Here is a 57355-nt window from a genome sequence, read left to right as displayed (position 1 = left end):
TTAATTTCTATCCCTAGCCATTTTTTGTAGATAAAACTGAATAACACCGTAACTAATCATGGTAGCAGCTATAATAGCTGGAGCTAACATCAACCAACTTCTTATTATGAAGTTAAAAATTTGCTGAGTCAACTCAGGTTTTTCCAGTTGACGCTTTCGCTTTTCCTGGAAAAACTCCATATTATAAGAATTTTGTTCATAAATATTGGGATTTTCAGAGTTAGCACTAATCAGTACTGTGTCTCCCTTGATTTGATAGAAGAGTGGGTCTTGGTTTAATAAATATTGGACTTTATCTAAGCCTTTTTCGGTTTGAGCAATTAGAGCAAGCAGCACCCGTTCTTTATTCCATGGTGAGATAATTTCTTTGATCACCCCATCATGATCAGACCAGGTTTTAATCTGACTATCACTGCGCTGCCGTGTCAATAAATCTTTTAATTTCAAGCCACTAGAGGATAAAATTTCGGGAAAAGGAAATTTCTCTTGAGTACCAATTCCTACCAGATGATGGTCACTGCGTTCCTCAGTGGGTAAAGAATCTTTGGTGTAAACTGATAACTGGATTGATTCCGCTTTGCTTAACCGTCCCAATCTGTTAGTGAACTTTAGTAATGTCATCAGTACACTAGTTGAGGGGTCTTTTGGTAGCACAATAACGGTATTGGATAAATCCTGAGGAGCAGCAAAGGGATAACCCGTTTTCAGCAACCCCAAATCTGGCACTTTGGCAACACTGGTGCGCTGGAGTTGAAAATTTGTATCACTGTGCAAGGTACCCCAAAGCTGTTGGTCAGTTACTTTGCTACAGGAGCGGCGTTCCCGAGCATCAAGACGAAAATCGACCTGGATTTTAGAATAGGGGGTAATTTTGTCATTAGGCAGGGCAATCCTCAGGGATTCTCTAGTTCCACCATCGATGGAAGTTAGCTTTTTGCCGATCAGGGCAATGCCATCTAGCTTGACTTCCACTACTGAGGTTTTGGGATTAATTTGGGGGCTGTAGCTATAAATTAGGTTCATATAGTTATCCCCCTCAAACTTATCATCCGGCAATGCCCGGAAGTTAATCGTAATGGGTGGGGAATCAGAACCCCTGACTGTGATATCCTCAATCGGCTGATTGTAGGGAGTTTTGAGGTCGCTGACCTTGAATGTGGGTTCTAGAGGTAAATAGTCTGGCCAATCACGGGGTGCAGGGGTTGGCACTTCGTCGAGCTTTTCAACTAAGATCACTTGACTGGTACCAATTTGACGGTCTTGGGATTGCACTAAAAACTGTACTGCTTTCGCCACTCCTTCTGGCCCATTACCTGTTGCTACCAATACTGCGGCTTGATTGCCAGGAGTGCTGGTTAACATTAAGACCCCGACATCGGGTGGTAAGGCTTTTTCCTTAGCATCGATAATCTGATTGTTTGCTACAGGAAGGGGTAGTTTCAGGGATTTGAGTTCTGGCTGTTGTTCTGGTGTGCCGATGATTACCAACCGATTACCAGAAAAGCGATTAATCCCCGTTCCACTGGCCTCTTTGACAGATTTCACTAAGGAAGTCTTCAGGGGACGATAATCCGCTAGCCTACCTAAGGAAGCTTGGAAACGAGCAGTGCTAGTTAACCAATTATCATTAATCTCCTTGGGCAACAGATAAGTAATTTGATTTGGTTCTAGGCTCAGGTCATCAAAGATCGGGTAAGGATAGCGATTGAAGTCTAGAGAAACCGGTTGGGGTTCAAAATCAAAGACTATTTTTGAATCCGGCAGAATTTCTGTCCATAGGGAAGGATCATAGGGGTCTTGAGTACAGGTAGGAGAGTTATTCTGTAGCGCCGCAATTGTGATTTGGTTGTAGTTACGGAGTTGGTCCATAGGAATATTAAAGAGCACATTCCCAATTTCCCCCTCCTGGCGGTTGAGAGGAATACTGCCAACGCTAACACCATTAATTAGAACGGTAAGATTAGAGCGAGTGGCATAGAGGGCTGGAGAATGGCGAAAGCGAATCAAGGCTTTGACAGATTTGAGTTGCCAATCTCGGGGACGAGTAAACCCTAGCCGCGCCTCGTCATAGATGCCTCTTAAACTAAGACGAGACCCTACTACTGGGCTGCGATTGAATTCTAGGATGTACTGACCAGCAGGAGGAGCATCGATCTCAGGAGCTTTAGTTGGTGGGGAAGGTAAAGCAAAGGTCGGTTGAGATTTTTCCTTGAGTTCCTCGATGGTACTCTCCCGTAGGGTTTTGTTGGAATCGGTGGTACTGCCATCACTTTGGGCATACACTAAACCTGTGCTTAACCCAATGGAAATACTACAGCTGAGGAATAATAGCAGGACTAAAGAATATCTTTGGAACGAATGCCGACGATGATCTGCTTTAGTATCACACCTCACAGAAGTAGAGGCTTGATTAGCGCTAGAGTGACCATCTGATGGCTGTGACCTAGGAGTTTTTTTGGGTAGATGGGCAAAAGTCTTGCGAAAAAAGCGTTTCATCAGCAGAAGGAAGTTTTAACTCTGATTACAAATTAAATTGCCTCATGGGATGTTTAGGTATTCATACAAGGCTAGCGCTACCTAATCCGGAGCTAGCTAGTTAGATTCCCAGCGGTTGAATAAAAATCAGATACACCCTTGACTGATGAGAATTGGGGAACGGAATCCTTCTTATCCCAACCTTTGCGATCGGGAAGCTTCCGCAGTCTTTGAGTTAAATTTACCACAGGCTTCTAGGAGATTGTGGCTACCATAAAAGTTCAGTAAAGTGGGTTGACAAATTTAATTTTATATGCATTAAGGAAAATCCCTGGATTGGTATCGGGTTTCTAAATGAATTGTAAACAGCGATTACAGTTTTTTCCATTGCCAAAAATCTCTATATAGCTCTTGCCTCTTGCCTGTGGCTTCTTGGCTCTTGCCTCTTGCCTGAGGGATTATGTTTACAACTCAAATACAAATGCGAGAATTTTTGATGCCATATTCCCGACTCCCGACTCCCGACTCCCGACTTCCTACTCCCGACTCCCGACTCCCGACTCCCGACTCCCGACTCCCGACTCCCGACTCCCGACTCCCGACTCCCTGTTACCTTTGCTATTGTGATCCAGATCACACCAATCGGTTGAAAAAATCACTAAGGTGGGTGAGCTAAGTCGGTGCAGTGAAATTATTGTGGACTGTAGTATATTCACATCAACTTTAAAGAAGTTTTAGATAACTGCTGGAGGAAATAGGTAATTATGAGTAGTCAACAGATTCGCTTCGCCACTATCACCGTTATTGATATCGCTCTGTTGTTTACAGCCCCCCTGTTAGTACAATTCATTTCACGGATGCCCTGAAAGTGTTTCAAGGGAGCTAAGGCCGTTGGCCACGCTTTGCGAACAGACCAGGGTTAAGAAAATTTAAGGTACCTTGATAAATGAGGAAATAAGTAATTATGACTAATCAACAAATTCGCTTCGCCACTATCACTGTTATTGATATCGCTCTGTTGTTTACAGCCCCCCTGTTGGTACAATTTATTTCTCGCATGCCCTGAAGGTGTTTGAAGGGAGTAGGGAGTAGGGAGTAGGGAGTAGGGAAGAAAAATTATCAAAATTTCGACACGGATTGCTTTAAATATAATATAAAGCGCTATTTTCGATAACAATTGTTGTAAACTGAAAGTTGTTGTTAAATTCAGCAATAAAGCAGTGGCAAGAGGATCGACTTTCCAGAGGGTGCTGACAACGCTAGGGCTACCTGCATAGAGAAAACCGCTAGGCAAACCAATATATTCATCTAAACCACTAGGTAAGCTAGAATCTTCTTCTTCGTTACTGGAAAGGGTCATCCCAGTTTCACAGGCAGAAAAGCCGACAATACGACATTGATTGAGATCAAGTTTAAAAATTTTGTACAAGGTTAGGTCTGCATCTGCTAGAAGTAGGGCTGATTCTAGGGGAGATTTAGGCTCGAACTTGCCATGACAAGAAAAGTGGACACAGTGAGCAGAGTGGAGTTGCTTGATATTTTGATTTAGTTTGGCTTCGGTTGCCTCTGCTTCAGCAAGAACTATACTGTGCTTGGGGTCAAAGTATTGTCGGATTTTATCAACTTCTAGTTTCGAGCCAGGCAAGGGTTTTGCTTCAGGTCTAGTTGGGTTTTGGATAGCAAATAAGTTATTGAAGTCGGGGCGATGTTGTTGTTTTGTTAGTTTCAGTAACTGGCTACTAGGGGCATAACTTACTCCTCTTTCAAAGCGATCGATAAGTAAATTATCCTTTGATAAAGGTAAAGCATGGAGTGGAAACAGATGCAGGAAACGATGGGGCACTAGAATTAAGCGATCGCATTTACCCCCAACGTTCTCAAATACTCGATCAATCTCAGAAATAATGTTATCAATATCTAATATTGTAGCGAGTTCCGCGAGACGAGTGGATAGATTGGTTATCCATTGATTTTTTTGGTTGCGGTAGGCATTGGTATAGTCTTTATCCCACTCTTCCAACCTTTCCAGCTTTTCAGCAGAGGATGACACAACTATGGGCTGCTGACTGTGACTGGTGACAATAAAGGTAAGAATTTTATCCCTGGTAACATACCACTCAATGATAGCGGTGCCTTGATCAATCAGGCTCTGAATATCCCTAAAGGGAATAGTTTCCACGGTTTGAGTTAGACTGAAACTGGAGTCATAGTTATCATTGATTTGCTTTAGTACCTGATCTAGCTGCTGTCGCGACTGCTGTAATTCTTGCTGTAGTCGTTTCCGTGACTCCTCTAAAGATTGTCGTTGCTGTTGTTGTTTGTCATCGCTATTTCCTGATAGTTTATCAAAAACTACTTGTAACTGTTTTTCCAATGATGGAATGTTTCGACGTAGTTGATTTAACTCGGTGATTATCCCTTGGGGAACATTACCTTTTGGATAAAGGTCGCGGTTGGTGAGCAGTTGCACTAGGTCCCGGGCTTTGCTGCGCTCGACTGTTTCGATGGCTTTATCCTTCTGTTCTATATTGATATAGGCTTGCACTAGTTTGTGATAAACTTCTATAGCGTCAGCCATAATCTGTTGACGATTTTGATCATTAATTGCCCAACTGCGACTGATTTCGACTGCGGTGATTCCTTGTTGGTAGGCATCGATGGCGGTTTGCCAGTTACCTTCGCCAAAGTGAAGGTGGCCTAAGTTGCGGGAAGTTCGGAGACAGTTAATCGGATCTGCTTCTGGGGTGTAAACTTCCAATGCTCCTTGGTATGCTTCAATAGCAAGTTTCAGATTCTCTTGCTTATCACCACGAATTCTCTGGCTATAGGCATTGCCCAAGTTGTTTTGAGTCCCTGCCCAATCAATGGGGAAGTCTGATTTGGTGCAAACTGACAATGCTAGTTGGAATGCTTCAATCGATTTTTCGAGATTCTCTTGCCTACTACCACAGATTCGGCCACGATAGGCATTTCCCAGGTTGTTTTGAGTATCTGCCCAATCTTGGGGGAAGTCTGATTTGGTGCGAACTTTTAATGCTAGTCGGAATGCTTTAATAGCTCTTTCGAGATTCAATGCCCTGTGGCCACGGATTCGGTCACGGTAGGCAATGCCCAGGTTGTTTTGAGTCGTTGCCCAGTGGATGGGGAAGTCTTTTTGGGTACGAACTTTCAATGCTAGTTGAAATGCTTTAATCGCTTTTTCTAGATTGTCAGCCCTGTCGCCATGGATTATGTAAAGGTAGGCAGTACCCCGGTTGTTTTGAGTCATTGCCCAGTGGATGGGGAAGTTTTCTTTGGTGTAAACTGACAAAGCTCTTCGGAATGCTTTAATAGCTTTTTCGACATTCTCAGACCTGTCGTGGTGAATTCTTTGACAGTAGGCTATACCCAGGTTGTTTTGAGTCATTGCCCAGTGGATGGGGCAGTCTTCTTCGGTGCGAACTTCCAATGCTACTTCGTATGCTTTAATCGCTTTTTCGAGATTCAATGCCCTGTTGTCACGGATTCTGTTAATGTAGGCATTGCCCAGGTTGTTTTGAGTCCCTGCCCAACTTTCCCGGTTACTCTCACGAGTAAAGACGTTTAGTACCTGTTCGTAACCAGCAATGGCGATTTCTATATTATTAGCTTTATTCCCCAGGGGAAACTGCTGGATGAGGTCGCTGAAATACCAGATATTATTAGCAATGTCTTGTGCTAGTTCTGGTTCCACTTCTGAGAATTTAGCACTTGTCCACCTTTGCAGAATATCTATAAAGTTATCATCGAGTTTGTCTAGGTTTGCTTCCAAAAGTGGGTACACGACTTTGGGGTCGCCATTGCTGTTACCAGTTGCTTGCAATATCTGTTTAAATAATTTCAGATAGTCTTGGGATGAGGGATTAGTTGAGGTAGGGGTTTCTGATATTACGGCTAAAATATCACTCCTAAGATGGAGTAAAACATCAGCGCTATTTTGGTCGCCATTTGCTGCTAGTTGTTCTGCTACTTGTGCCATTACCTGCAATAACTCTGCATCCACTAACTCGCGGTTGCTCTCAATAATTTGGACTTCTTCACCGCTGGAACAAGTTAGCAGTTGCTTGATCAGGTTGACGTATGCTTGTAGTCTTTGTTTGTCCATTTCCTACTCCCTACTCTCTGCTCCTAGTAAGTACTTCACCCAATTAATAATTTCTTTAACTATAGCGCTTTCTAGTAAAATCTAAATTTTCGGTGTTGCTGAATCTTCAAATGAATAGAAGTAGAGTGGGCAGGATGCCCGCAGGAAAATAAGCATGAAACTGGCAAGATGCCAGTTCCACGCAAGATGCCCATTCTACAAAACTCTTAAAATCATTCCATTATTAAGCAAAGCCAAATTTTATTCCCTACTCCCTACTCCCTACTCCCTACTCCCTTTGCTATTAATAACAATAAAAAAAATTCGGTCAAGTTCTGGTTAACCCCAAGTCTTGACCGAATTCTAAAGTGTACACAAAAACGAGTACACAATAGGTCAACTCAATGAAATCAATTCTGATGACTAAAAACATTCCACCAGAGTTAGTCAGCAATTGCTCGAAAGCAACCACATTCTAAACTCCGATTTATGCTATTCCATACTACTTCATCCCACTTCATAAAACAACCTTAAATCTTGATGGTGGCCAGGGCGTCAAAGCCCTGGCAAATTCCTATCCTAGTCTAGGTAAAAATATCCGACCAAAGTGGTCATCACCTCACCAGGCTTTTCAGTGGGCTCGGGAGTGCTCCACTCATAGGGATATGCATACTTAAGGGAATACAGGGCATTAATTGTATCGCGAACCTGTTGAGGAGTTCCGATCAACAAGAGCTTGGATTTCTTAGGTTGGCGACCTTGGTTGTCTGGGGTGGGGGGAATGTTTTCAGTCATGATAATCTTTCCTCTTAAGTGCTTATATTATTAATATATAAATAAATTAATTAAAATGTCAAGGGGTTTGGGATTTTTTTTTTATTACGAAATATGGCCAATAGTAGAATGTGGAAAGTGTGGAGAGTATGGCAAAAAGTAAGAGGTAATAGTATTAAAACAAAGCTGATAATTTTCTGGTGTTGTTATCATCAGCTTTTGGGTTGTAGCGTTTCTAGGATTTATGAGGTCAAAGTCCCCCTTGATAAGGGGGACCAACGGGGGATCCCTTTCTAGGATTTATGAGGTCAAAGTCCCCCTTGATAATAGGGACTTAGGGGGATCCCTTTGTACCTCATGGCATAGAGAATTGCTATATTTGGTTTATAATGTAAACTATCAGCTATCAGCCTTCAGCTGAAGGCTTACTTAATTCGAGTTATTATTGGTAATCAAAAAATTAGCTTCCTATCTTTTATGGCAACAAAAGACAGAAAGCTGAAATAGGGATAGCATTTTTAGTTAAGATGTAAACAAGGGAACAGGGAAAAGTTGAGGGCATCATAGGATGGGATGAATGCGATTGACCTAAGGTCACGCGGGGCGCGTTCGCATTTTGACCTTGAGGCGATCCCATGGTGAGATGAACAGGATTGGCCTAAGGCCACGCTACGCGAATGCAATAAAAATCTCCTCATCTCCCCATCTCCCCATCTCCCCATCTCCCCACACTCTCTTCTCGAGGGGAATCATGAAATAGTCGTAATTGCCCGACCAATATTAATTTGCAGGCCATAGCAACCCACTGGGCAAAAGCAGCTTCAGGATGAGCAGCTTAAACTCTTCAATAGTCAAGTCTTTAACTTGCATGGTCTTTCCCATCACATAGTTACTCTATATTATAGCATTTTTTAGAGGAGATTGTCTTTCAGCAGTTTCTGGAATTGGACACAATTGGCTACCCAAAGTAAGCCGGTGTTTTTAATCCCTGCACTGCCTAACTTTTTCTGCACCGTAGGGACTCACCATCCCAAGGGATTTTCTAAGAGATCCGTGCCGACGTAAACTGAGTCGTTAGCGCTGCATCTGTTAACTATAAGTATGATCAACGCTATAAATCGGCTTTAATGGATTTACCAAACTAGTAAATTAACGTTGCACACTATTGAATTTATACTAATTATTTGATAATGTAATTTGTAAATTACTGTTTGTTTTACCCTTTAACTGAAGTTAATTAAACCCTACATAAACAACTGTAAAAAAAAACAATTAGTTTTTTTCTAAAAAACCTAATTTGACCTAAAATTTAAATTATAACAAAAATTAAATAAAGCAATTTGTGTGATTTTTGATAAAGTAATTATAAGAGCCGACATAAATCAACTAAATTACCTAAACTCTCAACCGTACACTGTCAACGGTCAACAAATAGCAACTGAATCGAATCTATGAATAGCCCTTTCCTCAATCACCTCCATAGCCCAAAGCGCCCGGTTATCGTATTTGATGGGGCAACTGGAACATCTCTCCAAACCCAAAACCTTACCGCTGAAGACTTTGGTGGACCTGAGTACGAGGGATGTAATGAGTACCTTGTCCATACTAAACCAGAAGCAGTGGAAAAGGTGCATCGGGGCTTCCTGGAGGTGGGAGCAGATGTGATTGAAACGGATACCTTTGGGGGTACCTCGATTGTACTGGCAGAATATGATCTAGCTGACCAAGCCTATTACCTAAATAAAGCTGCTGCGGAACTAGGGAAACGGATGGCAGCGGAATACTCTACTCCAGAAAAACCTAGGTTTGTGGCAGGGTCCATGGGTCCTGGTACTAAACTCCCTACCCTGGGACATATTGATTTTGATACCTTGAAGAACGCCTATGTGGAACAAGCCTTAGGGTTGTATGATGGCGGTTCTGATTTGCTGATTGTGGAAACCTGTCAGGATGTGCTGCAAATTAAGGCAGCGCTGAATGCCATAGAAGAGGTATTTGAAAAAAAAGGGGCAAGACTCCCACTGATGGTATCGATCACTATGGAAGTGATGGGTACTATGCTGGTGGGGTCAGAAATTAATGCGGCGCTAACGATTCTAGAGCCTTACCCGATTGATATCCTTGGTCTTAACTGTGCCACTGGGCCAGAGCAAATGAAGGAACATATCAAATACTTGTCTGAGTGTTCCCCATTTGTGGTTTCTTGTATCCCTAATGCTGGATTACCGGAAAATGTCGGAGGGCATGCTCACTACAGGCTTACTCCCATGGAACTGCGGATGGCACTGATGCATTTTGTAGAGGATTTGGGAGTACAAGTTATTGGTGGCTGTTGCGGTACTAGGCCAGCTCATATTCAACAGTTAGCGGAGCTTTCCAAAACCCTGACCCCGAAGGAGCGACATCCTAAGCATGAACCGTCAGCAGCATCGATTTACAGCTCCCAACCTTATGAGCAAGATAATTCTTTCCTAATTGTTGGTGAACGCCTCAATGCTAGTGGTTCTAAAAAGTGCCGCACCATGCTCAACGCAGAAGATTGGGATGGATTGGTATCTTTGGCTAAATCCCAAATTAGGGAAGGGGCTAACGTCCTAGATGTTAACGTGGACTATGTGGGACGGGATGGAGTTCGGGATATGAACGAATTGGCCTCCCGTTTAGTCACAAATTCCACCTTACCCCTGATGCTGGACTCTACGGAATGGGAAAAGATGGAGGCTGGCTTAAAGGTAGTTGGGGGTAAGTGTATCCTGAACTCCACTAACTACGAAGATGGGGAACCTAGGTTCTATAAGGTACTGGAGTTAGCTAAAATCTATGGCGCGGGAGTGGTAATTGGTACTATCGATGAAGATGGTATGGCGCGGACAGCGGATAAGAAGTTTGAAATTGCTAAACGTGCTTATAACGATGCGATCGCATATGGTATCCCAGCTCATGAACTCTTCTTTGATACGCTAGCGCTACCAATTTCCACAGGAATTGAGGAAGACCGGGAAAACGGCAAAGGGACAATCGAATCCATTCGTCGGATTCGGGAAGAATTGCCTGGGTGTCATGTTATGCTTGGGGTTTCTAATATTTCCTTTGGACTAAACCCAGCAGCTCGAATTGTGCTTAATTCCATGTTCTTGCACGAAGCAATGCAAGCAGGGATGGATGCAGCAATTGTTAGTGCTAGTAAGATTTTGCCCTTAGCCAAGATTGAGCCAGAGCATCAAGAGGTTTGTCGAAAACTGATTTATGATCAGCGGCAGTTTGATGGGGATGTGTGTACCTATGACCCCTTGGCCGAGCTGACTACCCTGTTTGAAGGCAAAACTACAAAACGCGATCGCTCCCAGGATGAAAACCTATCGGTAGAAGAGCGGCTCAAGCGTCATATTATTGATGGGGAACGGATTGGTTTAGAAGAACAACTGGAGAAAGCCCGAGAAAAATATCCTCCCCTGGAGATTATCAATACCTTTTTGCTCGACGGTATGAAAGTGGTAGGAGAACTATTTGGTTCCGGGCAAATGCAGCTGCCGTTTGTATTACAATCTGCTCAAACCATGAAGGCAGCAGTGGCCTATTTAGAGCCATATATGGAAAAATCTGAAGCAGGGAAGAATGCTAAAGGTACCTTTGTAATTGCTACGGTGAAAGGAGATGTTCACGATATTGGCAAGAATTTAGTAGATATCATCTTGTCCAACAATGGCTACGAGGTGATTAACTTGGGGATTAAACAGCCAGTGGAAAATATTATTGATGCTTATGAAAAGCACAATGCTGACTGTATTGCCATGAGTGGGCTACTGGTGAAGTCTACCGCTTTTATGAAGGATAATCTGGCAACCTTTAATGAGCGGGGAATTACGGTACCAGTTATTCTAGGGGGTGCTGCCCTAACACCAAAATTTGTCCATAAGGACTGCCAGAATACCTACAACGGTCAGGTGGTTTATGGTAAAGATGCCTTTTCTGACCTCCATTTCATGGATAAATTAATGCCAGCAAAATCAGCTGGTAACTGGGATGATATTAAAGGCTTTATCGATGAGCTAGAGAATGGTGTAGCGGTTGAAGCTTCTTCCGAGTTGAAAGTTGACAAGTTACAGGAGAATGGTTCACAAAACAACCTGCAACCATCTAACCTTCAACCTTCAACTCCCCCTTCAACTCCCCCAGATACTAATCGTTCGGAAGGGGTAACCTTGGATATTGAGCGTCCAACACCGCCATTCTGGGGAACCAAGATACTCCAGCCAGAAGATATTTCCTTCGAGGAAGTCTTTTGGTATCTGGATTTGCAGGCGTTGATTGCTGGACAATGGCAGTTTCGGAAGCCAAAGGACCAGTCGAGGGAAGAGTATAATCAGTTTTTGAAGGAAAAGGTTGACCCAATTCTGGCGAAATGGAAGGAAAAAACTCTTGCTGAGAACTTGTTACATCCCCAGGTAGTCTATGGATATTTTCCTTGTTTAGCTGAGGGGAATTCCTTGATAATTTATGATGCCCAAGGGATGAATCCTGAAGGCGCTAAAGACTCGAAGGAATTGCAAGAGGTGGCACGATTTGAGTTTCCTCGGCAACGGTCTGGTAAGCGTTTGTGTATAGCGGATTTCTTTTTACCGAAGGAGTTGGCAGAAGCAGGTCAATTCGATGTGTTCCCAATGCAGGCGGTAACTGTAGGTGATATTGCCACAGAGTACGCTAAGAAATTATTTGATGGTGATCAATATACCGATTATTTGTATTACCACGGATTGGCGGTACAAATCGCTGAAGCCTTGGCGGAGTGGAGTCATGCTCGGATTCGTCGGGAGTTAGGGTTCGCAGATCGAGAACCCGATAGCATTCGGGATGTGTTGGCTCAGCGCTATCAGGGTTCACGGTATAGTTTTGGCTATCCCGCTTGTCCAAATCTCCAGGATCAGTACAAGCAGTTGGATTTGTTGGAATGCGATCGCATTAAGTTATACATGGATGAGAGTGAGCAATTGTATCCAGAGCAATCTACGACAGCAATTGTAGCTTATCACCCCATCGCTAGATATTTTACTGCTTGATGGCTGGCGTTGCTGATTATGGGTATGGTTTTGCCCCCCTAGCCCCCCAAGTTTGGGGGGAACAAGACTTTCAAAGTCCCCCAAACTTGGGGGATTTAGGGGGCTTGACCAAAACCAGATGATTGGACATTCATTCCTTGATTCAGCAACGCTTGATGGCTTAGGTTTTTGAAATTTGAGTAAGCTAGCAAGATTTCAGTTGATTAACACTGGAATCTTGCATCATTTTTATTAATCTTAGGGTGGGCAGTGTTCATCAAGGTGCAAAGCCCAGCTTGGTGAAGCTGTATCAAGCATTGCCCACCCTACATAAACTGGTAACAGACTCGGAACAATGTCCACCGATTGAATATTTACTCTTTATAATATATAATTATAAATTAGGTAAAACAACAAAATGAAAAGTCATCGAACGTCGATGATCATAACTTTTGGTAAAGTGGGATGAGTGGTCAAGATAAAAGTCATAGGATAGAGATAATTGTCGCTGTAATTGGCCTGGTTGGTCTACTGGGGGCAGCTGTGATCCAGAATTGGCATAATTTGTTTCCTCCGGTGATCATCAAGAGTCAAAATTTTGGCCCAGAAGAAATATATTGTAATGGCAGTGGCCAAGTATGCAGTAACCGCTTCGCAATAGACGTAACAACGCGGGGTGTCTTAAAAGTCCAGTATGTCGTCCCCCCTACTCATTGCGGCCCAATTAAAATCCATTTCTACCTTGACGGTAAGCCTGTTAGTTCTACAGGTACCCTTGGGTGGAGGGGCGCACCTGGCCAGTTCAGTAGCCTTCCCTTGACCTCACGTGAAATTGATCTCGGCCCTGTTTCCTCAGGAAATCATTCCATTAGTTTAGAGGCAGAAGGGGAAGCTGCGGGTTGTAATCCTGGGCGGCTCACTTCTTGGTTCGGTAATTTACAGGTCTGGACATCAGTTTTGGATAAGTAGTTCCGTAGGGTGCGTTAGGGGAGCCCTCATTTTCTCGGTAGCCAGAGTTGGGACAGTCCGCCCCGTAACGCACCACTGTTGGGTCAAATAATAAAAATGAGATCCACCCGAAAGTGCCAACCCTTTAATGTTTTGTGTGGTTTGATTGCCTATTGCTATCAGCTGCGATATTGTATAGCATTTGTAATAGAAAATCCCTCGAAGTCAATCCCATCAAAGTTATTAGATTGCGTTGCCGTAGCGTGACTTTTCAGGCAAAGACCGACGCTGTGCGAACCGTCAATCGTTTAAGGGCGACCGGGCAAGCATCGCCATCAAGTAGCTTGGGTTTAGGCTGGCGTTACTCTACCATTACCATACTAAACCATTATGTCTTAAAATATAAACATGAATCAATTAGTTTTTGAGTGGGATAACGAAAAGAATCGAATCAATAAAAAAAAGCATGGTGTTTCATTTGAAGAAGCAAAATCGGTTTTTTATGATGAGAAGGCAATCCAGTTTTGGGACGAAGATCATTCTGAGATAGAAGACCGATTTTTACTCCTAGGCATAAGCTCGAAAATGCGAATCTTACTGATTATTCATTGTTACCGAGAGGAGGAATCAGTAATCAGAATCATTTCAGCCCGCAAAGCCACCAAAAATGAAAGTAAACACTATCGAGGATAAAACCATGAAACCAGAATATGACCTTGCCAATATGAAAAGCCGCCCCAATCCTTATGCCAATAAATTAAAGCAACCAGTAACTTTGCCTTTGAGGATTGATGTAATAGAATATTTTGAAGCCAAGGCGCAAGAAAAAGGAATTTCTTACCAAGAATTAATCAATTTATACCTTCACGATTGTGTTGTCAGTAAACGAGAACTATCGTTTGAGTAGCGGAACTTAAACCAGGGTAAGCTAATGTAATTTTGTATCCAAAAATACATAAAAAAGTTATTTTTTAGTATGATAAAACTTTTAATCTGATGCGTCTATGTCAATAAGCTGCCTCCATTATCAATAATTTCGAGATTACAGTTAACCTGCATAAAAATCGGTGAAACTCTTGTGATAAGCTGTTCATAATTTCAATTACATATTCACAATTATAGAGCTTAAAGGATATTTTTTGATGTCACAAGATATGTCACAAGATAATTACCTTGTTGTGGGTGGAGGAGATGTAGGTTTAGCCACAGCAGTTCACCTGAGTTCTCAAGGCCATAACGTTGATCTGTTTTCTCGTCGTTCTTCTTCAATTAGTCAAACTAAGATTGTTCGTTCAACGGGTGTATGTTCACCGGGTAATTATCCAATTGCAGCTTGTTCTAACCAGATTGAGGAAATTGCCGCCACTCATGATGGCAAATTACCCAATAATATTGTGATTGGCTGTCGAGGTCAGGATGTTGAATCTTATGCCCGGATTTTGGGGCAATATATGACCCCTCAAACCAATATTTTATTGATCTGTTCTAGCCGTTTTTCAGGTCGAGTTTTCTGCAAAGTGTGGCAAAAAGAATTTGGCATGAGTGAAACCCAATTACCCGCAGTTGCAGATGTAAATAATACCCCCTTTGCCTGCCGAGGTAACGGTGACGACCAAGTAGCTATAAAGAGGTTTAAAAAACAGTTCAAAGTCGCTGCCCAAAACTCGGATATGACAGAGCGGATTGTTGCTACCTATCAAGGTTTGTTCGAGAATTTGCGTCCACTGTCTTCGAGTTTAGAAGTAAACTTGGATAAATGTAATGATGTTTTTCACGTTCCCTTAATCATCGCCTCTTTAACCAGATGGGAGCTGGGAGAAAATTATAATATTTACCGAGGTATGGGTCCTCGCACTGCTAATTTGATTGGTGATTTCGATCGCGATCGTCTAGCTATAGCCAAGGCATTAGGGTTTCCTGATCTAAGCGATATGTACGATTATTTTAAGACAGCCTATGGAACTACTGGCCCATCTTTTTACGAACACATTCACCAGATCAAAGCACTTGACAATTCTACTCTCAGGAATCCTCATCATCGCTATCTCTCAGAAGAATTACCCTTTGGGGCTTTTCCACTACAGGTGTTAGCCCGCCTAACAGGAGTAGATACCCCATTTTTAGATAGTTGTATTACTCTGGGGAGCAAGTTTATAGATGAACCTTTCACGTGGACTGCTGAGTTTCTGGAATTAGACAACAAATGGCTAGAGGAGCAACTGAGACATAATTAAAAAGAGTCGAGCTTGATTTTCTGGAACTATGTAGCTTTTCTCTGGTTCTACTGGGGATATATAGGGTATATCTCATTAAAGCTGTTTGATCCAGTGGTGCGTTACGGGGCGGGCTTTCCCAACCCTGGCTATGAGGTAGAAAATGACGGCGAGCCGCCCCTAACACACCCTACGCAATATTTTCAAAAGTGAATAACAGCAAAGGGAAAATGCTTACGTGCCTAGTACATCCGTCCTCCAGTCACCATCAGCAAGCATTTTTCTTCAGGGGAAATCCACCCGTCAAGAATCAACTTTTTACAGGCTGCCAAAGACAATGCTCCAGTGTGACAAGCAGAAATACCAGCTTGCTGTAAAACCTCATAGCTTTTCAGAAGTTCTGCTTGGGTTGGGGCAACAACCGTTCCTTGAGTGTCTAGAATTAGATCCCGCAAATAAGAGTAGGTTGCGGTAGGATTGCCTCTAAGAATAGCCTCAGCCTTTCCAGTGGGGTTGCGGATAATATCCTCATCAGCAATTTGTTCTCTATTAGCATGAAATGCCGTATACACAGGAGCACAAGTATCTTGCTGCACACCAACAAAACGAGGCATTTTCTTAATATACCCATTGGCTAAAAGCTGCTTGAAGCCAAAATATCCCCCATAAAACCCCATCCCGCTACTAATGGGTTGAAAGACTACATCAACTTGGAAGTCCATTTGGGTTGCTCCTTCCATATACCCTGTTTTGAGACCTTCCCGACGAAAGAAGTTGAAAAAGCCTCCTTCCCAAAATAGATTATGATCTTGAGCATAGTCTTTGGCCAACTTGCCAGTTTCCACAAAATCTACATCTGTTTCATGGATGGTGGCATAGGGACTCTGAAATTTTAAGCGATGTCTATGGGTTGAGGGAACAAAGACATGAACCCTAATTTGACCTTCAAGCTCTTTGGCCCAATACATAAAGCTAGAAGAAGAGTTGCCTGTAGAGGAGACTACAAATTCTTTAACTCCACCCCATAACAACCCTGGTGTTGCCATACAACTCTGTCTATATTTGGTGTTTCCGGTTGCTAAAGCCCCTTCTACTTTACAGTAAATGCCATCATGGTCAACATATTGAGCATTGTCGAATCGAATTAGAGGAGTTTCTGGACAATAAAATTCTGGCAGGGGTTTAATCGGAACAAAATCTTTAAAACGCTGCAGTCCGGAACCAGATTCTACCTTTTGATTACCTCTGTACACAACATTCAACACACCTCCATCGCAAGATTGGCAACGATAACGCAGTTCTAGCGGATATTCTTTACCACATACAGCACATTGGAGATGAGCCATAGAATTTGCTTCGATGTGTCCTGGTGTTAACACTTGCCAATACTCCGGACGTTTTTTTGACTGTTTTTTTGACTATTGTTCGATAGTCTTCCAGTAGTAATAATATCAGTTAATGACACCGCAACTTCTGGAGAGATGGGGAGATTGGCAGATCGGGTATCAAAATTCAGCACTTACGAACTCAGCACTTATGAACTCAAGACTCTCAAAATCAGCACTTCCAAGCCGTCACAATAGTGATCGGATTGAGAGGATTAAACCGAGTGAGCTTGCCCACAGGTACCGACTTCGATAACTGCACCTGTAACCATTGATAATTCCAAGGATCCCCCCTAACCCCCCTTAATAAGGGGGGGAAAGAATCCCCCCTCCTTAATAAGGGGGGGAAGGAATTTGCTCTAATCCCGCGCTCGGAAGGAGGGAAACGTTTAGATTCAAACCAACTATAGGCTGTATTAATATGCTCTACAGTTGCTAATGCTAACACTAAAATACAATCGAGGTCTAAGCGAGTATCACAGTAATCCAAAATTGAGTGCAAATTACCCCCACTACCGCCAATAAAAACCCGATTTGGTGTTGGTAAATTCTTCAAAACATCCGGTGCTGAACCATGAATTGAGGTAACATTAGTAACGCCCAAACGTTGACAATTTTGCTCAATCAAAGTACTCCCCATTGCTGTTTTTTCAATAGCATACACCTGAGAGGTGTTCGATAAACGAGCAATTTCAATGGAAACTGAACCTGTGCCTGCACCAATATCCCAAACTGTTTGCCCTGGTTTGAGGGCTAACTCTCCTAGTAACAGCAGCCTGATTTCTCGCTTGGTCATTAAACCAGGGCGATCGCTAAAACTAGTAAATGTCTGATCTGGTAATCCTAGTATCGGTAACGACTCTGGATCCAGGGATTGGTCAACGGAATCAGGGTGACGTAGTAATACCACCACATTCAGGGGCGCAAAGGTCTGGTTCAATACTGCTTCTACACCAAGACATTGCACCCGTTCATCCATACCTCCCAAATTTTCACATACCCAGAACTGGTAGCAACTGGGTAAATCTAGCGCTAGCAATAATTTAGCGATCGCTTCAGGTGTATTGGTGCCATCCGTCAACACCGCAATCTTGTCAACTCCCTGCTTCAAGGCTGGGATTAGTTGTTCCATAGAACGGCCATGAGCACTGATTACCTTAGCATCTTGCCAAGCAACCTTAATCCGACTGAAGGCCAGCTGAATCGCACTGACATGGGGATGAAACCTGAGGCTTGAGGGGGGAAGTTGGCTTAGGAGCAATCGTCCTAAGCCAAAAAACAATGGATCACCACTGACCAACACTACGATTAGGGTATCGTGATCCGCACCATCGAGCTGCTTACGAATTAATTCAATAGCGTCAGTAAAATTCCCCAATACCACTTGTGACCCTTGGTGGTTGGGAAAATAACCTAAATGGCGCTGACTTCCAACCAATAGCGTCGCTCGTTCTACGAGCTGCTTGACTTGATCAGTTAAGCTAGCTGCTCCGTCTAAACCAATGCCCACTACGTTGATCGAGGTCATGGTTTTGCTGCTATTGCAAAGGGAACAGGGAACAGGGAACAGGGAACAGGGAGTAGGGAACAGGGAACAGGGAGTAGGGAACAAAAATTATCACAATTCATTTAGGATTGCTATATCTGATCTTTAATCTGTTTTCAGAATAATAGGAATTAAGCTGGGAGTGTATTATAGCAACTGGCAAGACACCAAGGACAGAAAGAATACACAAAAGGGAGTTAATCGAAATTTACTCATCTCTTTTTTAGTTACCTTCGGGTCTTGTGGGCTTTTGGGATGTTTCATATCATGTTGAGATAAACAGTTATAAAAAAACATAGCTTCCTTCTGGTAGGTTATCTCCCTCCTCATCCCCTGTTCCCAGATCCGCTGTTCCCTGTTCCCTATTATTGAGTATTTATAACTGTTCAACCGAACATGATATTATTACTCACTCTCCCAAGCTAATACCATCAATCCATTCAAAATAGCTGCAGCCACTGGAGACCCTCCTTTAGCTCCTTCAACTCGAATCTGAGGGATGGATATCTTGGCCAAAGCAGCTTTCGACTCCAGCACTGAAACAAACCCAACGGTTGCGCCAATGACCAAAGCTGGTTTGACCTGAGAGTGGGACAACTGCTCACATAAAGCCAACAATGCCGTAGGGGCATTACCAATCACAAAAATAGCCCCTGGAAATTGCTCGAAACATCGGAGTAAACCAGTTTCCGTGCGCGTCTTTCCCGGCAGAGCGACTGGTGCCTGGTCTACTGCTACGATCAGGGGATTACCAAAGGTTTTTGCCACCATACTAGCTATCCCCTGTTTGACCATTCCTACATCTGTAACAATTGGTGTTCCCTGGCTCAGTGCAGAGATACCAGATGCGATCGCATTTTCACTAAACCGAAGCAGTTGGGTAAATTCAAAATCCGCCGTACTATGGATTACCCTCCGCACAATCCCATACTCAGCTGGATTAAACTGATGCTCCCCAATCTGTTGGTCAATAATGGCAAAACTTTGCTCCATAATCGGATGCATCGACAATGCTTTCATCTAAATCCCCACCCCATACTCTGCTCCAACTCAAACACTAAGCACGCGAAAGCACTCAAAACTCCAAAACTGGCCATTCTGGTTCCCGCAAGAAGCGCATCATATCGTCAAACTTCCTTAATTGAGCCTGCCGAATCGATAGTACACTCCCTTCTACTTCTAAGGCTTGGCCACTTAACTCGAATAGGATATTGCTAATGCGATCGCTATCCAACTCCTGGGGGATATCTCCGAAATATCCTAGAGTGATGTGAGCCGTAAAATGGTATTGCTGTTCAATACCTAGAGCCATTAAATCAGAATTTTGATAAATACACCGACGAAGCTGGGAAATGCGATTGTATGCCTGTTCATCCTGGGGTGCTAGACATACACCAATCGCCCTGGGCATCACCATTAAGCCCAATAGCTGCCAGCTAATAGGATTACCACCATTTGCTAAAGAGGTTTCCTGGCTGATACTGACAGACTTGTCAAAACTTGCCTGTATCGACTTAAGCAGTTGAGTTTCAAACTGTGGATTTTCAGCCGTGGCATCTCGGTAGGCATTTTCCCAAATCAAGTCAGCCAAGGTTAAATGAAAACTATCCGGGGGTATCGGTACCATTAAACCCGGGTCTAGTTGCTGGAGAAGCTCTTTTTGGAGCTGCTGCATGTTATCATAGAATGTTGAGTTATTAGTCTCTTCCTCCCAAGGTGGTGTGATTACAGTGTAACCAGGAAAAGGGGCAGGCTCTCTGCTGCCATTAGGGAGACGTTTAAACTTGGGTGACTCTTGGATATTGAGTAACTGCGATTGATAGGTTGCGGTTAGGGTAAGCCGTGTGACCCGATTTAGATAAGTTTGATATGTATCGTCCAATTTTGCCCCCTTACGTGTTCTGATATGGGAATTTACCTCTATTGGGGAAAGGATGACTTTGCCATGGCCCAAGCCCTGGACAAGCTCCGTCAATCCCTAGTTGACCCCAACTGGGCTAGTTTTAACTATGACAAAATTTCCCCAGACCAACCAGATGCCGTAATTCAAGCCTTGAATCAAGTCATGACTCCTCCGTTTGGCATGGGTGGACGTCTAGTGTGGTTAGTCGATACAACCGTTTGCCAGCAATGTTCGGACAATTTACTGGCAGAATTAGAGCGTACTATACCAGTCATTCCTAAACACTCCGTTTTGTTACTAACTACCCCCCATCGACCAGATCCACGACTCAAGTCCACGAAGTTACTGCAACAGTACGCCGAGATTCGGGAGTTTGCTCTGATTCCCCCCTGGAAGACCCAGCAGCTAGTGCATCGGGTCAAGTCGTACTCCGTTGAATTTGGAGTCAAACTAACCAATAGTGCAGCTGAACTCTTAGCCGAATCCGTTAGCAATGACACCCGACAGTTATTCAACGAACTGGAAAAATTACGACTCTACGCGCTGTATGACAGCCAACCGTTACAAGAAAGTACCGTTGCCACCCTGGTAGTGGCTAATACTCAAAATACCTTGCAACTGGCAGAGGCGATTCGGGCAGGGGATGGGGCAAAAGCCTTGGAGTTGTTGGCTGCCTTGATCAACCAGAATGAACCTCCTTTAAAGATTGTCGCTACCTTAATTACTCAGTTTCGTACCTGGTTGTGGGTGAAGTTGCTGGTGAGTGAGGGCGAAACCGATCCAAATGCGATCGCTAACACCGCCAATATCAATAACCCCAAACGAGTTTACTTCCTCAAACAAGACGTGGAGTTCCTTTCCCCCAAGCAACTCATCTCCACTCTGCGGGTGTTGCTGGAGTTAGACCTCAACCTCAAAACGGGAGCAGACCCCCTTTCAACATTACAAACTAAGGTGATACAACTTTGTGAAATCTTTAACAGTTCAAGAGTTTAGACCAGTCAGTGGCTTCACCCAGGCTAGCTTTAAGGTTGAAGGTTAAATTTTTTTTATACTCATGCTTGATATTTATCCTGTCTGCACTTCCCAATTCCCAGAAGCTCTTGCCTTATGAGGAACTTATCCCCCATAAATTAATTCACATTAAACTAGCCCTTAGTGGTTTTGGTTATTGTTTATTTTGCTTTTAATTGATCATCATGCTCACTGCTAACTCTCTAAAACTTAGCTTGACCCAACTTTTCTCCCAATCTCTACTTGTCGGAGGACTTACTGCTATTAGTTTGCTATCTGGATTTATCCCTGAGCTTTCTGAAGACTCTTATACCCTTGTTATTAGCACTTCAGCCTATGCTCAAGATGTCACCTCTGACATTAGTCCTAATGACGTCACTCAATATGCTGAAGTTCTATTACAAATAGAGCCTATTCGCGCATCTGCCTATGAAAAAATCACTACAATCCTAGGAGAGCCACCAGAAATTTTGTGCGATGACTCCGAGAGCATCAATAAGCTCCCCTCGACCGCCCAAGAGATTGCTAAAGATTACTGCCAACAGTCAGAGGTAATTGTCTCTAAGTATTTTCCCGAAGGAGGAAATAAACGCTTCAACGAAATTACTATTGAGATGCAAGATAATCAAACTTTACGGGAACAGATTCAAAGTGAATTAGTGCGTATTCAACAAGCAAAATTTGACGCTAGCTTTTAGCTAGATATAGCTCTAAGAATCAGCAACTTATTCCCTTGAAGCATAACTTCAACCATAACTTCAACCATAATTAAATGTTTTTGGTTAAAGCGTAAGGCTCTCAACGTTCCTCTTGGGCAAGCAGTAAGACGAGTTGTACACCTGGGAATTATCAATCAAGTTTACACCGATAATGGTATAGTTATCAGAAAAAGAACCATAATAGCTAGCCACTAGCAATAGTAAAAAATAGACTAATCCAGCTTTCGGCAAAGCCGACGCTGCGCGAACAGGCTAGCCAGTGCAGGTCGCTGATCTCCCAAAAAACTAATGAGCAAATTTATCTATCCCTTGGGATGGCTTGCCGGAATGATAGTGGTTTTGGTTGGATGTTCTTCCAGTCCAGACCCTGACCCCACGGCAGCTATCCCCACAGTAGCCTCATCTGAAGTGAAGAGTCAGGAATTGAAGAATTACGCCAAAGCTGTTCTGGCGATCGATCAAAATCGTCAAGGTGTCTACGAGGATATTCAGGAATTAACCAAAGACAAGGACAAGATAGTTCCTGAAATTAACTGCACCCAAGTAAAAACCATAGCAGCTCTACGTCGAAATATCCGAGATCTGGCTGTAAACTACTGTAACCGCTCGAAAACCATTGCTGAAAGTCATGACTTGACCATATCTCGATTTAATTCAATTACGGTTAGCGCTCAATCCGATCAGAAGTTACAACGGCGAATCCACAATGAACTAGTTCGCTTACAACAAAATTGATAATATGTCAAGCTTGTAGGGTGGGCAAAAGCGGTCAGCGGTCAGCGGTCAGCCGTGAGCTAAAGGCTCACGCTGCGCGAACAGCTTTGTGGCACAGGCTTCCAGCCTGTGACTTCACTGAGATTAAACCAATGCTTACCTGTTTTATTTCTTATTAAAAAGCTGATAGCTGATAGCTGATAGCTGATAGCTTACCTTTGCTCACCTTACTTTAATTGGTATTTTTTTTACACGCAAGCTTGTAGGGTGGGCAAAAACAGTTTGGTTCTTTTGAGTATTCACGATCAGATTACTTTGCCCACCCTACTTTAATTGGTATTTTAGTCTGAATTCAGCAATGGTCAATTTCCAATGCTCACCTTTACCAAACGCCTCACAGCTAATCAGAATACTAAAGTCGGTTTTACCCTCTCCTTGACAGCGGAAGAACGTACCCGAACGCGCCACCGCTTTGAAACAGCGGATGGTGAAAATTTGTATTTGCGTTTGCCTAGGGGCAGTGTCTTGCAGGATGGGGATTTACTGGAAGCGGAAGATACAAAGGTGATGATCCGAATTGCTGCTAAACCAGAACCGGTACTCACTGTCACCTCCCAAAAACCGGTGAATTTGCTGCGAGCTGCTTATCATTTGGGTAATCGCCATGTGCCTTTAGAAGTAACGGCTAGCTATTTAAGATTATCTCCTGACCCGGTTTTGCAGGCCATGTTAGAGCAGTTGGGGGTAGAGGTACACCAGGAAGTGGTACCGTTTCAACCAGAAATCGGTGCCTATCGACATTGAGAACGTTTAAGAGAACTGTAAAAAAAAGGCACACCTAAGTGCGCCTCTTGATCAATCCTTCGGAACAGAAGCCCGATGGTTAGCCTCTTGCCACAGCTGATAGAGAAAAAACTCAACAGCATAGTTCATTGCTGTTACAAAAATTCCCTCTTCATCCTCTGGATCTGACGTTAGCCAGGTGCCTTGTAGGCTTACTTCAACATATTCCGCATCACAAATCGATAATGCGATCGCATCTGTTTTGTCTTGCCGCACAAACACCTCTAATTGCCTGAGGTGGGGCAAGTTAGCTGGTAGCAAAAATGAGGCAGTGCTGGGTTCGATATAGAAACTTGCACCCGCACGGAGCGAGACAAGGGTTCGTGTGGTTACCCATTCTTCTAGGGATTGAGCCAAACGCTCTAGATAAAAGCTATTTTCGGTATAAATCAGTTTCAGCATTACCTGTAACCTCCTCCTCTAACCGATTGATTTGCTGTTGACGCCAAAACTGTTCCGCAAAAGCAACAGCTGGATGCATGGGTGCTTTGGGCTGCCTGGGTAATTTCATTCCCGCTTGGTGGGGAGTGCGGTTGCCTTTAAGGCTATTACAACTCTCACATGCCGTAACGACGTTGTCCCAACTGTGTTTTCCGCCTTTTGACCGAGGAATGACATGGTCAAGGGTTAGCTTTTTGGTGCTGCCACAGTATTGGCACCGATGCTTGTCCCGTCTTAAGACCTCCCGCCGATTTACTGGAGGAACTCGCCAAGTTGGTTCGGTTTCGGTAAGTATCAAGCGGATATGGCTTGGTACCAAGATCACTACACTAGGGGAACGGACTTTGTAGCCCTTACCACCAAAGAAATCGATTGGTTCAGCTTTGCCGGTAACCAACAGAGCAATCGCTCGTTTGATATTGACTCGATTAATAGGTAAGTAGTTTTTGGAAAAAACCACTACCGATTGCTTTAACACCTCAGTTGTGCTTGTCACGGATTGACTCCTCATAAACCAAACCCCCGCTTCTGTTTGTCAGGAGCGGGGGCGTTTAAGATTTTTTAGGGTAGGCTGATTGCTATGTCAGTAGTGCTAGCGTTCGCCTATACCTCCCGCTGTGTCTATTTAGTTTCAGATTGATCTCTGGCCGACAATTGACTGGTTGTGAATCATGCCTTCTATACTCGACTGTTCTCTGTGCGATCGAGTCATATTTGCCCCTAAACAAAAGCTCCACCCATATTGCCCCGAATCCAGAACCGCCGAAGCAGTTGATATCTGAGCAATTGGTGGAGGAGGTTAAATGATGACTCATAGAAGATGAAATGTTTGAAGGCGAAATTTGTGAAAAACGATTTTCAAGCCGCTTTTTAAATACTACACTTGTATTACGGGAATGTCCAGATATTTGGAGGAAAAAATTAATGCCTACACTCACCCGTCAAAACTCAACCACTGATATGGAAGTTACCAGCATCCGTCTGGAGCGACAGTTGAAAGATAAACTCAAAGAACTTTCTGGCACTCAGGGCTATCAAGCTCTGATTCGAGATATTCTCTGGAACTATGTCCAGCACAAGTCTGGTGATTATCGACCTCAATTTTGTAAGTCTGATATCAGAGCCAGCATTCAAGCGATCGCTGAGCGCAAAGAGCGTTGTGTACTAACTGGCAAGTATATAGAACCCCAAGAGCCCATGTTATTAGGACTTACGATCAACGGAGAGATGCTTCCCCTCAGTATCGGTAGTCTGTCCGACTGTTAAGCATTTGCCTCGATACAAGTGAAGAGACATGCGTTCGCTGAAAGCGGGGCTGAGGCCTTTGGCCACGCTTCGCGAACGCCCATCGCATGTCTCTTCTCAATCCTTGACTAGGCACTAACTAGGAACTTTTGTAGGTTAGTTAGCGAGTTGGAACCTTCAACTGTGGCACTTGCGGAAGCTCAAGTTTTGGTGCTTCTAGAACTGCTGGAGCTTCTGGTGTTGCTGGCATTTCTTCAGTGTCCATAGCTTCTGGGATTTCTTCAGTGTCCATAGCTTCTGGGGCTTCTGGCATTTCTGGCATTTCTGGCGTTTTAGTAGCTACTTGGAGATATAAATCAGAACCCAGTGTTAGTGGTAAATCATTTTCCGGATCAATGATTATAGGATTTTGCTGCTCCGGTTGTTGATTAGAATCACCACCAGTTAAGACACCAGTCAAAATATTAACCGCAGCACCTTCTAATGTTTGTGTCTCCGTATCATCAGGCTTAGCATCAGTAACCAGTTTCGAGGTAGCATTGATGGTGTTATAGGATAATTCACCAATTTTAAGTTTTTGAGCTACAAACTGAGTACCAAGAAACTCAGAACCACTATACCGAGGTACTAATTGACCCTCAATCTCGCTGTCTTTTGGAATTAAGACTATTCCTTGATCATTTTTGATGTCCTCAGCTACTAACAGCGTCATATCAATAGTTTCACCACGCTCCACAGCCACCTTGTCTGATACTGTGTAGGCTACATTAATCATTGTGCCTTTGGAAACTTGATATTCCTTAGTTTCAAAGGAGTCATCCTTACTAGTCATTGACTCAGTGGACTCAGTGGAATCAGTTTTTTCAGTTGTCTCAGTTGATTCCATCAGGCTGTCGTCACCCACAGGTTTAGTCTCTCCCGTCAGCTGAGCAATATATTGAGAGGCTGGATGTTGACTAGACAGGGGAGCTAATACCTCTTCATTCACTAAAGCTTGATGAATAAAGGCTGCCACTTCAGCACGGGTAGCAGGTTGACCAAAATCGAGATAGGTTACATTCGGGTAGTTAACCACCATAGCCTTTTCGGTAGCAGCCGCAACGCTATCTTTGGCATAGTCAGGGATTCGGGATAGGTCTTCATAGGAAGAGAGAGTGTTCTTGACTGAAGTGCTAGAGTATAAACCCAAACCATTGGTTAATGACACCAATACTTGTCCCCGAGATAGTGGCGAAGATGGACGTAGTTGGCTATTAGATTTATCCTGCTCAGTTAGGTTACGACTTACCCAATACTCAGCCACTTCACGATCAAATGTTTTGGGCAAGGCTAAATTATTTTCGCTGAAAGCTTGGCTCACCATCGCAGAGAACTGAGCGTAAGTAACAGCTTGATCAGGTTTAAAGGTGCCATTGGCATATCCATTTACCAGGTTTTCTGCTGCCAACCCTTCAATGAACGGTTTTGCCCAATGACCTTGAATATCAATAAAGCTAGTTTGGTTTGGAACCGCAATTACCATCGGCGCAGTCACACCAGTTACTATTCCCAACAGCAACATGGCAGTGCTTGTGGAATTCCAAGTAGACGCACTAGACATAGAACACAACTCTCCTGATTTAGATAACTCTTCCAGATAGCTCAACTCCTTAGTTATCAGAGTTGATAGCCTCTCAAACACCATCCCCAGACGCACAGGTGACCTGAAAGTTCCCAGGTTTTCAAAAAAAGATCGGTAGAGGTAGGCGAGTCAGATCAAGTCCGGTTAATCAGTTACAAAAGGGAATCGGGAATCGGGAATAGGGAATAGGGAATAGGGAATCGGGAGTCGGGAATCGGGAATCGGGAATCGGGAATCGGGAGTCGGGAATCGGGAATCGGGAATCGGGAATCGGGAATCGGGAATCGGGAGTCGGGGTAAGACGAAAATTTACTGTACCTCGTCAGTATGATAAACGCTATAAAAATGTTTCCTATCTCCCTATTTCCCCATCTCCCCATCTCCCTACTCCCTGCTCCCTGCTCCCTACTCCCTAAAACCCAGGACTTTCACGCCTCACCTATTTGATAAATACTATAAAAATACTATAGTCATGACTTATCGCCCAACAGCATCCACTTTGTTAACGCACCCTACAAGATGGGCGATTGGCTTTGGCCTTTGGGCCACGCGGGGCGCGTTTGGCCACGCTACGGGATTTACCGTTCGCACAGCGTCGGGCTTTGCCCGAAAGGTCACGCTACGCGAACGCACTATGCAATACCATTATTTTATTCTCCATAATGAGTTTTGGCGCGGTGAATATAGATCAGCTTCTGCTCATTGTCAATTGTGTAAATAATTCTATCTTTATAACTTAAACGCATAGAAAAGAAACCAGCAAGATTGCCCACCAGCTTTTTCCCAGCATAAGGATTTATACTGATCGTGTCCTGAATCATTGTTTTAAGTTTTTGCTTTAATTTTGGCGTAAGTTTGGCAACATCCTTTTTAGCCTCTTTAGTAAAACGAACTTCATAAACCATCAATCAATATCTCCCAAGACTTCATCTAGGGAGTAGGTTTCATTACTGTTTATTTGTTCAAGGGATCTTTGTAGGCTTTCCCTCATTCCAGGTATTGAAAGTAATTCTAAGGTTTCTTGTAAGCTTTCATAGTTTTTTCGAGAAATTAAAACAGCAGAGCCATTAGAAATCTCTATTTCATAAACTTTGTTTTCTTCTGTAACTGATTCAACTAGGTTAATTAACTCTTTTTGGGCAGCAGTAACCGTCAGTTTTTCCATTTTATTGATTTCCTATTTTTGTTATTATAGCAGTTTTAAATTCGGTAGAGAAGGAATATATTAGTCTGATCATATTTAGGAATCGCGTAAGCATTCAGCCGTCAGAAATGAAACCGGCAAGATGCCGGTTCCACCAAGATGCCCATTCCACAACAATATGCAATGCCTAATAACCTTGGCCTTGGCCTTTGGGCCACGCTACGGGAATGGCCACGCTACGGGAATGGCCACGCTACGCGAACAACCTTCAACCTAATCACCTACCCTTCAAAAAGGCCAAAGGCGAACAAGTTAATAACCTTCAACATCCCAACCTTCAACCTTCAACCTTCTAACCTTCAACCTTCAACCTTCTAACCTTCAACATCCCAACCTTCAACCTTCTAACCTTCAACCTTCAACCTTCTAACCTTCAACATCCCAACCTTCAACATCCCAACCTTCAACATCCCAACCTTCAACATCCCAACCTTCTAACCTACCCTACGGGAACGCCAAAGGCGAACAACTCCAAAAAAAAATAGCCGCAGAAATACCTTCCACGGCTAGGAAATTTTACTATGCCTGAACTTTGTACACCAACCCAGAAATAATCCGATCCGATTGGCCAAAGGTCACCCTAGGCGAACAGATTTGATTCTTGGGCTAGGGGGGGAACCCCCCCTACTAAGTTAGTCTAATCTAGAATTATGTACTTCGTCATAGTCGTGATGAATTCGCCAGGAATTCCAGTCGGCTGAAGGGGGCTCCAGTCGGAAATTTGGGCATAACGCAGTGCAGAAAGGGTATACATGGTGTTGCTTATTGCCCGGCGGGAGCCCTTCAGAATGTGCTGAACGGGGTATTTTTTTGGAGAAGGTTCCTGAGGAGTATTACTAGGAGTGATCTCCTCAGGATTGTTTTCTGGATTCGGGCGAAAGTTGTCAGGCATAGTTCAAAATTGGTTTTGAAGTTAAGGATATAATCATAACGATTATATCCTTAAGTGTCAAGGGTTTTTAGAAATTTTTTTTTGAGGGGTAATTGAAAGAAATCGTACGGTAATGGAATGGAAGCTTGTTTGAAAAAAAAGGGAATATGGGATAGGGATTGTAATGGTTTTAAGTCACTTTATGAGATAGGAAATACTTAATTGACCAAAGGTCAATCGCAAAGTGCCCCAGAATGCGATCGCGTAGCGGCTCGTACCGAGCATCCCGTAGCGGCTCGTACCGAGCATCCCGTAGCGTGACCATTCGCGTAGCGTGGCTTAAAGGCCAAGGTCAATCGCTTCCCAACAGAATTCCATAATCTTATATACTACTTTTTGAATGTAGAGAACCCAGAACCATGAAAAGCGATCACGATGGTCATCATCTCACCCTCGACTCATTCGAGAACGACAGGATCGTTCCCCTGCAATGGAAGGTAATTGGGACTGTTGCTGCCAGTAACACTCAAACAACTGACAAAAGTCGTCTACTTCACAGAACATACGGGTGATATCCAAACGCGATAGAATATTGGTCATACCTGGCTCAGACTCAATTGCTTCAAATCTAGTCGAGCGCCTTTCTTTCACCTTTGTGCAGTTCGTCCAACTCACGTTACAATAATAACGATTAAGGTAGCGAAAGAGTATTTTTTTTTCAATTCATTAGTTAACTAATTAACTAAATTTGTTGTTATGGCAATTGATCGGGTACCTGGCGTTTATGTAATCTCTCAAGATGAGGTTGGAATTGTCTATAAAAAGTTTGGTAGTCCTTTACCATCTAATCGTCAAATTGCTCTTAATGGAGAAATGGGTTGGCAGGTTGATACTCTTGGTCCTGGACGACATTTCCGCTCTAGGTTGACCTATAAAGTTTTCAAACAAAAGGCTATACAGATTGATAAAGATGAAATTGGATTAGTAACAGCCAACGATGGTGCTTCTCTTCCCACAGGTAAAATGTTTGGTAAAGTTGTCGAAGAATGTGATGACTTTCAAGATGGTCGTGCTTTTATCAACAATGGTGGTCAACGGGGTAGGCAGTTAGGTATTTTAAGAAATGGTATTTATCGGATTAATCCTCAACTTTTTTCTGTTGAAATAAGGCCAATTACTCATATTAATGACTATGAAATTGGCTTAGTAGAAGCGAAAGATGGCAAGCCACTTCCGATTGGGGGAAAAACCTTTGGTGATGCTGTTGAATGCAACAATTTTGAGGATGCTCAAGCATTTATTGATAATGGGGGATCTAGGGGACAACAGTTAAAGATTCTTACTACTGGCAAATACGCAATTAATACAGAACTTTTCAAAATTAAGAGAGTTGAACTTATCAAAATTGGAGTTAATGAAGTAGGGTTAGTGGAAGCAAGGGATGGTGAGCCACTTCCACTTGGTCAGAACTTTGGTAAAGTTGTTGAATGTGGCACTTTTCAGGACGCTGAAGCATTTATCAAAAACGGCGGTCAACAAGGGAACCAATTAGCAATTATTCCTCCTGGAATTCACTACATTAATACAGAGTTGTTTAAAGTTCACAATGTCCCACTAATTAATATTCGCTCAGGGGAGATAGGGCTAGTTATTGCTCAAGATGGTGCTGAACTACCACCAGGACAAATACTAGCTAAAGCTGTAGATTGCGAGAATTTTCAGAATGCTGAAGCCTTTCTCAACAACGGTGGTCAACAAGGTAAACAGCGAGCAATTCTTACTGAAGGTTACTATAGAATAAACACTGAACTATTTACAGTAGTTACTACTGACAATGCCAAGCAATATGGACTGAATCCAGAACAATTAAAAGTTTACAGAGTTGAATCAGGTAAAATTGGTATTGTTACCACTTTTGATGGTAAGCCCTTACCAGGAGGGGACATTGCGGGAGCAGTTATTGAGGGACATAATAAGTTTCAGGAGCCACAGGAGTTTATTGATAAAGGTGGCTATCGAGGTTTACAAGAAGAATTTATCGAAGAAGGTTTTTGGAGTTTAAATCCTTGGTTTGTGGAAGTTGAACAAGTTCCTTTAACTAATATTAAAACTGGAACAGTTGGAGTTTTAATCTCAAATGTTGGTAAGAATAGCCAAGCAAATCAAGAGCAAACTACTTATGGTTCTCAGTTTAATATCGGGTATAAAGGGATTCAGAACATACCAATAGAAGCTGGAACACATCCTATCAATACAAGAGTGAAAAGTATAGTAATAGTTCCTGTCCATGAAATAACTTTGGACTGGAGGACAGATAAAAATAAACCAGCAACCAACTACGATTCTAATTTGGAAACCTTAAAGCTTCGCTCAAAAGATGGCTTTATTTTGAATCTTGAAGTCACACAGGTTATTAATATTTATCCCAAAAATTCCCCTAAAATGATATCTCGTGTGGGTTCACCAAATGCTAATAGTTATAAGCAAGTTGAGGAACAAGGAGGAGTTCTTAGCTGCTTGTCTAATGGTGCGGTTAAATATAGCTCCATTAAAAACCTTGTGAATAGGGTATTAGAACCGATGGTTGATAATTACTTCCGTAATTCCGCTCAAGAATATAATGTCTTAGACTTCTTACAACAACGGGATCAAATCCAGGAACGAGCTACAGAACATATCAAAAGTGCTCTTAATGCTTATGGTGTTGAAGCGGTTGGTACTTTTATCAACGAAATTGGCTTACCAGCTGAACTTCAACACCTAATACAGGCTCCAACAATTAAAGATAATTTAAATTCACTAGAAAAATTCTTGCTATGGTCTGCTGGTGCAGATCATGATATTTTGGCACAAAAAGAATGTTTGACAGAACGATATAAATATACAGCAATTGGTACCACGGTTTTGCTAACATCAACAACGGCTATTTTTTCCGGTGGTTATGCTCTTTTTACAGTATTCGGTTCTGTAGCAGCTTCTTGTGTAGGAGGAACTTTTTGGAGTTTTATAGTTTTTAACTTAGATCGTTTTTTAATTTTAAGCTCTAAGAGAAGAAAATCGGATTCAAATTCAAACTTGCCATTTATTGCAGCAACAATTCTTCGATTAGTAATAGCCTTATTATTGAGCTTTGTGGTTGCTAAACCCCTTGAATTGAGGCTTTTTGAAAAAGAAATTAACCAGAAAATAGAACAAGATAAAAATGAGATAAGAGAAGAAAAAATTAACGAACCAATAAAAGAATTGGAGCAAGAAATTAAAGGATTAAATCAAGAAAAGGACAAGTATAAAAATGAATGGAAGGACGCCGAAAATGTGGCTAATGCAGAAGCAGAAGGTACACAGGGAACAGGCCAATTTGGAAAAGGAATTGTTTATCAAGACAAACGAAATTATGCAGATGAAATAAAACAAAAATTTATTGAATTAGATAATAAAGTTAAGGATAAAGAGGAAAAAATAGAGAACCTTAGGCAAGAACGTAACCTGATTTTGCAGTCACCAGACAGTAACTTAGAACAACTGAAAGAACAAATTGACAAAGAATCAGATGGCTTCTTAGCCCGTCTTGTTGCTTTAGAAGAACTATCTAAAGACGATCCGAATATTCGTAATATTAATTGGCTAATAACTGCCTTATTCGTCACTATTGAAATCTCACCTATATTAGTTAAACTTTTGTCTGGCAAAGGTCCTTATGATTATTTACTTGAACAGAAAGAAAGTCAGGAAAATTATAATGAATATTTCCGCATTAAAAAAGAACAAAGACTTCTATTATCTGAAGAATTATCAAAAAAATACATGAAAAAAATTAATGATTTTGAACAGTAAATTAGTAAGGATTCAGGTCTCGAAAGAAGGGATGAGGGAAGGAGGTTCCGTTAAATGACCCGATTGAGCCATGAGAGCTTGCTCGTTCGCGTAGCGTGACCAAAGGTCAAAGAAATCCATCACCGACCGTTGTTGAAAACGACAAGTTTGGACTGGTCCCTGTTGACGCACTAATTGAACAGTTAAAGGAGAGACACCCATATCTGCTAAAAACTTCATGCTGCACTTCTACTGAAGAGCCGAACTTGCTCACTAACTAAAAATGCTGCATACAGAAGACTAGCTTTAATATCTTCTGCTTCTAGATAGGGATAAGCTTCAATAATTTCGTTGACATCCATACCGTCGGCTACCAAACTCAGTACTAGAGATACTGTAATCCTCATGCCTCGAATACAAGCACGTCCTCCCATTATTTGGGGATCAAAGCGATGCAGCAAGGGAACAGGGGAGGCAGCGCGGTCTTGGGGGTTCCCCCCATGAGCGACTGCCGTGGTTTCCCCCACTCGCGCTTTGCATCAAGACAGGTAATGCGTTCAAATACCAGTTTATTATCTGTCATAGCTCACACCTTGTATAGTGGTTTTTAATTGAGTGAGGTACTTCAGTCCTGGGTTTTAGGGAACAGCGGATCTGGGAACAGGGAACAGAGAAGAGGCAAGAGGAATCCCCCCTAACCCCCCTTAGTAAGGGGGGCGGGCAAGAGGCAAGAGGGAAAAAATCCTGTGTACCTCATTAGGCTATAAATTGCTGTATTTTTCTTCACTATATTAGTAATTCCCTTACTTGATGGGATCAGCTCCGCTAGTGCCGTAGGCGATCGCAATTCCAAGAGCCCCAGATGATTTCCTACGATATTGTCGGGTGGACGGGTGAGTTTTCGGTGCGTTACACTTTGTTAACGCACCCTACAAGATGGGCGATTGACCTTGGCCTTGGCCTTTGGGCCACGCTACGCGAACGCACTTTGGAGTAATGACTTCCTAGTCAGTATTGCCAATTCACAAAGCAACTCACAAAGCAACTATGAAAAAACCAACCTTAGATGCAGCCTCTAGAAAACCGACTGAAGAAAATCCCGAAGAAATACGCCAAAAATTTACCGCTCTTGCTTCCCAAGGTCGTCAAGAAGTAGAGGCGTTATCCTCGACTGTCGAAATGTCAAAACATCCCGCTTATCAAGAAATCATCAAGATGGGAGAAGGGGTAATTCCTTTTTTATTGGAAGATTTGCAGCAAAACCCGCTCTATTGGTTGCCTGCTTTAGGTCAGATTACCTAAGAAAACCCAGTTCTGCCAGAACAACGGGGAAAAATCAAACTAATGGCTCAAGCATGGTTAAATTGGGGAAGACAAAAGGGTTATATTGCTTGAGTTTTTCATGGGAGAAGCTATACACTTAGAGTTACGTTTTCCTAATTTAGCGCGGACTCAATATACTGTTACCAGTCCAAAATCCCAAGAATATAACTGTTTTGCTTGGGTGGCTGGCGATCGCGAAAGATGGTGGCAACCTACGCCAGAATATCAGTTTTATTGGGTTGAATGCGTACCGAAAGAAGAAACATTATCTGCCTATATTCAAGCCTATCAAACATTGGGTTATACACCATGCCAGAGCGAGTTTCTAGAGTTTGGTTATGAGAAAATTGCGCTATAGCAATTCTCATAGTCATGAGGTACAGTAACAGCAGTGAGTAAACCAATTCCGAATATCTTCCTTAGTGACTTTTAAGATGGCATCGGCAATCCCCTCTATTAAATCTTTGTAAGTTCTGGCTTTAATCTTTTTCAAGATTGCTTTGACTTTTGACCAAAAATTTTCGATGTCTTGATGCAATAGCGAGTGGTTTGTTCGCGTTCGCCTTTGGCGTGGCCTACGGCCAAGCGTCGGCTACGCCGAAGTTACCGTTTCGAGAGGGTCGCCTTATTAAAAAATATTTAACCAAAGGTGCGCTTTCCGTAGGCGAATTAAATTCGCCACGGGTCGCACCTCTTTTCTGCATAACCTGCTGACATTAAAGGCTCCACTCTCTAAGGTTTCGTCTCCGGGGAAACCCCCAAGACCGCGCTGCATCGCTTGGTGAAAACTCGGGAGAATAGGGGGGTAAATAAATCAGTTTTGCTCCCGCTTGTTCAATTAATTCTCTAACCATTTCTCCTTCATGGATTTTAGCATTATCCATTATTACACAGGCATTTTTACAGAAATAACTTAGTAACTAAATTTTTAGCAATAACTGCTTCAAAAGTTACTCGATTAACTCCTCCAGATATATTACTAGATGCCACGACTTTTTATAAAGATAAAGCACCTATTACGGAGATATTTTTGCCTCAGGCTCTTTTCAGTGGTTTTTTACCTCTGGCTCTTTTCCCTTTTAAGGCTCTAGCATACATCCTAACCATTGTCAAGATGCAGTCGCTCATGGGGGAAACCACGGCAGACCGCGAGTGGGGGAGACCACGGCAGTCGCTCATGGGGGGAACCCCCAAGACCGCGCTGCCTCCCCAAGACCGCACTGCCTCCCCAAGACCGCGCTGCATCGCTGCTAAATTTACTCCCGATTCATCTATTAAAATCAAATATTATGCCGGGATATCTCGGATATCTGACCAAAACTTTAGTCGTTTTATTTGGACTATTTCTGACTCTTTTTCCGCTGCATATAATGTTTTTTTTTAAGTATAATCGAGTTGTTTGATTAGTCTTGCCATCGTGGCTCGACTTACGCGAATTTGGATCTTTATTTCTAGTAAATCACAAAGTTCAACTAACGTAGCATCATTATTTGTTTCAATTATTTCTCCCAAATCTATTAATTGCTCGACCCTAAGTTTGCGTGGCGGACTTACCCCTTGACGTTGCTGTGCGACCCCGGTCGGGAAACCCGACCTAGGGAATGCGCACCAAGAGAGGGGTTTAATATCTCCGGTTTCTCGATGTTGTTTTAGTAATTTTTGAATAAAGCTTTTGGCTACACCAAAACGTTGAGCTAAGTTTCGGATTGATAAATTTTATTTTTTATGGATTTCTAGAATTTTTTGCCGAAAGTCAAGAGAGTAAGGTTTCATCCGAAATTTGTATCACTAACTATCTAATCTATTTATTAGTGTACCTCATAGCTATGAGAAACGCTATAGCACTAAGAGGATATCTGAAAAGTTTTTTTATACTGAATTTTGCCCCCCTAGCCCCCCAACTTTGGGGGGAATAAGAGTCAATTTGCTTCTAAAAGTCCCCCAAAATTGGGGGATTTAGGGGGCTTGGATGTAGCAAATGAGACTTCTCAGACAACCTCTAAGATGGCAGATTAGGAAAGATTAGGACGTATAGATTTTCTTTGTGTTCTTTGTGGCTTTGTAGTGAGTTCTCCTCGTGTCCTAACACCTAATACCTAATTCACCAACTGAGCAAGAGTTGCTTCCATAACAGCCCTTGTTTGACCTAAGACTGTGAACACCAATGCCTCACGATATACTCGCTGTGCGCCATGATGTCGGTAATTAGCGGCACCACTAGAAACAGTAACTGCTGCTGCAGTACAACGTTGCGCTAAATTAATTGCCCAAGCGCGGAGTTGTAGCCGTTCTTCGCAAGACTGAGAATCAGGTGTTAGTGCCGCCATCATTGCTGATTGACAACGTTTGAGTTCTTCGTTGAAGGCATCAAATGCTTGCTTGATGAAGGGAAGTTGTTTAGTCTGGTAAACAGCCTCTATGATATCGAGACCTGCTCTAGTATTGCCCAAGCAGTCAAACCCGTGATTCAGAACATTCTTTCGATCGTTCTCATGAATTGCACCAGTGGGTTTAATGAAGACAACACGCTCTTCAGGTAAGAACCAATGAGTAAGCTCTGCCGTAACGGTATTGGTTGAGGACATTGCCCCTAATTCCATTGGCTTACTAAAAGTAATTGCTCCCCCAGTCTCTTGCATGGTTTCAATAAACGGCAACATACCATAAACTGCCCGACCATCGGGAAGTGTTGCACCCAAAATAAAATCTTGAAAGAAACCAAAACCCGTTACCCAAGGTACTTTTCCTTCTATCTGATACCCACCTGCTACAGGAATAGCTTTAACCATTGACTTGCCTTGGCGTCGCAGATGGGAAAAGCCAATGCCAAGCAACACCTGTCCTTGGCTCATATAAGGCAGATATTGCCACTTTAAAGATTCATTGTCAGTGTTGGTGAGGAATTCTCCTGCACTTTGGTGTTGGGTGTGCAGAAATGCCAACGCACCAGAGTAACGGGGAATGAGCTGCTGGAAGTGGCGAAAGGTTAGCTCACTAACTCCAGTACCTCCCCAAACCTTAGGAATCTGCAGTGCCAATAAAGAGCGAGCACCCATTCCCTGAAGTGCCGCTCTTAATACTTCTGGATTATCATCAATTTCTGACGCTACTGGTGCAACAAACTCCCGGAGATAAGACTCAGCAATTTCTAACAGCGCTTGTTGCTCATCTCGATTACTCTCTGTGTTCTCTGTGACTCTGTGGTGAGTTCTACTCATGTCCTAACGTATTCCCATAGTGGTTAAAAACACCGAACTCAGGATGCTTTAGGAGCATCCCGAAGGGTATGCACATCCTACAATCAGTAAATCACCTAAGTAGTAGAAGTGTTAATCAATGCCTGCTGTAGGCGGATTTTGTCCCTACCGTGCTGATGGAAAATCACCCAAGATTCAATGAGATCGGGACCGTGAACATCTCCAGTGAGTGCAGCACGGAGCGATCGCACGAGGGATCCTTTTTTCACTTTCTGCTCTTTAGTGACCTTTTTAATAATCTGCCCAGCCTAATCTGCACTCAGCTGTGACAGATCACTAATAGCATCAAGGATGGCTTGCAGTACTTGTGAAGCACCTTCAGCTTGTAGCCGTTGAGCTGCTTCTTCACTAAATTCGACTCACTCAGTCAAGAACATCCTACTCATATCTACTGCTTCTGGCAAGCGAGTCAGACTCAGCCCAATCAAGTATCCTCTTAAATGTGCCATCTGAATAAACCATTACTTCAGAAGGTAACTCTTTTCCTGGGAAACCTGAAGCCATTACTATTCCATAAGCCCCTGTATTTCTAATTGCCAGGATATCTCCTTCTTGTACTTGAGGTAGTTTTCTCTCTTTGCCTAAAAAGTCTGATTGCAATACAGTATTGCCTCTTATGTCATAAGTTTCTGTCTCTCCTGTTTTACCAACAGCCTCAATTTCGTGGTATGCTCCATATATTCTTGGTCTTGGAAATTCTCCGAACCCTGCATTGATTGATATCTGCTTTTTACCAGTCAATTGTTTAACATTTGTTACTTTGGCATAAAGTGTTCCTGCCGTTGCTACAACCGATCTACCAGGCTCTATTTTTAATTTTACATCCCTTCCAAGATGGTCTGATAATTCTTTTGTTAATCTTGAATAGTATTCTCCTATTCCAGCAAAATCAAATTTTGATTCAGTTTTTCTTCCAGGTACGCCAAAACCACTTCCAAAATTTACATATTCTAAATCTGGAAATTGCTTTGCACATTCCATCAAATAATTTGAAGAGTGTATTAAAGGTTCTGACTCTAAAATATTAGATGCGAGATATCCGTGTATTTCATTGATTCTACATCCATAATCTTGAGCAATTTGTTTTACTCTTGAAAAATAGTCTTGAGGTATACCTACATCTGAATCTTTTGGGGAATTAGTATAACCTTCAGGAAGTTCGATATCTTCTTTCATTTTAATTCTAATTCCAAAATTACCCCCTGCATTCAATTTACAATATTTCTCAACCTCTTCAACTGAATCCAAATTTACTTGCACTCCTTCTTGAACTAATCTCTCTAAACTTTCACTATCCAAACCAGTTGAAGTAAAAGAAATATCCCCATTACTGAATCCCACTTTCTTAACTAAATCAAGTTCGTGTATAGAATTTATTTGAACAAAGCCTCCTAATTGTAGGATTTTCCTTAATACCTCGCTATTACTATTACACATAACGGCATAATGTACCTGTTTATTTTCATAAGGTATTGAATCTATGATTAGTTCAAAGTTTCTTTTAATCTCATTTTCTTCATAAACATAAAGAGGTGTTCCATTCTCATTAATTATATCTAAAATATTTTGATTATTCAATTCATATTTACCACTCCATTCTAATTTGACTGATTTCATTCTTCCAAGTAATTCATCTGATAATCTCTCAATTGGGAAATTTTCAGAAACAAAATTAACTCCGACTCTACTTATTCCTCCTTTTGTACAAACATCATCTATTACTCTAAATCCAAATTCTTTTAACAAATCAGCAGTCTGATATAATGCATCAAAAATTATTTCTCTACCTTTCTCTTCATTTATTCCTTTTTTTGTAATTGATGTCAGATATCCTCTGATAAATTCAGAGATTATTGCAGGAGAACAACTTGCAAGATGCGTATATTCATCAAGATGTTCTTCAGGGACACAATAGACATTAGCAATTTGTGACAAATCTAAATAAACTCTTTCTGATTCTTGAGATTTATCTGCTACAAAAAGAATTGTGCCTTTTATTTTGTTTGTTATACTTGGGATTATTCTAACTAATTTTATTTTGCCTAAATTTTCATAGTAAGAATTTCTTTCTATAGATGCGACAGAAGTTACCAGAGTTTTTTCATTCAACTTTCCGTTTAAGTCTTGATATACATCAGGCAAATCCTGTGGTTTCACACACAGGTAAATATAATCACAATTAGAAATAACTTCTTGATTTGTCCCTTTATTTATTCCTGTATATATGACTATTCTTTTTAATCTTTCAGTACTTCTATTTGATGCATAGATTTGATCGGGATCGGCTACTCCGCTATCTACAAATCTATTAATTAGCATTTCACCAATTATTCCTGTTCCTATAAATCCATAATTTATCTTTTTCATTATTTGTTATTGTCTAGTAGTCAACAGAATAAGTATAACTCAGATCTTGCACCTGATTTTTAAAACGTAAGAATTTAGGTCATCGGAATCAGGGAAGGATAAGAAACCGTTGGGGAAACGGTAGCCTCAAGAGCTTGTCGGAAAAACTCCATAGCCGAAGGAACCTGGACACGGCAGGTTTGGATGACAGTGACATACTCCTACACTGACCTTTGCAGGTTCAGTATAGGCTTCTTCCCAACTCCACCTATCGGCTCGGATACTCGGGAAGCTTTATTTCCGACGGGATGCCCCACCGCCAACTTCAATATGTTGATTGCCGCATTCACATCACGGTCTTCTGTGTATCCACAGTGAGGACAAGAATGGATGCGATCTTTTAGTTTTTTAGGTACTTTTGTCCCACAACTGGAACAGTTTTGACTGGTATTTTTGGGATTTACTGCCTTCGTGATCAAACCAGCATTTTCAGCTTTGCTTGATAGAATTGACAGAAATTGACCCCAACCAGCGTCAAAAATGGATTTAGCCATCTTAGTTCTGGCCAAACCTTTGATATTTAACTTTTCGTGAGCAATTAGATCATGACTATCTAGTAAACCCTTCGCAGTTTTAAAATGAAAATCTTTTCGAGTGTCAGCAACCTTTTTGTGAGCTTTCCCTAATTTAGTGACAATTTTTTTTCTATTGTTACTACCTTTTTTAGATCTGCTGACAGTTTTTTGGATCCTCTTTAGTCGTTTTTGAGCTTTCCGATAATACTGGGGGATAGGAACCTCTGTTCCATCGGACTTGATCAAAAATGATTTGAGACCCATGTCTATCCCAATAGGGTTTGATACTTGTTCTATGGGAATCACACTAGGAACAGTATCGTCCTGTAGCGACAAGGTCACATAATACCCATCGGCTTTACGTGTGACTGTAGCAGTTTTGATTTTAAAACCGTCTGGAATAGGTCGATGATAAACCATCTTGACCCATCCAAACTTAGGTAGATTCAACTTGTTTCCTTGGATAGGATTTTTCGAGAAAGCGGAAAAAGTTAAGGATTTGTACCTGTTCTTGCCTTTAAATCTAGGTCTACCGCTCTTCTTCCCATTACAATCGCCTTTCAGGTACCTTTTAAATGCCAGGTCTACCCTTTTAACGCAATCTTGTAAGACATTAGCATGGATAGTTTTGTACCAGTGCCTATCTTTCTTTAACTGAGGCAGAGTTCTCTTTTGAGAAAAGTAATCAGGGTTGTTTCTTAACTCTGGTAAGTGGCAGATCAAAGGGCAGGAGTTGATAGAACAGCGATTTTGCTCATACCAGTTAAATCTGTCAGCCAATAGATAGTTGTATTGGTGTCGCAGCAGATCAAGCCATCTTTCTATTTCTGCTTCCTGTGATTTTGATAGCCTTAACCGATATTGATACGCTGTTCTCATTGTTGTCAATTCCTGTTTCTCGACCTATTATTAATCTAGCAGTCGTGGCGACAAAAGTCAACCCGTAATGAAAAGTAAAAAGCTTGTAGTTAGAGTTACCGAATTTGAAAAAAAGCAGTTACAGGAAGAGGCCGACAGAAGAGGAATGACTTACTCAGAATTGCTCAGAAGTTTTATAGCTCGTCTCCCACTCCCGAAAGACTCTGTGCAAAATTCCTCCCTGGAGACGAAACCTTAGATAGTGGAGCTTTATTACAAAAGATTTAACCCTTTTGCGCATAACCGACTAACCATAAAAGCTCCACTATCTTACGGTAACTTTAAGCACTCATACTACGTATTGAGATGTGGGGCTCCTTTTGCCGGAAAGCTGAGTAAATCGGCTGTTTCCCGAAACCGTTCTATGGAACGGGAACCGCCACAGACCTTACGTTTGGTCACTCCTGGACGCAATGCTCTTTCCGCTCGATTACTCGATTATTATCGGGTGGAACTTCTGGGTGGCCCTTGGAAATACCGGTCTTCAGTATTTAGTATGCTATGTTAACGTAAACCTTAAATAAAATCAAAAAAAATTTATCAAAGTATAGCCCGAAATGCCAGGGTAAACGCATCTTGTTGGGTAAGCGGGGGTAGTTCTCAATAAACCTGGCCTTATTGTGCTTATTGACAATTGCTTTTCAACATATAGTGTTTATTTAATTTTAAAAACACTATATATAGGATAAAAAAATTAGATGCGTTTACCCTGCCCGAAATGCCGCTTTAGTTGACTTCTAAGGATGAGCTATTGTTCACTAGAACTATCAGGGAAGTAATTTGAGGATATATAGCGTTGGGAGCATGTCAAATTCGCAGAACAAATGTACTAAAATAACTGATAACTGCTACTGAAGCCCCGAAAACACTTTAGTTCAAGCGTTTGTATTTCAAGTTTTCTTACAAAATTGACCTGCTCCCTATATAGCGTTTCTTATAGCTATAAGGTACACAGAATTTTTTACCTATTCCCTCTTCCATCTTACCTGCTTCCTGCTCCCTGCTCCCTGCTCCCTAAAGCCGAGAATTTTGTACCTCATGACTATGATAAGTGCTATAGTTACCCTTGTCAGCAAATTTTAATCAAAAGGAGGATTAGAGCAATTCATGAAGTACGGTAAGTACTTTCTACACCTGGCAGCCTTTCTACTAGCACTAACTATATTAGTCTTGCCTCTGCCAGCCCAAGCCCAAAGCGCTGCCACCATTAACGCTGACTTTGAAAACAAGGATCTAAGCGGTAAGGATTTCTCCGGTAAAAACTTTAGTTACAAGGTTTTTAGCAATGTCAATTTACAGTCAGCTAACTTGAGCAACGCTAAGTTTATAGGTGCGGATATTACCAAAGTTAATTTCACGAATGCTAACCTACATGGAGCCGATTTTACCTATGCATTCATTAATGGATCTACCTTCAAGAAAGCAGACTTAACCGATGCAGTGTTTGAAGATGCATTTATGTCGAAATCTAAATTTAAGGGTGCAGATATTACTGGCGCTGACTTCACGTTTGCAATTTTGGATTATAACCAAGACCGGAAGCTATGCAAAAAAGCTTCTGGTAAGAATACTATAACTGGTGTTGATACTCGCGATTCTTTATTCTGTTATTGAAATTAATCTAAGTATTCAGCGGTCAGTGGTCAGCGGTCAGTGGTCAGTGGTCAGTGGTCAGCGGTCAGTGCTCAGCCTTTGGCCTTTGCCTGTTACTGTAGTTTGCGTGGCACAGGCTTCTAGCCTGTGATCTAGCCTGCATAAGCTGATAGCTGATACCTGATAGCTAATAGCTCTTAGCTAATAGCTGTTCGCGTAGCGTGCGCGTAGCGCTTAAGCTGATACCTGATAACTGAAAGCTGATAGCTTAACTTAATTCTCATCTAAATAAAAACGGTAAAACAAATAATCATCTCGGAAAGGATGATCATCTGCGACATGATGAATAATACCTCGATTAATCAGTATCTGTCCAATAGCAACTGCGTCTTCCCGAGTAGAATTACACCGTTTTACCAACCAATCTACCGCTTCTGAGCCAACAAAACAGCATCCATAGCTATTGAGACGATAGCGACGGTCTTTAATATCCAACGCTTCTGGTTGACGCATTTCTTCGACCAAGGTTTCAATGTCTAGTGTTATCATATCCTCTTGGAAAGGAGCCGTAGGGTAAGAGTCTTGATCTATCTCATCCATAGGCTCTAGGAAACCTGAAACTAAGGAATCCTGGGGTAGCTGCTGAGACTGATACCCATTGGGAATATAGAGTTGGTTTTCGGGCGGTTTTGGCTGACGTTCCCCTAGCCAAGCGGTCAGCAATTTCTCTAACTGAGGCGATCGCACATGGAGGTCTCGTTGAGGAAATGGTATATGGATATCATAGCGACGCAGACTTTTCTCAATCCGGTAGTTGAGGTCACTCTTGATTTTAGGCTGCCGCTTGGGGTCTCCAGTCCAGACCAACAGCTCAAACTTGAGGGCACTCTCACCAAATTCCTGAAACCAAACTTGGGGATAGGGCCTTAGTAACACTTCCGGGTGACTCTTCGCAGCTGCCAACAGTGCCTTCTTGACCTGCTCCACATCAGATCCGTAAGCCACTCCTACAGGAATCTTGAGCCGGGAAATCGGGTTACCGTGACTCCAGTTAATCACCTCAGTTTCTAAAAAGCGGGCATTGGGCACAATTATTGTCACTTTATCCAAGGTGCAAATCTCTGTACTGCGGGAACCCATTCGCTGCACAGTTCCCACCAAATCGTTGACCTTAATAAAATCCCCCAGTTGAATCGGTCGCTCTAGGGTGATAATTAAGCCACTGATAAAGTTGTTAGCAATATTTTGCACACCAAAGCCAATTCCCACCCCTAAGACACTAGCAAAAATGGTTAGGGAACTTAAATCCAACCCAGAACTTTGGAGTATGATAATCATGCCCAAAAACGTCAGGACATACTGGATCAGGGTAGCAATCACCTCTTGCACCCCTGAATCAGCGCCAGTTTTCCCCAAGATGTAACGCCTCAATAGCCTGGTGAGGGCACTAACCCCAAACCATAGCACAACGGTTAATACCACCAACAGCAGCACTTGGATCGCAGAATACTTGCTTTCTCCGGAACCAATTACAGGAGACTTGAGGAAGTTTAACAGTTCATAACGCCAACTGCGAACTTGGGGAAATAGGTCACTAATGGTTAAGATAACTGTAGTCCACAGGATAAGCTGTAACCCTAACAGGGCTGCCCCGAGAAATAATTTAGCTGGGTCGTGCCAAGGGAAAAAAGGCGAAGCCGGATTCCCTAGCCAGGAGGTCAGTTTCCGCAAGGCAAATTGCCTGAAGACCCGTAACAGCAAGTACAACAGGATTAACAACACCAGCACTATGCTTGTAAACCTTACTGCCTGACGACTATAATCTGGCATCCGCTGTCGTTTGCCCTGCCGGATCGCCTTTTCAATCAGCTTCTCCCATTTTTCGGCTTGCTCAAGAGGATCAGTATCAGGAATTTGATCGGCCTTGGTAATCGTGACCAGAATCCGCTCGGTAAACTTGGTACGAAGAATCCCCTCGTTTTGCCCGACATATTCAATGTCCACATATTCAGGTTTTTGTAGGGATTTCACCTCCCTTGCTAAGCGCTGATTGATCAGCTCGGCTCGCTCAGTAGCGCTAAAGTTGCCAGCGTTGCCGACTTGAAATAATTCAATACCATCCACTACCACAGGAGCTTTCTTAGTGCCATTTGCAAAAGATTCCTGTGCTAAGGTAGAGGCTGGTAATAGGGTGAGCAGTAGGGTAAGTACACCTAGCAAAACCAATCCCAAGGAACGCTGAAACCTAACCCTTGGGAAAGGGTTAATGGAAAATCGAACATTCAGAAGAGATTCCATAGGTGACGTTCCATTTAGGTTCTATTTTCGATAACATTAGAATCTCATGGTTAAGGTTTAGCTAACTAGCTGTGCTAGACTACCCGTTCTAAATGTGTGGAGGAATCGTTTTCCTGGTCTGGCGTTCCCGGTTTTAACCCCTCCAGCAGACCGCTGACCACGGCCCAGGTGCCGACTCCCATTATTAACAGTACCACTAAGCCAATCAACCAAACCACAGGTTTATTATTGGGCAGAGAGTTAGTGACACTTTTCTCTCCTAATAGACTAGTCTGGTCAAAGTTCTGTGCAGTGGCGTTCAGGTCATTTTCCCGTTTCAAGGTCGCTGTAATCTTGTACGGACCAATCCGCAGGGTATCCTTGCTTGAAAAAGGTTGAATACCAGAGCGAATCTTCCGCCCGTTAATAAACGTGCCGTTGGCGCTGCTGTCAGTAACATAGAGTTGGGTATTAGCCACTGTGATCAGGGCGTGATACCGGGAAATCTCCTTGTCAAGAAGTACCAGATGAGACACAGATTGACCTGCTAAGTGTGCTGGCAAATGGTCATTTTCTCGACCAACAGCAATGGGCGGTCTCAGAACAGGTTTCTTTAACTCGCCGGTTTCTGGGTCTTCCCAGGTCAATTGAACATAAATAGGTTCAGCCAAGATTTCACTCCTGCTAACTAGAACATAGTGGATCAGTGCTGAGAGGGTCAGTTTTGAGTGCTGAGTTTTGATTAGCACATTAAGCGTTGTTTTTCAACTATACCCACCGATGCTAAGGGGATGACAAAAAGGGTGAAAAATAGATAAGGTGTCCGGTGTAGGGTTTTGGGTAGGTCGTGGGGAGGAGCCAGTTCCCCCTGAGGGAGTGACAACAAGGCTAAATGCCATGGAGAGCATGCTGTCAGCCACTCGTTAAACTGAGGTAAATTAATCTTAAAGCACTGATTTTAACTATGCCTGATTTTTTGCCCATTGCTTACTTTCAGAACAAGTTTGTCCCTTTCACTGACGCCAAAATCTCCATTGCTACCCATGCCTTGCACTACGGCACGGGAGCTTTTGGCGGATTACGCTGTATCCCTGACCCAAAAAACCCACAGCAATGTTTACTGTTTCGGTTAGACCGCCATTGCCAACGCCTAAGTAATAGTGCTCGGTTATTACACTACAATTTACCTCCTGATAAAATCGAGACTATTATCGTTGAGTTTATCAAACAAAATAAACCAACTAAGTCGTTTTATATCCGCCCTTTTGTCTACACGTCAGATTTAGGAATTTCCCCGCGACTCCATAATATTGAAAAAGACTTTTTTGTTTATGGATTAGAATTAGGAGATTATTTATCTCCTGAGGGAGTTAGCTGTCGGATTAGTTCATGGTATCGACAACAAGACCAAAGTTTACCCTTGAGAGGTAAAATTAGTGGAGCTTATATTACGTCTTCCTTGGCGAAAAGCGAAGCAGTAGAGTCTCGCTTTGATGAAGCCATTATGATGAATTCTGAGGGGAAAGTATCGGAAGCTTCTGGGATGAATATCTTTGTGGTCAGAAATGGCCAGCTGATTACCCCTGGATTCGATCAGGATATCCTAGAAGGAATTACTCGGGATAGTATTCTGACCCTTGCTAAAGACATGGGCTTGCCAACTATACAACGACCAGTGGATAAATCAGAACTATTTATTGCCGATGAAGTATTTCTGAGTGGGACAGCGGCAAAGATCACCCCAGTTAAACGAATCGAAAACTATCACTTATCTCCAAACAGACCAATAACCGAAAAGCTCAAGGAGATGCTAGCAGCAATTACCGAAAATCGGGAACCGAAATATAAAGACTGGGTGTATACGGTTAAAATTGATAAATAAACTAAACTTAGGCTTATAGAACCCTGTAAACCTGTAGCGACGTCTGGGATAGCGAGTAGAATCAAAGCTAAACACATGAACAATCAACTGATAAATTCTGCAAACCCCTTAGGCGGTCGCTACAAAATCATCAGCAAGCTGGGAGCAGGTGGGTTTGGTCAAACGTTTCTGGCACGGGATTTGCACTTGCCAGGAACTCCCCAATGTGTGATCAAACAGCTCAAACCCCAGGTGACGGATCCTCAGTGTTTGGAAATTGCCAAACGCCTATTTGAGCGAGAAGCCCAAGTCCTCTACCAGCTGGGTAACCACGATCAGATCCCCCAGTTGCTGGCACATTTTGAGGAAAATCAGGAGTTTTATCTGGCCCAAGAATTTATTGATGGAGAACCCCTCAACCAAGAAATCCGTCAGCCTTGGGAATCAAATCGAGTGATTGCTCTGTTGCAAGACATTCTACAAGTCCTAGTATTTGTCCATGAGCAACGTGTGATCCATCGTGATATCAAACCCCCAAACCTGATCCGCCGTCGCAAGGATGGTAGAATTGTGATGATTGACTTTGGGGCAGTTAAGCAAGCTAGCACCCAGATTATCGATCCCGAAACGGGGCAAACCAAGACCATTGCTATTGGCAGTCATGGCTACACCCCCAAAGAACAGTTCGGTGGCAATCCCCGTTTTAGCAGCGATATCTATGCGGTGGGTATGGTAGGCATCCAGGCATTAACCGGAATTCATCCCAAGTTCCTGAAAGAAAACTCCGAAACAGGGGAAATTAACTGGCGCGATCGCGTCCAAGTTAACATCCAAGTTAACTCAGAATTAGCGGATATCCTCGACTGTATGGTGCGCTATGACTTCCGTGACCGCTACCCGACCGCAGTAGAAGCGTTGGCAGCAGTTCAGAGGCTAACTGCTGCACCAACAATAGCTATGTCTGCTAAAGTTCCGGAAGAGACTGTTTCTGTTTCAGCAACATCAGCACAAACCCAGGCCAGATCAGAGATCATCCGAAGATGGTTAACTAAGCCTTGGTTGATGATTACTGTCTTAGCAGGGATGGGTATCAGTATTTCTGTGATCGGTACTAAGACTTTTCTAGTTACGAAACCTGTCAGTCAAACTGACAATATTACTGACAACATTAGCGATACCGTTGCGGAAACCTCGACTACCAGCTCTGAGTCAAAACCTGGAACTCCAGCCGTTGTTAGCAACACCCCTGAAAGTACTACTACCAGCTCAGTCCAAAAAACTATTCCTGAATCGGATACCGAATCAGCTGCGAAATCGGCATCCGACCCGGAAACACAACCAACGGAAACACAACCAACTGCAATAGAATTAAACAGCCAAGGGGAGAGCTTGCGGCAAGCAGGAAAGTACCAACAAGCACTGATGACTTACGAAAAAGCGATCGCAAGGGACTCAAATTTAGCAGAAGCTCATTGGGGTCGTTGCTATAGCCTCAATTCCTTAGGGCGTACTCCAGAAGGACTGGCTGCCTGCGATCAAGCCCTTGCCCTTAAACCTGACTACCCAGAAGCATTGTGGAGTAAAGGTGCAGCTCTGGAATCCCAAAACACTCTAGCAGCCCTAGAACTATACGAGAAAGCGATCGCAATCAAGCCCGATTTTGCTGACGCCTGGATTAACCGAGGAGTAGCCCTCCATAAACTCAAGCGCTACAGTGAGGCCATAAAAGCTTATGAGCGGGCACTTCAACTCAATCCTAATTCTGCCGATGCTTGGAGTAATTTAGGGGCAGCCTATTGGGCCAAAGGTCAATACAAGGAAGCAATCAATGCCATGGAAAACGCACTTCAAATCCAGCCGAATCACCCCAATGCTAAGAATCTGCGTCAGCAGGCAAGGGAACAATTAGGCCGTTGATCAGTCGGGAAAAATAAATATTTGATAAAGATTTTATATCTAAATAAATATCTGATAAAGATTTTCGGTTTTGGTCTTAGAAATGGGAAAATCCTCTACTATTACGTTTAATTGGTATTAAGCATTATACCGGATAGCGCTAGGGATTAAATACGAAAACCTAACACCTAACACCTTATCCTAATTTTCAAAACTAAATTGACAGAGTACTAGGATTGCGATTGCAATCCCTAATTTGAGTTAACTAATTTGAATTAACTTTGCATCACTATGAAACTGAATACACCAGCACTTGGAATAAGAGCAAATTGGCTCGAGAAGTGGATGCCGATCGGCCTAATTTTACTAGTCGCTACTGGGTTGTACCTATATCAACTCGGCACAGAAAGCTTATGGTACGATGAACTATTTAGCATTAACAAAACCCAGAGTGGGATATCACTGCCTCCGAAGAATCTGACACGTCCCTTTTATTTCATGATTCTCTACATTTGGATGCAGTTTAGCACTAGCACCGTTTGGTTGCGTGGGCTATCTGTGATTTTTGGACTAGGCAGTGTCTTCCTAATCTACCTGTTGGGTCGTCGCTTAGCTGGAAAGCCAGTTGGCTTGATTGCCGCCCTGTTACTAACCCTCTCCCCTCTGTTTATCAACCATGCCCAAGAGGTAAGGATGTACACCCTAATCCCCTTCTTAAGTTTGGGGGGTACCTTAGCTCTAGCTCATGCCCTTGAAAATCCTAGGTTTGCTGCCATCAACTGGTGGGCTGTGGGCAGGTTTCTAGCCCTTGTGACTACTCCGGTTAGTGTGACCTTGTTTCTGCCAGATCTGGTATTAATTGGATGGCAGTTCCGTAATCAAAAGCGCCGATTATTTGCCTTTGGGATTAGGCTGCTGCTGATTGGGAGTTGTTGGCTTCCTTTAGTATCAGCAGTTAATGATTCTTCCACTAAATTCCTCAAAGGTTGGGTGACACAGTACCCAAAACCCAACATGATCTTAATTGTCTCTGAAGTCACCCACTTGACAGTTTTCTGGCCATTGAGACACTTACTAGGGTCAGGCATCAGTGCCAACGACCTGATGAAACAGCTCAATCAGCAGTCTATCATGGACTGGCTTGTGGAGCATGTATTAACCTCAAATATTGTACCTTTGCTCTATTACATGGCATATACAGCCATGGCAATCGGCTTGCTTGCTATAGCTCTATTGAGCAGGCACCCCTCAACAAAACTCTGGTGGATTAAAGTGTGGGCATTATTACCTGCCGGATCTATCTTATTGATATCCTATGTTTCCAGTTCCATATGGAAAGCTCGCTATCTACTAATTGTATCCCCCTATTTCTTAATTCTTCTAGCAGCAGGCTTGATGCAAGTTTGGCGTTGGCAACGTCGGGTGGCTGTTTTAGTAACTTTGCTCTACGCTATAGCAGTGGGTAGTGGTCTAGTGCATTACTACACAACGTTGTATCGTGTAGCAGGTGGTCCGCCAACTTGAGACTTTTTGAATATATAGCAATTTTCATAATCATGAGGTACACAGTATTTTTCAAGACTCCCATCCATACCAGCGCCCGTAATCACAACTAAACAAACTCTTAACCCTACTCCCTAATCCCTACTACTTACTCCCTAAAACCTAGAAATTTGTACCTCACCAAATTGATAACTGCTCTATTAGCGTTAATCGGTGGCATCCTGATGGGACTGACACCATCACCAACAGAAGCTTGGCCCCTAGCGTGGATTGCCCTAGTGCCGCTATGGTTCATAGTAGTCAGGGGTCAGAGTATTCGTGGCAATGCTTTATCTGGTCTGATCTGGGGTATCGGTTATCATGGCTTAGCTCTATCTTGGATTACTGGTATTCACCCGATGGATTGGATGGGGGTACCATGGCTAGCTAGTATTGCGATCGCATTATTCTGCTGGATATTCATTACCCTCTGGGGAGCACTCCTAGTAGCTGTCTGGGCAATAGGAATCTCTATAACTCAATCAATTACAGCAAGTTTCGCCCCCCTAGCCCCCCAACTTTGGGGGGTTCTTGAGTTAAAGTCCCCCAGAATTGGGGGATTTAGGGGGCTTGCAGCTAAAGGTAATGAGGTCAATTCATCTGAAAACCGCTGTAAATTCCCATCCACCAAAGCGACACAACAACGTGATATAAATCCTGATATAAATCCTGATATAAATCTCCCTATCCCCACTCAAAACTATTTTCTTTTAACCTCCTGCTTGCGGGTTCTAATCGGTACAGGCTTGTGGTGTGGCATAGAAACCCTGCGGAGTATGAGTCCCCTGTACTGGTCTTCCTTATCCTATACCCAAAGTCCCCATAACCTGATAATTTTGCACCTCGGTCAATTATCCGGTCCAATAACAGTTACAGCAGCTATTGTCGCCGTCAATGGTTTAATTGCTGAAAGCGGCTTAACCATTAATAAGTTTAACGTTGGAAGCTTGAAAGTTGACAGGTTGAAAGTTGACAGGTTGAAAGTTGAAAGTAATCACAACAAGCTTGAACCTTGGCCAAAAGGCCACGCTACGCGAACAACCTCTCAAAACCTTGAACCTTGGCCAAAAGGCCACGCTACGCGAACAACTCCTAAAAACCTTCAACCTACAACATTCACTCCCTACAAACCTTTAACCCTTGTGACTATAGCAATCGGGTTATTAATCAGCTTGCATCTGCTGGGATGGTTACTGTACAGCCAACCAATTGAGCAATCAAAAGATTCTGCTATTAAAGTCGGTATTATTCAAGGAAACATCCCCAATGAAATCAAACTTTACTCCGCTGGCTGGCAGCGTGCTATAAAAGGTTACACTACTGGATACCAGACATTGGCAGATCAAAAAGTAGACGCAGTGCTAACTCCTGAAACTGCCTTACCTTTTCTTTGGGAAGAACAGGTTCGTACTGTTAGTTCCTTTTACTCAGCAATATTAGATAAAGGGGTTCTAGTTTGGGTGGGAGGCTATGGGCAAAGAGGGCGTAGCCTTACCAATAGTTTGTTTACTGTCACCGGTACTGGTGAGACCTTGAGCCGTTACGATAAGGTCAAATTAGTGCCATTGGGGGAATATATTCCTTTTGAAGAATTCTTAGGACGTTTAATTGACCGACTATCCCCTCTTGATGCTCACTTAGCACCAGGTAAACCTAACCAGTTAGTAGAAACGCCCTTTGGTCAAGCAGTGGTAGGAATTTGTTATGAGTCAGCTTTTCCCGACCACTTCCGCTATCAAGCTGCCGCTGGTGGGCAGTTTATCCTCACTGCATCCAATAATGCCCATTACAGTAATACAATGCCTGCCCAGCACCATGCTCAAGATGTAATGCGCTCCATTGAAACAGATAGGTGGACAGTTAGAGCAACTAATACCGGCTATTCGGGTATTGTAGACCCCCATGGCAAAACACTATGGCTATCCGGGATTAATACCTATGAGTTGCACGCAGATACGATTTATCGACGACAGACTCAGACGTTGTATGTGCGCTGGGGTAATTGGTTGACTCCGGTGTTATTAGGGTTAGGGGGAATTGGCTGGTTGGTGTTGGCTTGGTTTGGAGTTAGTGTTGGCTTGGTAAATTAAACAGCCTTGCATTTAATTTGCCTAGACAAGCTAGTGATAAACATCTAGTGGTTTTGCTGCGGTAAGCTTCAAGGTTTCCGGGGCTCAAATAACTACTTTTGTACCACTAACCACCATTAGAGCAACTTCAAGTTTTAGATCGTTTTCGACCAATAAACCTATAGTAGGGAACTTTCAAGCCAGGTAGAAATGGTAAATTTCCCATCTTTTCTTTCAAAGACACAGTATCAAATTTATGATGCAAGTAGCCTAGGCGATTGGGACAAAGAAAAACGTTATCCGTGGCAAACCAAATCGGCCAGAAGTGACGAGCTAAAAACGAATGACGTTGCAATCCTTCAGGGGGATGTTTGTGAGACACATAAAAATCCACAACCCCGATCATTCCCCCTGGCTTCAAACTCTTTTCAGCTTGCTCAATCGCCGCAAACCATTCGGGAATCATGGTTAAAGAATAGGAAAAAGTGACGATATCCGCCACCCCTTCTGGCGGTAAAAATTGAGTGATATCGGCTTCGACAGTGGTTACATTTGTCCAGCCGTGATCGGCTATTCGCCCTCGCGCCACTTCCAGCAGGGAAGGGGACAAATCCACAATGTAAATTTTACTAAACTTAGAGAGGCGATTAGCAATGGATTCCAAATTCGACCCCGTACCCCCCCCGAAGTCAACCCAGACACAGCCATTGCTATCGCTATCGGCAAGGGATTGATAAAGTTCTTCTCGTCCTTTTAGCAAACGCCTACGAAAGCGATCGTAATCCGTTGATTGAGTACGATAAAAGTTTTCCAATCGCTCTTGATGGCTATCCCCTCGGATCGGTTTGGCTAGATGATAAACCGTTTTGAGATCGCTAATCAAGTCGGATAAAACGCTCATTTTTTCTCTTCCCTCGCCAGTGGAAATGGTTTTAAGCAGTAACCAAATCTGCTATGTAAAAACTGCCGTAGGTCTGGACGCGATCGCGTGGGTGCAATTGGTCAGCCAATTCAGTATTGTACATCAATAAGTCTGGTAAAAATCGGTCTTTACCGCCATAACGCACTTGCACCGAATCAAGGTATTCCACTTTGAATCCTCCACTGCGAAACAAAATGCGAGTTTTCTCACTTGCTCTAGTCAAAATAGCTTGCCATTCTTTTTGCAATTCTTCGTGATTATACTGACTCAGCCAGTCCATGTGGTCGAGAAGCACGAAGCGAGAAATTCGAGCTTGACAATTTTCCAGAAAATTGGTTATTGTGCTATTTTCCACCTGAATGGGATCCACTAACCCGGATTTTAGGCGCAGGAAATTTTCTTCCTTTAAATATTGGGGACAGCAATCGGGGGAATATTCTCCATTCAGAAAAACTCGCCAAAAATAGTTATCTTGAATGGGGATCCGAGTAAAGACATTTTCGCACCGTTGGCGTACAAAGGTCGCGATACTTCCTTCGTCGAGATAGCGTTCCATCTGTTGACGTTGCTGTGCGGGAACACCGAGCATCCACAGGACTAAATCGCTATTGAGGAAGCGATAGAGATAATCTTTCCAAAAGACGGGCTCGATCTCGCGCTGGTAAATTTCCTGCCGTTCTTCTGGGGTTTTGGCATTGAGAATGGCATCGAAACTGGGGCGAATTTTCAGGATGCGATCAATGTAGTAGTTGATAGCGAAAGCAAAATTACCCGTAGTTCCTCTAAAATAAAACGAGCGTCCGCTGTCGAATAATTTAGTTCCTTCTTTGTCCCAATACCCTTGCGAGGGTAAAGATAAATGGGAGCGCAGCTTTTGAGTATAAATCTCGTTAAACTGCTCCAACCGACCGCGACCGAACAATTGAAAAAATTGCTCGAAATCCAGTTCTCGAATCGCCGCAATTTTGAGTTCTAGCAACGCATTTTGTTTGGGATTGACATCGATGGCGTAAATTTGTTTGGGTGCGTCGAGAGCGTATTCCAAAGCGTTGCATCCCGCAGAGGTAATTACGACAACGGTATCGTCAGCTTGCAAGTTTAAGGCAACACGATCGAGTCTGGGATCTTCCCAGCAGGTAACGTAAACGAGATTCTGCTGATGTACCCAACTAAAACCAAGATATCGCCAGATATCTTTGATTGATTGCAATTTTGATAACACAGTTTAACCCTGACTAAATTTCCAGTAATACGGGAGCCTCAAAGCATCCAAAAGTAACTGCTTCTTTGGGTGTTTGCTGGCAAGCGAGAACCGACTCATCGATTGATCCTGCAATTTGTAAGGCTTGGGTTACCAGTTCCGAACAAAATATTCTTTGTATGTTCTGGCTATCAGAAGGAACCAAATATCGGTTAACTTTCAGCCAAGCTCCGATGGACTTCCAGCAGCTATACCTGACTTGGCGCTCATGAAGATTCCACAGCCAATTTTGCATTTTATCGATCCCTTCCGAACTTAATGGTTTTGCCAAAGGAACCCACCAAGCTTGTCCGTAGTTTCGATAAGCATTGAGCCAATTCTCCAGGTAGTGAATTTGTACTCCTGGTTTACATTTTTGGTTTCTAAAATCCGGCAAACTTGTGTAACTTGTGGACTCAGCGATCGCCACCTTTCCGTTCCCGTTTGCTTCCAGATCGGAATCCAGGACAATCGCCGTATGACTGTAATCGCTTCCAGTGAAGTATCGAATCAGAGCAGCATCGATCTTCAGTCCAGAAAAAGTAATCAGATCTCCTGGTTTAAATGGATAGAGAGGCTCAATCAAATTTTGGGTTGGGCTAGAGCGAGAGCTTGTGAATTTAATTGAATCTAACATCAACTTATTCAACTCAATGACAGTAAATGTGAACTCGAGAGTCAACCTCAGTTTCGATCTCGATTCATTTTTTTTTGACAGAGTAATTCTAGCCTATAGTGAAATTTTTGGGAAATAATTATTGTGATTATGTCCGGAATAATGTGCTGTTGGATCGGATGGAACACTCACCCCTCAACTGACCTAAAGATCACAAAATTCCCGAACTGCTGCCCAAATCAACGCCATCACATCCCGCAAACCGTGATCGCTCTCCAATTCAACCAATTGCACCCAAGGGCGGGTACTGGCATAATCACGACTCTCGATGATAGGAATCACGTCATCATAGCACCCATGTAGAATCAAAGTAGGTACTTGTCGCCCTAGCTCCAAAGCCTCATACTGACGGGCATCTTCTAGAAACTGGTAGTGCAAGGGAAGCTTTCGGTTTTCTCGGTAATGGTAAATCTCTAGATATCCCTCGGAGCGCCACTGATTGAGCTGTTCTGCTCCTAATTTGGGCAACCAATGGCGAAGGAACCCAAATGCTGGTGCTAGTAGAACCAGTCTCTTGATTTGTGGATGTTTTTGTGCTAAGTGTGCAGCGGTAAAAGCACCCAAACTAGAACCAATTAAAGTGACTGGTGTTCCATCTAAGGGCAGTAATGCTCCCACTTGACTAAGCTGGCGACTTATTGTTAAATGGTTAAAGTCATCTTGATTAAGGTCAGGAACTACTAGAGCGACATTGAGGCCAGCAAAAGCCTGCTGTAGATACACCGCCTTGGCTGACTCAGGGCTAGATGCGAAACCATGTAGATAAATAAATCTCAAAATCCTTATCCTTTGTGGTTCTACTTAATCCGATAAAGGATTTTGGTTGCTGCGCTGTCTCATGAATTGAGCAAACTGGATGCGTTGTTCAGGAGTCATCACCTCTCGCATCTGCAACATACTCTCAAAGCGTAACTTTCCTAGCTGCTGGTTCAATACTTGAACTTGTTGGTATTGAGTGCGGATAGTTTCTCTGTCAGCTGTACCCACCATCAAATCACTTAATGTCTGCTTGGCTTGACTCATTTCCTGACGAAGATCTATAATGGACTCTTCATACTCTATCCTAATGGAATGTAGCTGCTTCCTTTGCACGTGGTTGAGATTCAGTTCCCTGACTAACCTATCCTTAATTGATTTTGGGTGTTGTTGACCCTCAGGGTTGGGAATCAATTGAGAGGTTACAGGGTTGGAATTAGCTACAGCAGTGCAGCCAGTCAGGGTAACCATGAGAAGTGACAAAATATAACCTGGACGTAACAGCATGGAAGTTACCTATAAATGTCTTTAATTTAAAGTTTGTAAGAAATATTGAAGGTTTAAAATTCAACTTGAAGGTTGTTCGCGTAGCGTGGCCGAAAGGCCAAGGTTGAAGGTTGAAGGTTGTTCGCGTAGCGTGGCCGAAAGGCCAAGGTTGAAGGTTGAAAGTTGTTCGCGTAGCGTGGCCGAAAGGCCAAGGTTGAAGGTTGAAGGTTGACAACCCACTTTTACCTTGCCATAGCCGTTGGCTAGAGCCAACCTTTTAACAGGTCAAACCTTATCCTCTATAGGAGATACTGAGGTGATGGTTCCTACTATGCGCATTTATTGTCCAGTATTGGCTAATATCATCCAATCAGCTGGTGGAGTATGAATGACATTGCTCACCGATGTCTCTCCCACAACTCCATGCCAATTTTTCTCTAAGAAAGCTTCTAGAGTGGTTAAATTGTGGGTGCGGTAACCACTCCAAGCCATCAGTAAACCAACAGCGATCGCTGATGGAAGTAACCAAAGCTCTGGTTTACGACTAGGCGGTGGGGATTTAGCGATCGCATTTATAACTCGTTCCTCCAAGTCAAATGCTCCTGGTGGAGGAGTAGGTCGATTTTGGCGCAGAAATGCTTGCCATTGTTGGTCATCAGGTTGAAACTGAGTCATGGCATCTCTCCTTGTTGTTGGATGATATATTTCCGTAGGGAAGTTCGAGCGTGGAAAAGACGAGACTTAACCGTTC

At 42.9% G+C, this 57355-nt stretch carries 58 protein-coding genes and 3 pseudogenes (1 of these 61 cut by a window edge); 25 read left to right on the top strand and 36 right to left on the bottom strand.

Translation table 11 applies throughout. The annotated features are described in order from the left end of the window. Window position 1: a 1-nt sliver of a UDP-forming cellulose synthase catalytic subunit gene (gene bcsA / locus F6K57_RS10110; RefSeq protein ID WP_293067063.1), read on the bottom strand. 2588 nt of this gene lie to the left of the window's left edge; only 1 of the gene's 2589 nt is visible here; its start codon straddles the left edge of the window (only 1 of its three bases is visible, at window position 1); the stop codon falls past the left edge of the window. Beyond that, a complete protein-coding gene (locus tag F6K57_RS10105; protein ID WP_293067060.1) occupies window positions 1-2496 on the bottom strand; it encodes a cellulose biosynthesis cyclic di-GMP-binding regulatory protein BcsB in 2496 nt (831 codons plus the stop codon). The genes bcsA and F6K57_RS10105 overlap by 1 nt, the downstream gene beginning before the upstream one ends. Window positions 2497-2886: 390 nt before the next feature. Between F6K57_RS10105 and F6K57_RS10100 the strand changes: the two genes are divergently transcribed. Beyond that, window positions 2887-3102 carry a hypothetical protein gene (locus tag F6K57_RS10100; RefSeq protein ID WP_293067057.1) on the top strand — a complete coding sequence of 72 codons (216 nt, stop codon included), beginning with the start codon at window positions 2887-2889 and terminating at the stop codon, window positions 3100-3102. A 292-nt stretch (window positions 3103-3394) separates the two neighbouring features. On the opposite strand, the gene F6K57_RS10095 is transcribed toward F6K57_RS10100, so the two are convergent. After that, a complete protein-coding gene (locus tag F6K57_RS10095) occupies window positions 3395-6598 on the bottom strand; it encodes a CHAT domain-containing tetratricopeptide repeat protein (protein ID WP_293067054.1) in 3204 nt (1067 codons plus the stop codon). A gap of 154 nt (window positions 6599-6752) precedes the next feature. On the opposite strand from F6K57_RS10095, the gene F6K57_RS10090 reads away from it, so the two are divergent. After that, on the top strand, window positions 6753-6920 hold the full coding sequence (locus tag F6K57_RS10090) for a hypothetical protein (protein WP_293067051.1): 168 nt from the start codon (window positions 6753-6755) through the stop codon (window positions 6918-6920). Between the two features lie 236 nt (window positions 6921-7156). Here the strand turns inward: F6K57_RS10090 and F6K57_RS10085 are convergent, their stop codons facing one another. Together F6K57_RS10085 and F6K57_RS10080 are read right to left on the bottom strand one after the other, a co-directional pair. Next, the gene (locus F6K57_RS10085) at window positions 7157-7372 is read right to left on the bottom strand and encodes a hypothetical protein (protein ID WP_293023363.1); all 216 of its coding nucleotides are present in this window, start codon (window positions 7370-7372) and stop codon (window positions 7157-7159) included. Between the two features lie 497 nt (window positions 7373-7869). Beyond that, entirely contained in the window at window positions 7870-8073 is a 204-nt protein-coding gene (locus F6K57_RS10080; RefSeq protein ID WP_293067048.1) for a hypothetical protein, read from the bottom strand. 729 nt (window positions 8074-8802) lie between these two features. On the opposite strand from F6K57_RS10080, the gene metH reads away from it, so the two are divergent. From metH to F6K57_RS10055, 5 genes are all read left to right on the top strand, one after another. Further along, entirely contained in the window at window positions 8803-12408 is a 3606-nt protein-coding gene (gene metH, locus F6K57_RS10075) for a methionine synthase (RefSeq protein WP_293067045.1), read from the top strand. 444 nt (window positions 12409-12852) lie between these two features. Further along, window positions 12853-13356 carry a hypothetical protein gene (locus tag F6K57_RS10070; protein ID WP_293023372.1) on the top strand — a complete coding sequence of 168 codons (504 nt, stop codon included), beginning with the start codon at window positions 12853-12855 and terminating at the stop codon, window positions 13354-13356. A 387-nt stretch (window positions 13357-13743) separates the two neighbouring features. Further along, window positions 13744-14028 (top strand): BrnT family toxin, encoded by a 285-nt coding sequence (locus F6K57_RS10065; protein ID WP_293023374.1) that lies wholly within the window; start codon window positions 13744-13746, stop codon window positions 14026-14028. 4 nt (window positions 14029-14032) lie between these two features. Next, window positions 14033-14242 carry an antitoxin gene (locus F6K57_RS10060; protein WP_293023376.1) on the top strand — a complete coding sequence of 70 codons (210 nt, stop codon included), beginning with the start codon at window positions 14033-14035 and terminating at the stop codon, window positions 14240-14242. Window positions 14243-14477: 235 nt separating this feature from the next. Then, window positions 14478-15569: an NAD/NADP octopine/nopaline dehydrogenase family protein gene (locus F6K57_RS10055; protein WP_293067041.1), complete on the top strand. Its 1092-nt coding sequence runs from the start codon at window positions 14478-14480 to the stop codon at window positions 15567-15569. 221 nt (window positions 15570-15790) lie between these two features. Here F6K57_RS10055 and F6K57_RS10050 read toward each other — a convergent pair whose 3' ends face one another. From F6K57_RS10050 to F6K57_RS10035, 4 genes are all read right to left on the bottom strand, one after another. Beyond that, complete coding sequence (locus F6K57_RS10050; RefSeq protein ID WP_293023380.1) at window positions 15791-16927, bottom strand: pyridoxal-phosphate dependent enzyme; 1137 nt, start codon at window positions 16925-16927, stop codon at window positions 15791-15793. A 178-nt stretch (window positions 16928-17105) separates the two neighbouring features. Next, window positions 17106-18461 carry a precorrin-6y C5,15-methyltransferase (decarboxylating) subunit CbiE gene (gene cbiE / locus F6K57_RS10045; RefSeq protein ID WP_293023383.1) on the bottom strand — a complete coding sequence of 452 codons (1356 nt, stop codon included), beginning with the start codon at window positions 18459-18461 and terminating at the stop codon, window positions 17106-17108. A 423-nt stretch (window positions 18462-18884) separates the two neighbouring features. Beyond that, window positions 18885-19499, bottom strand: a complete 615-nt coding sequence (locus F6K57_RS10040) for a cobalt-precorrin-8X methylmutase (RefSeq protein ID WP_293023385.1) — start codon at window positions 19497-19499, stop codon at window positions 18885-18887. Between the two features lie 55 nt (window positions 19500-19554). Continuing rightward, window positions 19555-20361: a DUF1868 domain-containing protein gene (locus F6K57_RS10035; protein WP_293023387.1), complete on the bottom strand. Its 807-nt coding sequence runs from the start codon at window positions 20359-20361 to the stop codon at window positions 19555-19557. 24 nt (window positions 20362-20385) lie between these two features. On the opposite strand from F6K57_RS10035, the gene holA reads away from it, so the two are divergent. The 4 genes from holA to ureE all read left to right on the top strand — a co-directional run bounded on the left by holA (window position 20386) and on the right by ureE (window position 23633). Further along, complete coding sequence (gene holA, locus F6K57_RS10030; protein WP_293023390.1) at window positions 20386-21378, top strand: DNA polymerase III subunit delta; 993 nt, start codon at window positions 20386-20388, stop codon at window positions 21376-21378. A gap of 203 nt (window positions 21379-21581) precedes the next feature. After that, window positions 21582-22094 (top strand): DUF4168 domain-containing protein, encoded by a 513-nt coding sequence (locus tag F6K57_RS10025; RefSeq protein ID WP_293023392.1) that lies wholly within the window; start codon window positions 21582-21584, stop codon window positions 22092-22094. 309 nt (window positions 22095-22403) lie between these two features. Beyond that, entirely contained in the window at window positions 22404-22850 is a 447-nt protein-coding gene (locus F6K57_RS10020) for a DUF4168 domain-containing protein (RefSeq protein ID WP_293023394.1), read from the top strand. A 351-nt stretch (window positions 22851-23201) separates the two neighbouring features. Continuing rightward, window positions 23202-23633 (top strand): urease accessory protein UreE, encoded by a 432-nt coding sequence (gene ureE / locus F6K57_RS10015; protein ID WP_293023396.1) that lies wholly within the window; start codon window positions 23202-23204, stop codon window positions 23631-23633. Between the two features lie 51 nt (window positions 23634-23684). Here ureE and F6K57_RS10010 read toward each other — a convergent pair whose 3' ends face one another. Both F6K57_RS10010 and F6K57_RS10005 read right to left on the bottom strand, forming a co-directional pair. After that, a complete protein-coding gene (locus F6K57_RS10010; RefSeq protein WP_293023398.1) occupies window positions 23685-24074 on the bottom strand; it encodes an alr0857 family protein in 390 nt (129 codons plus the stop codon). Continuing rightward, complete coding sequence (locus F6K57_RS10005) at window positions 24046-24609, bottom strand: HNH endonuclease (RefSeq protein ID WP_198954014.1); 564 nt, start codon at window positions 24607-24609, stop codon at window positions 24046-24048. Before F6K57_RS10005 ends, F6K57_RS10010 begins: the two co-directional genes overlap by 29 nt. Window positions 24610-25037: 428 nt before the next feature. On the opposite strand from F6K57_RS10005, the gene F6K57_RS10000 reads away from it, so the two are divergent. Beyond that, window positions 25038-25379 carry a hypothetical protein gene (locus F6K57_RS10000; RefSeq protein ID WP_293023401.1) on the top strand — a complete coding sequence of 114 codons (342 nt, stop codon included), beginning with the start codon at window positions 25038-25040 and terminating at the stop codon, window positions 25377-25379. 139 nt (window positions 25380-25518) lie between these two features. Here F6K57_RS10000 and F6K57_RS09995 read toward each other — a convergent pair whose 3' ends face one another. The 4 genes from F6K57_RS09995 to F6K57_RS09980 form a co-directional block, all read right to left on the bottom strand. Next, entirely contained in the window at window positions 25519-26958 is a 1440-nt protein-coding gene (locus F6K57_RS09995) for an S-layer homology domain-containing protein (RefSeq protein WP_293023403.1), read from the bottom strand. A gap of 173 nt (window positions 26959-27131) precedes the next feature. Next, the gene (locus tag F6K57_RS09990; RefSeq protein ID WP_293023406.1) at window positions 27132-27359 is read right to left on the bottom strand and encodes a hypothetical protein; all 228 of its coding nucleotides are present in this window, start codon (window positions 27357-27359) and stop codon (window positions 27132-27134) included. 270 nt (window positions 27360-27629) lie between these two features. Then, window positions 27630-27884, bottom strand: coding sequence for a type II toxin-antitoxin system RelE/ParE family toxin (locus F6K57_RS09985; protein WP_287253693.1), 255 nt, complete (start codon window positions 27882-27884; stop codon window positions 27630-27632). Continuing rightward, a complete protein-coding gene (locus tag F6K57_RS09980) occupies window positions 27884-28144 on the bottom strand; it encodes a type II toxin-antitoxin system prevent-host-death family antitoxin (protein ID WP_293023410.1) in 261 nt (86 codons plus the stop codon). Before F6K57_RS09980 ends, F6K57_RS09985 begins: the two co-directional genes overlap by 1 nt. Window positions 28145-28282: 138 nt before the next feature. On the opposite strand from F6K57_RS09980, the gene F6K57_RS09975 reads away from it, so the two are divergent. Next, on the top strand, window positions 28283-28501 hold the full coding sequence (locus F6K57_RS09975; RefSeq protein WP_293067031.1) for a hypothetical protein: 219 nt from the start codon (window positions 28283-28285) through the stop codon (window positions 28499-28501). A 319-nt stretch (window positions 28502-28820) separates the two neighbouring features. On the opposite strand, the gene F6K57_RS09970 is transcribed toward F6K57_RS09975, so the two are convergent. The 3 genes from F6K57_RS09970 to F6K57_RS09960 all read right to left on the bottom strand — a co-directional run bounded on the left by F6K57_RS09970 (window position 28821) and on the right by F6K57_RS09960 (window position 29705). Continuing rightward, window positions 28821-29075 carry a hypothetical protein gene (locus F6K57_RS09970; protein WP_293023417.1) on the bottom strand — a complete coding sequence of 85 codons (255 nt, stop codon included), beginning with the start codon at window positions 29073-29075 and terminating at the stop codon, window positions 28821-28823. Window positions 29076-29287: 212 nt separating this feature from the next. Next, window positions 29288-29410, bottom strand: coding sequence for a hypothetical protein (locus F6K57_RS09965; protein ID WP_293023419.1), 123 nt, complete (start codon window positions 29408-29410; stop codon window positions 29288-29290). Window positions 29411-29501: 91 nt separating this feature from the next. Continuing rightward, a complete protein-coding gene (locus tag F6K57_RS09960) occupies window positions 29502-29705 on the bottom strand; it encodes a hypothetical protein (protein ID WP_293023421.1) in 204 nt (67 codons plus the stop codon). Window positions 29706-29810: 105 nt separating this feature from the next. Between F6K57_RS09960 and F6K57_RS09955 the strand changes: the two genes are divergently transcribed. Beyond that, on the top strand, window positions 29811-32888 hold the full coding sequence (locus F6K57_RS09955; protein WP_293023424.1) for a DUF4407 domain-containing protein: 3078 nt from the start codon (window positions 29811-29813) through the stop codon (window positions 32886-32888). Between the two features lie 12 nt (window positions 32889-32900). Here the strand turns inward: F6K57_RS09955 and F6K57_RS09950 are convergent, their stop codons facing one another. Then, the gene (locus F6K57_RS09950) at window positions 32901-33107 is read right to left on the bottom strand and encodes a hypothetical protein (protein ID WP_075899041.1); all 207 of its coding nucleotides are present in this window, start codon (window positions 33105-33107) and stop codon (window positions 32901-32903) included. After that, entirely contained in the window at window positions 33104-33301 is a 198-nt protein-coding gene (locus F6K57_RS09945) for a DUF433 domain-containing protein (protein WP_293023443.1), read from the bottom strand. Before F6K57_RS09945 ends, F6K57_RS09950 begins: the two co-directional genes overlap by 4 nt. 428 nt (window positions 33302-33729) lie before the next feature. Between F6K57_RS09945 and F6K57_RS09940 the strand changes: the two genes are divergently transcribed. The 3 genes from F6K57_RS09940 to F6K57_RS09930 all read left to right on the top strand — a co-directional run bounded on the left by F6K57_RS09940 (window position 33730) and on the right by F6K57_RS09930 (window position 34548). Continuing rightward, the gene (locus F6K57_RS09940; RefSeq protein WP_269086991.1) at window positions 33730-33864 is read left to right on the top strand and encodes a hypothetical protein; all 135 of its coding nucleotides are present in this window, start codon (window positions 33730-33732) and stop codon (window positions 33862-33864) included. Window positions 33865-33914: 50 nt separating this feature from the next. After that, a complete protein-coding gene (locus F6K57_RS09935; RefSeq protein ID WP_143727581.1) occupies window positions 33915-34169 on the top strand; it encodes a hypothetical protein in 255 nt (84 codons plus the stop codon). A 100-nt stretch (window positions 34170-34269) separates the two neighbouring features. After that, window positions 34270-34548 (top strand): hypothetical protein, encoded by a 279-nt coding sequence (locus F6K57_RS09930; protein ID WP_075899039.1) that lies wholly within the window; start codon window positions 34270-34272, stop codon window positions 34546-34548. A gap of 12 nt (window positions 34549-34560) precedes the next feature. Here the strand turns inward: F6K57_RS09930 and F6K57_RS09925 are convergent. Both F6K57_RS09925 and F6K57_RS09920 read right to left on the bottom strand, forming a co-directional pair. Continuing rightward, window positions 34561-34716: pseudogene (locus F6K57_RS09925) on the bottom strand (IS630 family transposase); the annotation flags it as partial. A 247-nt stretch (window positions 34717-34963) separates the two neighbouring features. After that, window positions 34964-35303, bottom strand: a pseudogene (locus F6K57_RS09920) (transposase); the annotation flags it as partial. Between F6K57_RS09920 and F6K57_RS09915 the strand changes: the two are divergent. Further along, a complete protein-coding gene (locus F6K57_RS09915; protein ID WP_293023446.1) occupies window positions 35221-35574 on the top strand; it encodes a hypothetical protein in 354 nt (117 codons plus the stop codon). The pseudogene F6K57_RS09920 and the gene F6K57_RS09915 sit on opposite strands and share 83 nt — an antisense overlap. On the opposite strand, the pseudogene F6K57_RS09910 reads toward F6K57_RS09915, so the two are convergent. The 5 genes and pseudogenes from F6K57_RS09910 to F6K57_RS09890 all read right to left on the bottom strand — a co-directional run. Continuing rightward, window positions 35481-35963, bottom strand: a pseudogene (locus F6K57_RS09910) (hypothetical protein); the annotation flags it as partial. The gene F6K57_RS09915 and the pseudogene F6K57_RS09910 sit on opposite strands and share 94 nt — an antisense overlap. Window positions 35964-36286: 323 nt before the next feature. Further along, window positions 36287-37408 (bottom strand): acyl-CoA dehydrogenase family protein, encoded by a 1122-nt coding sequence (locus tag F6K57_RS09905; protein WP_075898734.1) that lies wholly within the window; start codon window positions 37406-37408, stop codon window positions 36287-36289. Window positions 37409-37503: 95 nt separating this feature from the next. Continuing rightward, window positions 37504-37683, bottom strand: a complete 180-nt coding sequence (locus F6K57_RS09900) for a hypothetical protein (protein WP_269087119.1) — start codon at window positions 37681-37683, stop codon at window positions 37504-37506. A 142-nt stretch (window positions 37684-37825) separates the two neighbouring features. Further along, window positions 37826-39814 (bottom strand): NAD(P)-binding domain-containing protein, encoded by a 1989-nt coding sequence (locus tag F6K57_RS09895; RefSeq protein ID WP_293023431.1) that lies wholly within the window; start codon window positions 39812-39814, stop codon window positions 37826-37828. A gap of 200 nt (window positions 39815-40014) precedes the next feature. Further along, window positions 40015-41247, bottom strand: a complete 1233-nt coding sequence (locus F6K57_RS09890; RefSeq protein ID WP_293023434.1) for a transposase — start codon at window positions 41245-41247, stop codon at window positions 40015-40017. Between the two features lie 340 nt (window positions 41248-41587). Here F6K57_RS09890 and F6K57_RS09885 point away from each other — a divergent pair, with 340 nt between their 5' ends. The 3 genes from F6K57_RS09885 (at window position 41588) to F6K57_RS09875 (ending at window position 43030) form a co-directional block, all read left to right on the top strand. Beyond that, entirely contained in the window at window positions 41588-41794 is a 207-nt protein-coding gene (locus F6K57_RS09885; RefSeq protein ID WP_293023449.1) for a hypothetical protein, read from the top strand. Window positions 41795-42393: 599 nt separating this feature from the next. After that, complete coding sequence (locus F6K57_RS09880) at window positions 42394-42900, top strand: pentapeptide repeat-containing protein (RefSeq protein WP_293023437.1); 507 nt, start codon at window positions 42394-42396, stop codon at window positions 42898-42900. Further along, the gene (locus tag F6K57_RS09875) at window positions 42869-43030 is read left to right on the top strand and encodes a hypothetical protein (protein ID WP_293067022.1); all 162 of its coding nucleotides are present in this window, start codon (window positions 42869-42871) and stop codon (window positions 43028-43030) included. The genes F6K57_RS09880 and F6K57_RS09875 overlap by 32 nt, the downstream gene beginning before the upstream one ends. A gap of 122 nt (window positions 43031-43152) precedes the next feature. Here the strand turns inward: F6K57_RS09875 and F6K57_RS09870 are convergent, their stop codons facing one another. Beyond that, window positions 43153-45177 carry a mechanosensitive ion channel domain-containing protein gene (locus F6K57_RS09870; RefSeq protein ID WP_293042061.1) on the bottom strand — a complete coding sequence of 675 codons (2025 nt, stop codon included), beginning with the start codon at window positions 45175-45177 and terminating at the stop codon, window positions 43153-43155. A 74-nt stretch (window positions 45178-45251) separates the two neighbouring features. Next, window positions 45252-45827, bottom strand: coding sequence for an FHA domain-containing protein (locus tag F6K57_RS09865; protein ID WP_293026511.1), 576 nt, complete (start codon window positions 45825-45827; stop codon window positions 45252-45254). A gap of 293 nt (window positions 45828-46120) precedes the next feature. On the opposite strand from F6K57_RS09865, the gene F6K57_RS09860 reads away from it, so the two are divergent. From F6K57_RS09860 to lnt, 4 genes are all read left to right on the top strand, one after another. Further along, window positions 46121-47038, top strand: a complete 918-nt coding sequence (locus F6K57_RS09860; RefSeq protein ID WP_293026509.1) for a branched-chain amino acid transaminase — start codon at window positions 46121-46123, stop codon at window positions 47036-47038. 75 nt (window positions 47039-47113) lie between these two features. Further along, window positions 47114-48934, top strand: a complete 1821-nt coding sequence (locus F6K57_RS09855; RefSeq protein ID WP_293067017.1) for a tetratricopeptide repeat protein — start codon at window positions 47114-47116, stop codon at window positions 48932-48934. A 324-nt stretch (window positions 48935-49258) separates the two neighbouring features. Further along, complete coding sequence (locus F6K57_RS09850) at window positions 49259-50437, top strand: glycosyltransferase family 39 protein (RefSeq protein WP_293026505.1); 1179 nt, start codon at window positions 49259-49261, stop codon at window positions 50435-50437. 203 nt (window positions 50438-50640) lie between these two features. Continuing rightward, on the top strand, window positions 50641-52545 hold the full coding sequence (gene lnt, locus F6K57_RS09845) for an apolipoprotein N-acyltransferase (protein WP_293067147.1): 1905 nt from the start codon (window positions 50641-50643) through the stop codon (window positions 52543-52545). A gap of 127 nt (window positions 52546-52672) precedes the next feature. On the opposite strand, the gene F6K57_RS09840 is transcribed toward lnt, so the two are convergent. The 7 genes from F6K57_RS09840 to F6K57_RS09810 form a co-directional block, all read right to left on the bottom strand. After that, window positions 52673-53425, bottom strand: coding sequence for a class I SAM-dependent methyltransferase (locus tag F6K57_RS09840; RefSeq protein WP_293067014.1), 753 nt, complete (start codon window positions 53423-53425; stop codon window positions 52673-52675). 31 nt (window positions 53426-53456) lie between these two features. Beyond that, window positions 53457-54668, bottom strand: a complete 1212-nt coding sequence (locus tag F6K57_RS09835) for a BtaA family protein (RefSeq protein ID WP_293067011.1) — start codon at window positions 54666-54668, stop codon at window positions 53457-53459. A gap of 13 nt (window positions 54669-54681) precedes the next feature. Continuing rightward, window positions 54682-55323: a hypothetical protein gene (locus F6K57_RS09830; protein ID WP_293067008.1), complete on the bottom strand. Its 642-nt coding sequence runs from the start codon at window positions 55321-55323 to the stop codon at window positions 54682-54684. Window positions 55324-55506: 183 nt separating this feature from the next. Next, complete coding sequence (locus tag F6K57_RS09825) at window positions 55507-56139, bottom strand: YqiA/YcfP family alpha/beta fold hydrolase (protein WP_293067004.1); 633 nt, start codon at window positions 56137-56139, stop codon at window positions 55507-55509. A 24-nt stretch (window positions 56140-56163) separates the two neighbouring features. After that, window positions 56164-56625, bottom strand: a complete 462-nt coding sequence (locus F6K57_RS09820) for a Spy/CpxP family protein refolding chaperone (protein WP_293067001.1) — start codon at window positions 56623-56625, stop codon at window positions 56164-56166. Window positions 56626-56678: 53 nt separating this feature from the next. Then, the gene (locus tag F6K57_RS09815; RefSeq protein ID WP_293067000.1) at window positions 56679-56816 is read right to left on the bottom strand and encodes a hypothetical protein; all 138 of its coding nucleotides are present in this window, start codon (window positions 56814-56816) and stop codon (window positions 56679-56681) included. 127 nt (window positions 56817-56943) lie between these two features. Then, window positions 56944-57279 carry a hypothetical protein gene (locus F6K57_RS09810; protein ID WP_293066997.1) on the bottom strand — a complete coding sequence of 112 codons (336 nt, stop codon included), beginning with the start codon at window positions 57277-57279 and terminating at the stop codon, window positions 56944-56946. Window positions 57280-57355: the final 76 nt, after the last annotated feature.

Origin of the sequence: Moorena sp. SIO4A5 (assembly GCF_010672005.1) — a bacterium.
Taxonomy (GTDB): domain Bacteria; phylum Cyanobacteriota; class Cyanobacteriia; order Cyanobacteriales; family Coleofasciculaceae; genus Moorena.
This window is presented reverse-complemented; position numbering and strand designations above follow the sequence as displayed.

What these genes read in the sequence shown, in the direction of transcription:
- F6K57_RS09955 (WP_293023424.1), top strand. Translation starts at nt 29,811, where the DNA reads ATGGCAATTGATCGGGTACCTGGCGTTTATGTAATCTCTCAAGATGAG.
- F6K57_RS10000 (WP_293023401.1), top strand. Translation starts at nt 25,038, where the DNA reads ATGCCTACACTCACCCGTCAAAACTCAACCACTGATATGGAAGTTACC.
- F6K57_RS10040 (WP_293023385.1), bottom strand. Translation starts at nt 19,499, where the DNA reads ATGAAAGCATTGTCGATGCATCCGATTATGGAGCAAAGTTTTGCCATT.
- F6K57_RS10065 (WP_293023374.1), top strand. Translation starts at nt 13,744, where the DNA reads ATGAATCAATTAGTTTTTGAGTGGGATAACGAAAAGAATCGAATCAAT.
- F6K57_RS09980 (WP_293023410.1), bottom strand. Translation starts at nt 28,144, where the DNA reads ATGGAAAAACTGACGGTTACTGCTGCCCAAAAAGAGTTAATTAACCTA.
- F6K57_RS10010 (WP_293023398.1), bottom strand. Translation starts at nt 24,074, where the DNA reads ATGCTGAAACTGATTTATACCGAAAATAGCTTTTATCTAGAGCGTTTG.
- F6K57_RS09870 (WP_293042061.1), bottom strand. Translation starts at nt 45,177, where the DNA reads ATGGAATCTCTTCTGAATGTTCGATTTTCCATTAACCCTTTCCCAAGG.
- F6K57_RS09840 (WP_293067014.1), bottom strand. Translation starts at nt 53,425, where the DNA reads ATGAGCGTTTTATCCGACTTGATTAGCGATCTCAAAACGGTTTATCAT.
- F6K57_RS09895 (WP_293023431.1), bottom strand. Translation starts at nt 39,814, where the DNA reads ATGAAAAAGATAAATTATGGATTTATAGGAACAGGAATAATTGGTGAA.
- ureE (WP_293023396.1), top strand. Translation starts at nt 23,202, where the DNA reads ATGCTCACCTTTACCAAACGCCTCACAGCTAATCAGAATACTAAAGTC.
- F6K57_RS09860 (WP_293026509.1), top strand. Translation starts at nt 46,121, where the DNA reads ATGCCTGATTTTTTGCCCATTGCTTACTTTCAGAACAAGTTTGTCCCT.
- F6K57_RS10080 (WP_293067048.1), bottom strand. Translation starts at nt 8,073, where the DNA reads ATGGGGAGATGGGGAGATGGGGAGATGAGGAGATTTTTATTGCATTCG.
- F6K57_RS09890 (WP_293023434.1), bottom strand. Translation starts at nt 41,247, where the DNA reads ATGAGAACAGCGTATCAATATCGGTTAAGGCTATCAAAATCACAGGAA.
- F6K57_RS09855 (WP_293067017.1), top strand. Translation starts at nt 47,114, where the DNA reads ATGAACAATCAACTGATAAATTCTGCAAACCCCTTAGGCGGTCGCTAC.
- metH (WP_293067045.1), top strand. Translation starts at nt 8,803, where the DNA reads ATGAATAGCCCTTTCCTCAATCACCTCCATAGCCCAAAGCGCCCGGTT.
- F6K57_RS10105 (WP_293067060.1), bottom strand. Translation starts at nt 2,496, where the DNA reads ATGAAACGCTTTTTTCGCAAGACTTTTGCCCATCTACCCAAAAAAACT.
- F6K57_RS09975 (WP_293067031.1), top strand. Translation starts at nt 28,283, where the DNA reads ATGCCCATTCCACAACAATATGCAATGCCTAATAACCTTGGCCTTGGC.
- F6K57_RS10020 (WP_293023394.1), top strand. Translation starts at nt 22,404, where the DNA reads ATGAGCAAATTTATCTATCCCTTGGGATGGCTTGCCGGAATGATAGTG.
- F6K57_RS09950 (WP_075899041.1), bottom strand. Translation starts at nt 33,107, where the DNA reads ATGAAGTTTTTAGCAGATATGGGTGTCTCTCCTTTAACTGTTCAATTA.
- F6K57_RS10090 (WP_293067051.1), top strand. Translation starts at nt 6,753, where the DNA reads ATGAAACTGGCAAGATGCCAGTTCCACGCAAGATGCCCATTCTACAAA.
- F6K57_RS10055 (WP_293067041.1), top strand. Translation starts at nt 14,478, where the DNA reads ATGTCACAAGATATGTCACAAGATAATTACCTTGTTGTGGGTGGAGGA.
- F6K57_RS09810 (WP_293066997.1), bottom strand. Translation starts at nt 57,279, where the DNA reads ATGACTCAGTTTCAACCTGATGACCAACAATGGCAAGCATTTCTGCGC.
- F6K57_RS09905 (WP_075898734.1), bottom strand. Translation starts at nt 37,408, where the DNA reads ATGAGTAGAACTCACCACAGAGTCACAGAGAACACAGAGAGTAATCGA.
- F6K57_RS10085 (WP_293023363.1), bottom strand. Translation starts at nt 7,372, where the DNA reads ATGACTGAAAACATTCCCCCCACCCCAGACAACCAAGGTCGCCAACCT.
- F6K57_RS09850 (WP_293026505.1), top strand. Translation starts at nt 49,259, where the DNA reads ATGCCGATCGGCCTAATTTTACTAGTCGCTACTGGGTTGTACCTATAT.
- F6K57_RS10070 (WP_293023372.1), top strand. Translation starts at nt 12,853, where the DNA reads ATGAGTGGTCAAGATAAAAGTCATAGGATAGAGATAATTGTCGCTGTA.
- holA (WP_293023390.1), top strand. Translation starts at nt 20,386, where the DNA reads ATGGGAATTTACCTCTATTGGGGAAAGGATGACTTTGCCATGGCCCAA.
- F6K57_RS09820 (WP_293067001.1), bottom strand. Translation starts at nt 56,625, where the DNA reads ATGCTGTTACGTCCAGGTTATATTTTGTCACTTCTCATGGTTACCCTG.
- F6K57_RS09970 (WP_293023417.1), bottom strand. Translation starts at nt 29,075, where the DNA reads ATGCCTGACAACTTTCGCCCGAATCCAGAAAACAATCCTGAGGAGATC.
- F6K57_RS09985 (WP_287253693.1), bottom strand. Translation starts at nt 27,884, where the DNA reads ATGGTTTATGAAGTTCGTTTTACTAAAGAGGCTAAAAAGGATGTTGCC.
- F6K57_RS10060 (WP_293023376.1), top strand. Translation starts at nt 14,033, where the DNA reads ATGAAACCAGAATATGACCTTGCCAATATGAAAAGCCGCCCCAATCCT.
- F6K57_RS09935 (WP_143727581.1), top strand. Translation starts at nt 33,915, where the DNA reads ATGAAAAAACCAACCTTAGATGCAGCCTCTAGAAAACCGACTGAAGAA.
- F6K57_RS10025 (WP_293023392.1), top strand. Translation starts at nt 21,582, where the DNA reads ATGCTCACTGCTAACTCTCTAAAACTTAGCTTGACCCAACTTTTCTCC.
- cbiE (WP_293023383.1), bottom strand. Translation starts at nt 18,461, where the DNA reads ATGACCTCGATCAACGTAGTGGGCATTGGTTTAGACGGAGCAGCTAGC.
- lnt (WP_293067147.1), top strand. Translation starts at nt 50,641, where the DNA reads ATGGGACTGACACCATCACCAACAGAAGCTTGGCCCCTAGCGTGGATT.
- F6K57_RS10095 (WP_293067054.1), bottom strand. Translation starts at nt 6,598, where the DNA reads ATGGACAAACAAAGACTACAAGCATACGTCAACCTGATCAAGCAACTG.
- F6K57_RS09990 (WP_293023406.1), bottom strand. Translation starts at nt 27,359, where the DNA reads ATGGGGAGATGGGGAAATAGGGAGATAGGAAACATTTTTATAGCGTTT.
- F6K57_RS09945 (WP_293023443.1), bottom strand. Translation starts at nt 33,301, where the DNA reads ATGGGAGGACGTGCTTGTATTCGAGGCATGAGGATTACAGTATCTCTA.
- F6K57_RS09930 (WP_075899039.1), top strand. Translation starts at nt 34,270, where the DNA reads ATGGGAGAAGCTATACACTTAGAGTTACGTTTTCCTAATTTAGCGCGG.
- F6K57_RS09830 (WP_293067008.1), bottom strand. Translation starts at nt 55,323, where the DNA reads ATGTTAGATTCAATTAAATTCACAAGCTCTCGCTCTAGCCCAACCCAA.
- F6K57_RS09880 (WP_293023437.1), top strand. Translation starts at nt 42,394, where the DNA reads ATGAAGTACGGTAAGTACTTTCTACACCTGGCAGCCTTTCTACTAGCA.
- F6K57_RS09940 (WP_269086991.1), top strand. Translation starts at nt 33,730, where the DNA reads ATGATTTCCTACGATATTGTCGGGTGGACGGGTGAGTTTTCGGTGCGT.
- F6K57_RS09995 (WP_293023403.1), bottom strand. Translation starts at nt 26,958, where the DNA reads ATGTCTAGTGCGTCTACTTGGAATTCCACAAGCACTGCCATGTTGCTG.